General features: G+C 33.8%; 22 protein-coding genes and 1 other annotated feature (1 of these 23 running past the window's edge). Of the genes, 12 read left to right on the forward strand and 10 right to left on the reverse strand.

What is annotated here, in order from left to right:
* The 5 genes from EPK97_RS10585 to EPK97_RS10605 form a co-directional block, all read left to right on the forward strand.
* A protein-coding gene (locus EPK97_RS10585) for a NarK family nitrate/nitrite MFS transporter (protein WP_162036586.1) crosses the window boundary here: on the forward strand, positions 1–1,112 show its 3' portion. It extends 184 nt beyond the left edge of the window; the window shows 1,112 of its 1,296 coding nt (coding positions 185–1,296); its start codon lies off the left edge, out of view; its stop codon occupies positions 1,110–1,112.
* 13 nt (positions 1,113–1,125) lie between these two features.
* Positions 1,126–2,319 carry a nitrate/nitrite transporter gene (locus EPK97_RS10590; protein WP_205690249.1) on the forward strand — a complete coding sequence of 398 codons (1,194 nt, stop codon included), beginning with the start codon at positions 1,126–1,128 and terminating at the stop codon, positions 2,317–2,319.
* Positions 2,320–2,461: 142 nt separating this feature from the next.
* Entirely contained in the window at positions 2,462–2,689 is a 228-nt protein-coding gene (locus EPK97_RS10595) for a FeoA family protein (protein WP_162036587.1), read from the forward strand.
* A complete protein-coding gene (gene feoB, locus EPK97_RS10600; RefSeq protein WP_162036588.1) occupies positions 2,686–4,689 on the forward strand; it encodes a ferrous iron transport protein B in 2,004 nt (667 codons plus the stop codon). Before EPK97_RS10595 ends, feoB begins: the two co-directional genes overlap by 4 nt.
* A gap of 15 nt (positions 4,690–4,704) precedes the next feature.
* Positions 4,705–4,881, forward strand: coding sequence for a FeoB-associated Cys-rich membrane protein (locus EPK97_RS10605; protein WP_162036589.1), 177 nt, complete (start codon positions 4,705–4,707; stop codon positions 4,879–4,881).
* Here EPK97_RS10605 and EPK97_RS10610 read toward each other — a convergent pair.
* A complete protein-coding gene (locus EPK97_RS10610; RefSeq protein WP_162036590.1) occupies positions 4,862–5,368 on the reverse strand; it encodes an undecaprenyl-diphosphatase in 507 nt (168 codons plus the stop codon). The genes EPK97_RS10605 and EPK97_RS10610 overlap by 20 nt on opposite strands.
* 257 nt (positions 5,369–5,625) lie before the next feature.
* Between EPK97_RS10610 and EPK97_RS10615 the strand changes: the two genes are divergently transcribed.
* The 7 genes from EPK97_RS10615 to EPK97_RS10645 all read left to right on the forward strand — a co-directional run bounded on the left by EPK97_RS10615 (position 5,626) and on the right by EPK97_RS10645 (position 13,965).
* Positions 5,626–9,309: a nitrate reductase subunit alpha gene (locus tag EPK97_RS10615; RefSeq protein ID WP_162036591.1), complete on the forward strand. Its 3,684-nt coding sequence runs from the start codon at positions 5,626–5,628 to the stop codon at positions 9,307–9,309.
* Entirely contained in the window at positions 9,299–10,828 is a 1,530-nt protein-coding gene (narH, locus tag EPK97_RS10620; protein ID WP_162036592.1) for a nitrate reductase subunit beta, read from the forward strand. Before EPK97_RS10615 ends, narH begins: the two co-directional genes overlap by 11 nt.
* A complete protein-coding gene (gene narJ, locus EPK97_RS10625; protein ID WP_162036593.1) occupies positions 10,818–11,348 on the forward strand; it encodes a nitrate reductase molybdenum cofactor assembly chaperone in 531 nt (176 codons plus the stop codon). Before narH ends, narJ begins: the two co-directional genes overlap by 11 nt.
* An 11-nt stretch (positions 11,349–11,359) precedes the next feature.
* Positions 11,360–12,085 carry a respiratory nitrate reductase subunit gamma gene (gene narI / locus EPK97_RS10630; protein ID WP_162036594.1) on the forward strand — a complete coding sequence of 242 codons (726 nt, stop codon included), beginning with the start codon at positions 11,360–11,362 and terminating at the stop codon, positions 12,083–12,085.
* Between the two features lie 117 nt (positions 12,086–12,202).
* Positions 12,203–12,622, forward strand: a complete 420-nt coding sequence (locus EPK97_RS10635; protein WP_162036595.1) for a hemerythrin domain-containing protein — start codon at positions 12,203–12,205, stop codon at positions 12,620–12,622.
* Positions 12,623–12,781: 159 nt separating this feature from the next.
* Positions 12,782–13,489, forward strand: a complete 708-nt coding sequence (locus EPK97_RS10640; protein WP_162036596.1) for a Crp/Fnr family transcriptional regulator — start codon at positions 12,782–12,784, stop codon at positions 13,487–13,489.
* Between the two features lie 17 nt (positions 13,490–13,506).
* A complete protein-coding gene (locus EPK97_RS10645) occupies positions 13,507–13,965 on the forward strand; it encodes a flavodoxin (protein ID WP_162036597.1) in 459 nt (152 codons plus the stop codon).
* Positions 13,966–14,107: 142 nt separating this feature from the next.
* Here EPK97_RS10645 and EPK97_RS10650 read toward each other — a convergent pair whose 3' ends face one another.
* From EPK97_RS10650 to fabD, 9 genes are all read right to left on the reverse strand, one after another.
* Positions 14,108–15,196: a bifunctional 3-deoxy-7-phosphoheptulonate synthase/chorismate mutase gene (locus EPK97_RS10650; protein ID WP_162036598.1), complete on the reverse strand. Its 1,089-nt coding sequence runs from the start codon at positions 15,194–15,196 to the stop codon at positions 14,108–14,110.
* A 165-nt stretch (positions 15,197–15,361) separates the two neighbouring features.
* Positions 15,362–15,651 (reverse strand) — a binding site (T-box leader).
* 222 nt (positions 15,652–15,873) lie between these two features.
* A complete protein-coding gene (locus EPK97_RS10655; protein WP_162036599.1) occupies positions 15,874–16,449 on the reverse strand; it encodes a TVP38/TMEM64 family protein in 576 nt (191 codons plus the stop codon).
* Positions 16,450–16,775: 326 nt separating this feature from the next.
* Positions 16,776–17,525, reverse strand: coding sequence for a DUF4097 family beta strand repeat-containing protein (locus EPK97_RS10660; RefSeq protein WP_162036600.1), 750 nt, complete (start codon positions 17,523–17,525; stop codon positions 16,776–16,778).
* Positions 17,526–17,620: 95 nt separating this feature from the next.
* Entirely contained in the window at positions 17,621–18,919 is a 1,299-nt protein-coding gene (gene ectB, locus EPK97_RS10665; protein ID WP_162036601.1) for a diaminobutyrate--2-oxoglutarate transaminase, read from the reverse strand.
* Positions 18,920–18,970: 51 nt separating this feature from the next.
* Positions 18,971–20,263 carry an MFS transporter gene (locus tag EPK97_RS10670; RefSeq protein WP_162036602.1) on the reverse strand — a complete coding sequence of 431 codons (1,293 nt, stop codon included), beginning with the start codon at positions 20,261–20,263 and terminating at the stop codon, positions 18,971–18,973.
* A 33-nt stretch (positions 20,264–20,296) separates the two neighbouring features.
* The gene (locus EPK97_RS10675; protein WP_162036603.1) at positions 20,297–32,674 is read right to left on the reverse strand and encodes a non-ribosomal peptide synthetase; all 12,378 of its coding nucleotides are present in this window, start codon (positions 32,672–32,674) and stop codon (positions 20,297–20,299) included.
* Between the two features lie 20 nt (positions 32,675–32,694).
* Positions 32,695–40,425, reverse strand: a complete 7,731-nt coding sequence (locus EPK97_RS10680) for a non-ribosomal peptide synthetase (RefSeq protein ID WP_162036604.1) — start codon at positions 40,423–40,425, stop codon at positions 32,695–32,697.
* Positions 40,426–40,464: 39 nt separating this feature from the next.
* Positions 40,465–56,175, reverse strand: coding sequence for a non-ribosomal peptide synthetase (locus EPK97_RS10685; RefSeq protein WP_162036605.1), 15,711 nt, complete (start codon positions 56,173–56,175; stop codon positions 40,465–40,467).
* Positions 56,176–56,192: 17 nt separating this feature from the next.
* A complete protein-coding gene (gene fabD / locus EPK97_RS10690; protein ID WP_162036606.1) occupies positions 56,193–57,398 on the reverse strand; it encodes an ACP S-malonyltransferase in 1,206 nt (401 codons plus the stop codon).
* Positions 57,399–57,671: the final 273 nt, after the last annotated feature.

Genomic DNA, 57,671 nt, shown 5'->3' on the forward strand with positions numbered 1-57,671 from the left:
GTGAACTATTTACTTTAGCTGCATTACCTGGATTAACTGGAGCTACTTTACGTATTTTTTATACTTTTTTAGTCGGGATATTTGGGGGGCGAAACTGGACAGTGATCTCAACTGCCTCTTTACTGATACCTGCAATAGGAATTGGAATTGCAGTACAAAATCCTGATACTTCATTCACAACAATGGCCATATTGGCTGCTCTTTGTGGTTTTGGTGGTGGTAATTTCTCATCCTCTATGGCAAACATCAGCTTCTTTTACCCCAAAAAATCAAAGGGTGCGGCTTTAGGCATTAACGCAGGAATCGGAAATCTTGGCGTAAGTGTTGTACAGTTTACATCTCCGATTGTGATTGCAATAAGTATTTTTGGAGCTTTTGGCGGTACAAGCCAAACTTTAGCTGACGGTTCATCAGTATGGATTCAAAATGCAGCATTTGTATGGGTCATTCCTATTATATTAGTTACCATTGCTGCATTATTTGGAATGGATAACATTCCTTCTGCTAAACAGTCCATTTCGGATCAATTTGTCATTTTCAAAAAAAAACATACTTGGATTATGACATGGTTATATACAATGTGTTTCGGGTCGTTCATTGGATACTCAGCAGCCTTTCCATTATTAATAAAATCAGAATTTGCAGACCTCAATGTAATTCATCTTGCTTTTATCGGCCCGTTATTAGGCGCTGGTGTTCGACCTATCGGTGGATGGATTTCAGATAAACTTGGTGGAGCACGTGTTACATTTTGGGATATCATGATTATGATTCTCGCAACAATAGGTGTCGTTTATTTCTTAACATTAGATAACTTTACTGGTTTCTTAATTATGTTTTTAATCCTATTCACCACAACAGGAATTGCCAATGGTTCAACATTTCGTATGATACCTTTTATTTTTCCTGAAAAGGAAGCAGCAACTGTACTTGGTTTTACTGCAGCAATAGCTGCTTACGGTGCTTTTTTCATTCCAAAAATTTTTGGTTGGTCCATTGATAGTACTGGTACTGCTAATATGGCTTTATATTTTTTAATCGCCTATTATGCCATAAGTTTGATAATCACATGGTACTACTATGCTAGAAAAAATGCAGAAGTAAAATGTTAGGAGATGTTAACCTTTGAGCATTAAGAACTTTTTTAAAACGGGGCATACCCCAACCCTTTTTGCTTCCTTTTTGTATTTCGACATTAGTTTTATGATCTGGGTTATTCTAGGACCAACTGGTACATTTATTGTTGAAGATTTGGGTTTGACTGATTTTCAAAAGGGCATGATGGTTGGAATCCCCGTTTTAGGCGGTGCATTATTACGTATACCCATGGGATTGTTAGCAGACCGATTTGGTGGGAAACGCATGGGAATGATAGGCATGATCTTAACGATGATCCCACTTTTTTGGGGATGGTTACTTGCAGACAATTTACCGCAAATTTATGCTCTAGGTTTTCTTTTAGGAATTGCTGGTGCTAGCTTTGCTGTGGCACTTCCTTTAGCAAGTCGATGGTACCCAAAAGAACATCAAGGTTTAGCCATGGGAATAGCTGGAGCTGGGAATAGTGGTACAGTACTAGCTACGTTATTTGGTCCTCGTATTGCAGAAGCTTATGGTTGGCATAGTGTATTTGGCATTGCGCTTATACCACTAATTATTGCGTTCATTGTCTTCATAGTGTTCGCAAAAGAAAACACAGATGCTGTGAGACCGACAAAAATGTCAGAATATAAACAAGTTATTAAACATAAAAACACATGGTTATTCAGCTTCTTTTATAGTTTATCTTTTGGGGGATTTGTTGGTTTAACGAGTTATTTAACGATCTTTTTTTATGATCAATATGGAGTAAGTAAAGTCACAGCAGGTGATTTTGTTACCATATGTGTATTTGCAGGCAGTTTTGTTCGTCCTATTGGCGGCTTATTAGCAGATAAATATGGTGGTTTGCGACTGCTTATATTTTTATTTAGTGGTGCAATGATCACTTTATTCATTGTAGGTATGTTACTACCTTTATATATTTCTTTTACGATGTTATTTTTAACTTTAGTTTTTCTAGGAACAGCAAACGGTGCATTATTCCAAGTTATTCCTGTTCAATTCCCCAAAGAAGTTGGACTTGTCACTGGTTTTGTTGGTGCTGCTGGAGGAGTAGGTGGCTTCTTCCTTCCTAACATTCTAGGAAGTTTTAAAGAATGGACTGGTACGTATGCTTATGGATTTTGGTGGGTCTCAGCTACAATTTTGATCTCAATTTTATTTATGATTTATATGCAAAAATCTATACAAAGCATAATATCAAAACCTAAACAGTGAGTTACACTATTTTAACATCAAAAATGTTCAATGATTTGTAACAATAAAACACTCATTTATGGATTGACAATATATTTATCATTTTGTTACGATTTAATTGAGAATGATTTTCATTACCATAGAGATTTTAGGAGTGGTCAATTTGAAACTTACAGAACTCAAACAAGGTGATAAAGCTATCATAACGGACTTATCAAAAGTGAACCATCTTGTACAACAACGTTTAATCGATATGGGTATGATAGAAGGTGCCCAAGTAGTTACTAAACGTAGTATGCCTTTTGGCGGACCATTATTTCTTGAATCTCATGGTCAAAATATTAGTATTAGGCGTAACGAAGCTTCTCGGATTCGAGTGGAACAGTTATGAGTGAAATAGCATTATTTGGGAATCCAAACACAGGAAAAACATCATTGTTTAATCATCTAACAGGATCATATGAATATGTTGGAAATTGGACTGGGGTTACAGTAGAAAAAAAGGTTGGTTTACTTAGAAACAAAAAGCACCATCTAATTGATCTGCCAGGTATTTATTCAATGAAGCCTCTTTCAAGTGATGAAGATGTTGCTACTTTATTTCTATTAAACGATAAATTCTCAAAAATATTAAATATCATTGATGCTTCTCAGTTAGAAAGAAACTTACATTTGACGATACAATTGCTAGAGTTCGGAAAACCAATGATCATCGGTTTAAATATGATAGATGTTTCAAATCAGCGTGGGATTCAGATAAATGAAACAAAACTATCAGAGTTACTTGAAGTCCCTATCCACCCTATTATCGCTCGTAATGGGAAAGGGTGTAAAGAATTACTTAACGGTCTTGATTCTAACACTAGTAATAAGATAGAATCTTTTAAAATAGATTATGGACGTATTCTTGAAAATAAAATAGATGAATTATCAAAATTATTGCCATCCGATTTAAATATCTCAAAACGCTGGTTGGCCATACAATATTTCGAAGGTAATGAACAGGTGAAAAAATATCTTCAATCATTCATTCCTGAAATTCAATTACAAGAACTATATTTGGACACTGAAAAACAATTGACTACAACAGAATCATGCGGTTCATTAACTAAATTCATTCATTATAAACGGCACCAACATATACAAAAAATCACTTCACAAATTCTAGTAAAAACAAAAACGTCTAAACTTACCTTAACGGATCGAATAGATACCGTTGTCACAAATAAAGTTTTAGGTATTCCAATATTTTTGGTCTTAATGTACATCACGTTTATGTTAACGTTTGATTGGCTAGGTTTTCCACTAGCAGATATTTTAGATGGATTTATATCTGGATCGTTAACAAACTGGATCATGGTTTTACTGGGCGGAATTGGAGCATCAGCATTTTTGGAATCCCTTGTTATAGATGGAATCATTGCGGGTGTCGGCGGGGTACTTGTTTTTGTTCCGCAAATTTTTATTTTATTTTTTGCTATTTCATTACTAGAAGATTCAGGTTATATGGCACGTGTCGCTATGGTTATGGATAAACTGATGGAAAAAGTGGGATTAAACGGAAAAGCCTTCATTCCCATGATTATTGGATTTGGTTGTAATGTGCCTGGTGTCATGGCTGCAAGAACAATTGAACAGCCAAAAGAACGCTTATTAACTACTCTATTAACCCCTTTTATGTCATGCTCTGCTAGATTACCAGTTTATGCTTTATTTGTAGGTGCTTTTTTTGCAAAATATCAAGCATTTGTCGTTTTATCCCTATATGTGCTAGGTATTATCATTGCACTTATTTTAGCTAGAATTTTTTCTTCTGTATTATTAAAGAATGAAACATCTGTTTTTATCATTGAATTGCCTCCCTATCGTGTACCTCAAATACGAACCTTGTTTAGAAGTACCTGGGATAAAGGGAAAGGGTTTATTCGAAAAGCAGGGACTATCATTTTTGGTGGATCTGTTCTCATATGGTTCCTGTCTTATTCTGGTCCATCTGGATTTGATGTTCCTATGAATGAAAGTTTTCTAGCCATGATAGGTGGAATCATTGCTCCACTTCTAGCTCCGCTAGGCTTTGGCACTTGGCAAGCAGGGGCAGGACTTCTAACAGGCTTTTTAGCAAAAGAAGTCATCATTTCAACGATGAGTATTATATATTTTGTACCTGAAGCGAACCTACAAGCCTTTATGGCGACACAATTCACCCCTCTTTCAGCATTTAGTTTTATGGTTTTTGTCTTATTATACGTGCCTTGTTTGGCTACTGTTGTTGTGATTCAAAAAGAATTAAACTCTAAAAAATGGATGGCTTTTTCAGTCTTCATTAGCTTTTTCATTGCGTATGTTTTAAGCTTTTTGATTTATCAAGGTGGGAAATTCATAGGATTGTGATAGGAGTTGACTGAGTTGTTTATAAATTACGTTTTCATAGCTCTTATTTTTGGCTATGCTGGGTGGACACTTTTTAAGTTTTTTAAAAAGAGCAAAAAAGGGAAATGCGCAAGCTGTGAGTTAAGCAAAACTTGCCAAATTCAATGCGATGAATATGAAAAAAAGGAGACTCCTATCTATAGAAAAAATTAAAGAAACGTGACATTTTTTCAATCACGATACCTATTAAGCTTCCTATAATAGCACTCCCAATAATATCAGAAGGGTAATGATGCCCTACCCAAATCCGTGATATTCCCGTTAACACAGATAGTCCTAACATAATTAATCCAAGGAGACGTTTGCAAAGAATAACGGTAGTAGATATGGCAAACACAAGTAAGGTGTGTTTACTAGGAAATGAAGAATCCATCTTTGAGGGAATAAGTATACGAACACGACGTTTCATAAACGGTCGCGGTTTATAATAAAATAATTTTATTAAAGAATTAATCAATAAAGCAACTGTTAAAGATTTCACAGCATTTTTAACCATTTTTTTATCGGAATTGTTTCGAAACCACATGAAACCTAAAAGAAAAATAAACACATAACGAACCTTATTTGAAATTAGTATCATCAGAACATCCGTTAGAGAATAACACCCTGTTTTTATATTCCTAGATATTTTATTATCCATAAAAAAGATCTCCTAACTTTTTAGATATTTGTACTATTCCCCCCTATATGAAAAACATGTAATATATAGAATCCAAGAAAAAAGTCCTTATTATTCGAAAATCATTTGAATAAGTATGAATGAAATGTAAAATCTTTTTCAAGTCAAAATACGAGGGAACTTCCTCGTTTTTTTTTGGTTTGCATAAATATCCTCGAACAGGAAATAACAGTAAATGATATATGGAACCTAATTTTTATATCCCGAAAGGAGCACCCATGAGTAAAAAAATATCTCCTCTCATGAAAAAACTAAGTTTTTTTGGTCGCTCTCAAAAACTTAACGAATATAGCGAACTTTCCCCCAATGATCGAGAATCAGAAAAAGTATATCGAAGACGTTGGCAGCATGATAAAGTTGTCCGTTCCACTCATGGTGTTAATTGCACAGGATCATGCAGTTGGAAAATCCATGTAAAGGATGGAATTATTACATGGGAAACGCAGCAAACTGATTATCCTACAACAGGTCCTGATATGCCAGAGTACGAACCAAGAGGATGTCCAAGAGGAGCTAGTTTTTCATGGTATACATACAGCCCTTTGCGAGTGCGTTATCCATATATTCGTGGTGCGCTGTTACAACTTTGGAGAGCAGCTTTAGAAAAAGAAAAGAACCCAGTTGCTGCTTGGAAAAGTATTGTCGAAAATCCTGAAAAGGCGATGGCATATAAAACAGCCAGAGGTAAAGGTGGATTAGTACGTGCTTCTTGGGATGAAGTCAACACGATCATATCTGCTTCGTTAATCCATACCATTGAGAAATATGGTCCGGATCGCATCCTAGGATTTTCTCCTATACCAGCCATGTCCATGGTTAGTTACGCCGCTGGAAGCCGTTTTTTATCTCTATTAGGTTCACCATTGTTAAGTTTTTACGATTGGTACGCAGACCTTCCCCCCGCTTCTCCACAAATTTGGGGTGAACAAACCGATGTACCTGAAAGTTCTGATTGGTATAATGCTGGGTATTTATTAGTATGGGGATCAAATTTACCTCAAACCAGAACACCTGATTCACACTTTATGGTAGAAGCGCGTTATCGGGGAGCGAAGGTCGTTGCTGTGAGTCCTGATTATGCGGAGTTTGTTAAATTTGCTGATAACTGGTTAGCTGTGAATCCTGGTATGGACGGAGCACTAGCAATGGCAATGACCCATGTCATTTTGAAAGAGTTTTATGTAGACAATGAAACCGAATATTTTAAGCAATATGTTAAAAAATATACTGATTTACCATACTTGATTAAATTAAAGAAACAGGATGGACAGTTTATTGCCGATCGTTTTTTAAGAGCTAGCGATTTGGGTATGCCTATGAATAAAGCAGAGTGGAAAACGGTAGTTTTTGATGAAAAAACGAATGTGCTAGCTGTACCCAATGGAAGCATTGGACACCGATGGGAAGGAAAAGGAACTTGGAACCTTCATTTAAATGATGAGGAACAAAACTTAAATGAAATTGAACCTTGCCTATCATTGCTTGGAAAAGAAGACAAAATTGTAAATCTGTCTGTTCCATATTTTGATGAAGAAAATAAATCCATATTAAACCGATCCGTACCTGTTAAAACCATTCAACAAAAAGATGAAACCATCTATGTAACTACCGTTTTTGATTTATTACTGGCTAATACGGGTGTAGACCGCAATTTACCTGGGGATTATCCAAAAGATTATGATGATCCAAAACCATTCACCCCTGCTTGGCAAGAAGCAATTACAGGTGTAGATCGGAAGGTAGTCGCTCAAATTGCAAGAGAATTTGCGCAAAATGCGATAGATACAAAGGGTCGCTCAATGATTGTGATGGGATCAGGAATTAATCACTGGTATCACTCTGACACGATTTACCGTACGGTATTAAACCTTGTTCTTTTAACTGGATCACAAGGAGTAAATGGTGGAGGATGGGCTCATTATGTTGGACAGGAAAAAGTACGTCCATTAGAAGGTTGGCAATCCGTCGCTTTTGCTAGAGATTGGGGCGGTCCACCCCGTATGCAAAATGGAACCTCTTTCTTCTATTTTGCAACGGAACAATGGAGATATGAAGAAGCACCTGTTAGTGAGTTAACATCACCATTGATTAAACAGCCTCGTTACCAGCATAATGCTGATTATAATATATTGGCGGCACGATTAGGGTGGCTCCCTTCCTATCCACAGTTTGATCGAAATAGCTTGGATTTGGTTGAAGAAGCTGGGACCAAATCTAAAGAACAGGTCATTCAATATGTCGTCGATCAACTAAAAGAAGGAAAGTTAAAATTCGCTATTGAAAATCCCGAAAATCCTGCTAATTTTCCAAAAACGATGTTTGTGTGGAGAGCTAATCTACTCGGAAGCTCTGCAAAAGGTCACGAATATTTCCTTAAATATTTGTTAGGAACACATCATGGTAATTTAAGTGAGGAGAATTCAGATCTACGCACAAGTGAAGTCCACTGGGATGAAAAGTCTCCACAAGGTAAGTTAGACCTGTTAGTGAATATTGATTTCCGAATGACAGGCACAGGATTATACTCGGATATCGTTTTACCTGCTGCAACATGGTATGAAAAATACGATATTAGCAGTACAGACATGCATCCATTTGTTCACCCATTTAATCCTGCCATTGCAGCACCATGGGAAACTCGATCAGATTGGGATACTTTTAAAAAATTAGCTAAAACATTCTCAGAGTTAGCATCAAAATACTTAAATGAACCAAAAACAGATGTCGTAGCTACACCTTTATTACACGATACACCTGATGAGATCTCACAACCATTCGGTCAGATTCCCGATTGGAAAAAAGACAATGTAGAGCCGATTCCTGGTGTGAATTTACCTAGACTCCATATTGTAGAGAGAGATTATCCAGCTGTGTACAAAAAGATGATTGCACTTGGTTCTAAAATCAAAGATGCGATCGGAGCTAAAGGCATCAGCTGGGATGCGAAGGAAGAGTACGAAAAATTAAAAGGCATTAATGGAACTGTGGATGAGGATGAGTATAACGAAGATTACCCTAGTCTTTATACTGATAAAAATGTAGCGGAAACCATTTTAACTTTATCCAGTACAACAAACGGCTCACTAGCAATGAAAGCCTGGGAAGCTCTTGAAAAGAAAACAAACTTAAAACTACAGGATTTAGCACAAGAAAGAGCGGAAGAACATATGTCTTTTAGCGAAATTACTGCTCAGCCAAGAAAAGTCATTACTTCTCCTGTTTTTAGCGGAACAGAAACAGGAAATAGACGTTACTCCCCTTTCACAACGAATGTTGAACGAATGATTCCTTGGCGTACATTAACAGGACGACAAAGTTTTTATTTAGATCATGAAATGATGATTGAATTCGGTGAGGAGTTACCCATATTTAAACCTCCATTACGAAAAGCTGCATTTTATGATACGGATCATCGTCCAAACACAATTGGAAAAGAAATCACCTTACGTTATTTGACACCTCATTTCAAATGGTCGTATCACAGTACATATGGAGATACATTACCTATGCTTACGTTATTTAGAGGCGGACCTCATGTATGGATGAATAATGAAGATGCTGAACAAGTGGGCATTAAAGATAACGAATGGTTAGAGATGTACAATCGCAACGGGGTTGTTGTTGCTCGTTCCGTTGTCAGTCATCGACTGCCTAGAGGTGTGGCTTTTATGTACCATGTACAAGATCGCACCATCAATGTGCCAGGTTCTCCAACAACCAAACTACGTGGGGGTACTTTTAATAGTCCAACAAAAATCCATGTAAAACCAACCCAAATGATCGGAGGATACGCACAATTAAGTTATGGATTTAATTATTATGGTCCTACTGGAAATCAACGGGATGAGAAGGTCATTATACGTAAACTGAAAGAAAGTGAGGTAGACTGGCTTGAAAATTAAAGCACAATTTGGCATGGTAATGAATTTAGATAAATGCATCGGTTGTCATACTTGCAGTGTGACCTGTAATAATACTTGGACCAATCGGCCAGGTGCTGAATATATGTGGTGGAATAATGTTGAGACAAAACCCGGTATTGGTTATCCAAAAGAATGGGAGAATCAAGAAACTCACAAAGGGGGTTGGGTTTTAAAAAACGGAAAACTAGAATTAAAGGCTGGTGGTCGCGCCAACAAATTATTGAACCTTTTTCACAATCCAGATATGACACCTATTGATGAATATTATGAACCGTGGACTTACGATTATGAAAAATTAATCAATAGTCCTCAGCAGGAACACCAACCTGTAGCAAGACCGAAATCTCAATTAACTGGCGAATATATGGATATTAAATGGGGACCCAATTGGGAGGATGATCTTGCGGGTGTACATGAAACAGGATTGAGAGATCCGAATGTGATGAATATGGAAGAACAGGTGCGCATGGAATTTGAACAAACCTTTATGATGTATCTCCCTCGTATATGTGAGCATTGCATTAATCCGCCATGTGTTTCATCTTGTCCTTCAGGTTCCATTTACAAACGGGATGAAGATGGGATCGTATTAGTCGATCAAGACTCATGTCGCAGCTGGCGTTTTTGTATGACAGGGTGCCCCTATAAAAAAGTATATTTCAATTGGAAAACTCAAAAAGCTGAAAAATGTACTTTTTGTTTTCCTAGAATTGAAGCTGGTTTATCAACGATTTGTTCAGAGACATGTGTAGGTCGCATTCGATACATTGGTTTAGTGTTATATGATGCTGATCGTGTAGAAGCTGCTGCTTCGGTTCCAGATGATAAAGATGTCTACGAAGCTCAATTAGGTATTTTCCTAAATCCAAATGATCCAGAAATCATCAAACAAGCAAAGATAGATGGTATTAGCGAAGATTGGATTGAAGCAGCACAGCGTTCACCGATATATAAAATGGCTGTTGAACAGAAAATCGCACTTCCACTACACCCGGAATATCGTACTTTACCTATGGTTTGGTATGTTCCTCCACTCAGCCCCATTATGGGTGCCTTTGAAGGACAACAGGATGTACTAGATCCAAATATTATTTTTCCAACGATTGATCAATTAAGAATACCCATTGAATATCTGGCAAATTTATTAGCAGCAGGTGACACAGAAGTCGTCAAAAATGCATTAAAAAAGATGGTCGCCATGAGAAGTTATATGCGTAACGTAAATCTAGGTAAGAAAAATGACATCCGTTTATTAGAAAGAGTCGGACTTACAGAAAAAACGGTTAAAGAAATGTACGAACTATCAGCGATAGCCAAATATGAGGATCGTTATGTCATCCCTCCTTCACATCGTGAACAAGCCGCGGATATGTTTGAAGGACAAGGGACCACTGGTTACGATTTTAGTGAAGGTTGTTCTAATTGCAGCTGTGGTAGTGAAAAAGAAGAGCAGTATCAATTTGGTGAAAAGTATTGGAGTGAGATGGATGGAAAATAATCAAAAAATTTTTAAATTAGTTTCAATCCTTTTACAATATCCCGAATATGAATGGAAAAATAATAAAGAAATAACCGACGAGATCTCTTTATTAAAAGACCCTAAGATTAAAGAACGTTTTTCAGAATTCTTGTCGTATATTAATAAAAATACCATGGATGAACTTTGGAAAACCTATGTGAACGTCTTTGATTTCAATGAAAAAACAACGCTTTATTTAACCTACATTATATTTGGGGATAATCGTGAACGGGGCCCCGCATTTGTCAAACTAAAACAGGAATTTGCAGAGGCAGGATTCATTTTAGAAAAGGAAGAATTGCCTGACTACCTTCCACTTATATTAGAGTTTGCATCCGAAGCACCGAGAGAGAATGCCAGCAAACTATTTAAAATACATCGCAAAGCAATCGACCTTCTTCATATTGAGCTTGAAAAGTTAAATAGCCCGTATTTAAACCTATTAGAGATATGCAAACATGCCATTGATAACTATATCAAACAAAGTAAAGCATCGTAGGAGGTATTTAAATGAGTTTATCTGATCAATTTTTTTGGGTGATTTTCCCTTATTTGATGTTAACCATTTTTGTAGTAGGTCACATTTATCGTTATAATACCGATCAGTTCGGATGGTCTGCAAAGTCCAGTGAATTTTTAGAAAAAAGGTTTCTTAGATGGGGAAGTTTATTGTTTCACTGGGGGATTATTTTTGTTTTTTTTGGACACGTTGGGGGAGTACTGATACCAAAAGGTTTTTATGAACAAATAGGGATAACGGAGGAAATGTATCATTTTGGTGCAGTTTGGTTTGGAGGAGCAGCAGGCATTATGGTCGTTATTGGAGGTTTTCTTCTAACAATACGCCGTGTTACCGTAAAACGAATTTATAAAAATAGCAGTAAAAGTGATTTCATTGCGCTTATCATGTTAGGTGTTGTTGTCTTGCTCGGTTTTACCAATACGATAGGATATACAGCCACAGGCGGAACATTTGATTACCGCGAAAATATTGGACCCTGGTTCCGAGGTGTTCTCACATTTAGACCTTTACCTGAACTTATGATCACAGCACCAATCGGATTCAAGTTACATATCTTAGCTGCCCTTGTTTTGTTTGCCATGTGGCCATTTACTCGTTTGGTACACGTGTGGAGCATTCCTCTCACCTATTTAAATAGAAAATATGTTGTTTTTAGAAAGATGAACCCTAGAAAGGCTTTGAAGAGAACCCAAAAAAGTGAAGAGAAGCTCTGAGAATAGCCCAAAAAGTGAAGATCAATACTGAAGTATGCACCGACCACTTTTCGGGGGCAGAAGAAATAAAACGATGTATATAATAAGCTTTAGCTGAGAAAAGAAAAAGGTGATTATATGTCAGGACCTGCATTAAAAAAACTGAACGCTCATCGATCTATTCACGATGGAGTGATTTCTGAAGGCAGAAATTTAATGGAAAAATTTTTAGAATTGTATAACAACAATCAAATTAAACAAGCTCGTATGGTTACAGATGAACTTACAGAACATTGGGAAACTCGTGCTATCGCTCATGCTGACGCTGAGGAAGAAGGTTTTTATCAAGAAAAATTAGATCAAAAGCCTGACTTATTAGAGAAAATAAATATGTTGAAACGGGATCACGAGTTGCTACGAATTTTACTAAAAGAAATTAAGCAGCTAATCCCTCGAGATGAAACGCATACAGATGTAATCGATCGTTTTAAAGCAATGCAACTACTTATGCAAATACATAATCGAGAAGAAGAGAAGTACCTGCTTTCTGATCATTGAAATCTTCAAACATAAAATTTTCTTACAGTTTCGCTCTCAAAAAGGGAGCGTTTTTTATTTTTGATTATATATAAATTTGATCTTCGTCAAAGTTTTAATGCAAATTTTATTGTATGATGTAATGGTAAGACACCCACTTGTCCCAAGGAGAGTTTGCTTATGAAGTGTCATCATTATCCTAACCAAAACGGTGAATATGAACTTTGTGTTTCCAAAGTTCCAATTTTCAATCATTTAAATCAAGAAGAGATGAGAGAAATTGCTTTCCTAATCCAAAGTAGAACTTTTAAAAAAGGTGAAGTCATCTTTTCAGCAAACTCTTCTTTAAACGAATTATTTATTATCCATACTGGCAGAGTGAAAATATATCGCCTATCCGATTCAGGACGTGAGCAAATTTTACGAATATTAGAGGCGAAAGAGTTTATGGGTGAACTTACTCTTTTTAATGAATCTTTAACACAAAATTATGCTGAGGCAACAGAAAAAACTGAAGTATGTGTTATTCAAAAGTCAGACCTTCAAAAATTGATTGTAAGGAAACCTTCAATTGCTCTTAAAATACTTGAGGAGTTCTCTAAAAGATTAACGAATGCGGATCAATTAATCCAACAATTAGGTAGCGCTGATGTGGAAACACGTATTGCTTCTGTATTAATTGATCTAAACAAAAAACAAAATTCCAACATTGTGACTCTCCCAATGAGTAAAGGTGACTTTGCTTCCTTAATTGGAACAACTCAAGAAACAATTAGCAGAAAACTATCTGCTTTTCAAGAACGAGGGTGGATCAAGCTAACTGGTCAAAGAGTTGTTTCCATTTTAAACATTGAAAAACTAATTTCCTTTACAGAAGATACTAAATAAGGGAAAGGAGAATGAATATGACTACTAAAATCATCATGATCTATGCAAGTATGTCAGGAAATACCGAGGAAATGGCAGAAAAAATTGAAGAAGTTTTAAATGAACAGGATATTTTATTAGAAGTAAAAATGGTTGACGATGCAAACACTTCAGATTTACTTGATTATGACGGTATTATTTTAGGCAGTTACACATGGGGTGATGGAGAGCTTCCAGATGAATTTTTAGATTTCTATGATGAAATGGATGAACTAAATTTAGATCATAAAATAGGAGCTGTATTCGGTTCTTGTGATTCTTCTTATCCCGAGTATGGTGCAGCGGTTGATATATTAACGAATAAATTAAAAGAACTAGGAGCTTCCATCTCGGTACAGGGTCTAAAAGTAGACGGTATGCCAGATGAACAATCCTTTGAGGAATGCACTCATTTTGCAAATCAATTTATACTACAGTTATTAAACCCACAGAAGTAACAAGACATTCCAATCAATCCATAATACCTATAATATAGTTTCAAATATATTTAAAAAGAAGGTTTGCTCCACCTTTGCAGCAAACCTTCTTTCTTTTGTATCATATACCCCACTTGGGTGTTTCATTCAATTTTTTATCAAATTAGACCTTAACAGTTGATTTATATAGTCCGGAGGCTTTAAGCTCTTTAAAGAAATCCTCAAACTGTGGAATATCCAACTGCTGCTGTGAATCAGATAAAGCAGTAGATGGATCAGGATGTACTTCTACCATCACACCGTCTGCACCGGCAGCTAAAGCAGCTTTCGCACATGGCAGCAAAATGTCTTTTCGACCCGCTGAGTGAGTTACATCTACTAACACAGGTAAATGACTTTCTTGTTTCAAAATAGGTACAGCAGAAATATCTAACGTATTTCGTGTCCATTTTTCGTAAGTTCTTATGCCACGTTCAATTAACATCACTTGTGTATTTCCTCGGGAAACAATATATTCTGCAGCATGCAGGAATTCTTCCATCGTAGCTGACAATCCTCTTTTAAGTAAAACTGGAAGGTTGGACTCTCCTGCTTCCTTTAATAGTTCAAAGTTATGCATATTACGAGCACCGATCTGGATAATATCAATATAATCAGAAGCCATTTCGATATGACGAGGATCTACGATCTCACTTATTGTAGTTAGACCAAATTCCTGTCCTACCTTTTTCAATATCTCCAGACCCTCAACACCTAACCCTTGGAAATCATATGGAGAAGTCCTTGGCTTAAATGCTCCTCCTCTTAATACAGGTACACCCGCAGCTTTTATTGCAGCACCTACTTCTCTTACCTGCTCGTAACTTTCAACCGAACATGGACCAGCTATCAATACGGATTCATTCCCTCCGATCACAGCATCCTGAAGCTCGATCACAGTATCTTCTACTTGTTTCTTTCTGCTGACCAATAAATGTTTTTTATGCTCCTCAGATTGAAGATTCAAAGAAGCTTTAAAAATTTGTTTGAACAAATGACGAATCGCTCCGTCTTCAAATGGACCTTCATTTAAAGAAATTAGCTGTTCTAACATTTTATTTTCACGTACAGGGTCAAATTTAGGCACTCCCTGTTTTTCTTTAATATCGCCAATCTCTTTTGCGATATCTGCACGTTTAGAAATTAACTTTAAAAGTTCTTTATTAATTTGATCCATTTCTTTCCTTAGATGATCTAATTCTATATTGGACATTTATATCACTCCTTATCATTTTTTTATATTAATTTTCACAGAGAAAGCTTAATTCATTCCTTTTTATAACAATTTAAAATATAGTTCCCACAAAAGTGCACTAATGCGGGTTTCAATTTAAATGTTGAACAATGATTCCAGAATACAAAAAAAGCCTTATCATCCTCAAGGGACGAAAGACCGCGGTACCACCCTAATTAAAAACACGATGTATAAAGTTTTTTGCAACATCAATGCTTTTCACTTAAACATGATAACGGTATGAAAACCGATAACTTCTTTTCATGAAACAGTGATATTTCAAAATACTCGACCCGGGCCTTCACCGTTTCAATTTTCAAAGTTCGACTCCGGAGTGAACTTCAGCGACAACTTTCCAAGGCATGCTTTCAGTCTGTGACTTGCCCTCCCTGTATGGCGTATCTTCCGCTTACTCTTTCCTTCAACGTCTTTAACCTTTGTATTAGATTGTAATTGGAACTATTATAACGAATTCAATTTTAGATTACAACTATTTAAGTTAAAGTATTTATGCAAAAAAGCATTACCGCTTTAAACTGATAGTGTTTTTTAATATATTTCATTTCAAATATTAATGATTAAAAGTGTAATAAGTTCTCCATATACAAGAAAAATGTGCAAAGACCTATCATTATTTAAAATGGATTGTTACCATTTCATTTATCCTTTTTTTTCAATAGAATATAAATGATTAAGATCATACTTAACGTCACAATCAGATTTACATACCGTTCTTGAATATAAAATAAATCATACCCAATCATCGATTCAATCCATATGGTTGGCACTTTACCAATAAGGGTTACTAACAAGAAATCTAAAAACCTCATTTGAACAGCAGCAGCCGCAAAGGTAGCAGCTCCTGATGGTACCATTGGTGCAAGTCTAGCTGATAATAAAACAATCGCTTGTTTCTTCCTAGTGATTCCTCGCAACTTCTTTACCCATTTCCAAGAAAGCGAATCCCCTTTCCACTTTCTTAACCCCCAACGATATACTGTATAGGCTGCTCCTGCTCCAAGTGTTTCTCCAATAACCGATACAAAAAAACCATAAACAGGACCAAAAACAACCACATTTGCACCAGACAGAAAAAGGGATGGCAATACACCAACAACACCAATGATGATATTAATGAATATACTTATTAGAACAGCCCACACACCAAATTCACGGAGCCATTCTGCTGCTGTTTCAAATTGCAACATGACTCTTTCCTTTCTATGTTTCAACTAGATTTACTCTCAAGTCTAATGAAACAAAACGCTCCTCATCGCGGGAAGACATACGTCAACTGAATTATATTACAAACTTCAGCGACAACGAACTTTATTATAACGAACAACAAATAAGATTACAACGAAGCGTTTAAACAAAACGCTGTAACACTTTAAATTAATAATATAATTTAAAAATTGTTGTTAAAAGTATAATATGTTCTTTATATACAAAACAAAGTGTATCCGACCTTAGTTTATTAATAATGGGTTGTAAAGGCATAACAAAACCAACCATTGTTTTGCTAACAATGGTTGGTTCGTTATACACTGAACAATTTTTAATTACTTACTAATTCCAAATCACCTGTGTTTGAAGAAAGTTTAATGATGGGGCCTTTCCCTGTCAAGTAACTTGGTAAGTCAATGATTTCTTTTCCTGTATCCGTATCAAAATCAATTTGTAATGCTTCTGGAGATTTCTGTGATTTTATAATAATATCGCCTGTAACTGATTTTCCAACAATATCATCATTGATTTGCTCTAATTCCAATAAGATTTCACCTGTATCTGTTCTAACATCAAAAGCTCCTTGAAGTACACTTACATCCATATCTCCAGTTACTGTTTTTAATACATATTTGTCAGATGTTATACTCTTCATTTCAATACTTGCCGACTCCGTTTGTACTTGAAATACTGCAAACTCTGCTTCTGGCACTTTCACTATTAAATCATATTCAGTATACAAGTCAAATAGATTCCCTTTAGATTTTTTCACCTCTATATAAGCTTGACCATCAGACTCCTGAACATCTAATTCATAGTTGTTTTCTGTCTTTTTTGTAGTCTTCCCCTTTAGTTGAGCTTGAATTTGATCTCCTCCAGACTGAACAATTTGAACTTTTCCTACAGGCGAGATAATTTGAACATTGTGGATATTTCCTACTGAGAGTGATTTTTCAATTTCAAAATCTACCAAATTCAGCTCTGAATCTCCTTGAAAAAATGAAATCACGTTTGAAAAAACAAAAAGTCCACCAAAAACAATAAGTCCCATAATAATTGCAAATATTATGATCTTTTTCATATAAACTTTTTCCACCTATCATTATAAGATTTAGTTCCATATACAAATTATATTTTATTTTTTTCTTTTTATGTGAAAAATTAACAATTTTGTGATTATATTATGTTTGTCGAAAAAGAAGTATTAGATGTTTCTTTAACATTCCCTATTGCTTTTAATAAACTTTGTTTTAATATATTACACCCTTCTTTTAAATTATCTATTCCTATCGTTAAAGGTGGTAAAATTTTAATGACATGATCATTTCTTCCTGCACTTTCTATGATCAATCCATGGTCAAAACAATCCTTAATCACAGCACTCGTAATATTGTCATTTTCAAATCCTGATAAATCGATGCCCCATATCATACCAATTCCTCTGATATCTATAGAAGAATCTATTGGTTTTATTTCTTTTTCGAGAAACTGTTTAATGAAATATTCCTTTGTTTTTACTTGTTCTTCTATCATTTCTTTTTCAATGATTTCCAAAGCTGCTTTTGCAGCAATAAAAGCCAGCTGATTTCCCCGGAATGTGCCATTATGTTCTCCTGGTTTCCAAATGTCTAACTCTGGTTTGATCAATACTAGCGACATCGGTAGTCCGTATCCACTAATGGATTTTGATAAAACAACGATATCTGGTATGATGTCGGCTCTTTCAAATGAAAAAAATGAACCCGTTCGTAAACAACCTACTTGTATATCATCACAAATGAGTAAAATATCATGTTCATCACATAATTTTCTTAATTTTCTCAACCACTCAATGTCCGCTACATTCACTCCACCTTCAGCTTGAACAGTTTCGATGATGATTGCAGCAGGTTTTTCAATTCCAGAATGAGTATCATTCAAAATATATTCGATATATTTGATCGTATCCATGTTTCCAAATGGTCCATGATTAAATGGAATAAAGGTAACACGATCTAAATTTAACCCTGCACCTGCTCTGTTTGATTTATTACTTGAAATAGACAAACTCCCTAAAGTCATACCGTGGAAACTCCCCATTAATGCAAAAATTCCTGTGCGTTTTTTGAATTTTCTGGCTAATTTTAAAGCCGCTTCTACCGCATTTGCCCCTGTAGGTCCACTAAATTGAATTTTATAATCTAATTGACGTGGACTTAATATTTGTTCATGAAATGCAGATATAAAATCCTCTTTTGCGCTAGTGTACAAATCTAATCCATGCATAATTTTATCCGAAGTCATATAATCTATCATTTTTTCCTTCATGTAATCATGATTATGCCCATAATTTAATGCGCCTGCACCTGCTAAAAAATCAAGATAACTTTCACCTGTTTTTGAATATAATATTTCCCCTTTTGCTTTATCAAAAACGACAGGATAATTTCTGCAATAAGACCTCACATTTGACTCTATTTTTTCAAAAATATTCATTGATTTATCTTCCTCTCCATTTTTATTTTTAAAATTTATAGTTAAATTTATTTAGTTAGATTCAACAACTTCTATGGGATTAAGTTCCATGTGATCCTCGTGATCATCCTGCTCTCTACTAAAAAACTCTCTCAGTTCCTGATTCCGATGTGCTATAAAACCGATAATAATTAGCGTGACACCTGAAATCGTAGTTAAATATATCCAACTGATCATCTCTAATGCGGCTCCATATATCCACAGACCAACTGGGACACTCATCGTAGCTACTGTTGTAACAATTCCAAAAAAACTTGCTCTCATTTTCTCTGGAATATAAATCTGCACATAAGACACCATAGGTATATTGGCCATAGAATTAAACATCCCCATAAATGTCAAAATAATCATATATCCTAGCAAAATTACCAATGAAGAGTTGATTGATATAAAAGGCAGCTCTGGAAAAACCCATAATACTGTCATAAACGCCAGTAGTTGAAATAGTATAAATATTTTATTTATAACAAAACGACCAATTTTTTTGATCGCTACTAATAATGCACCAACGATAAGACCTAAACCTAATGCCCCCTCTATCAAAGCAATATAAAATTCAGACATTTCATAGATCTCACGCATAATATAAGGCATCACTAAAGTTACGATAGGTACGAACATAAAATTAATAACAAGAAAAATACCTAGTAAATACTTTAACTCGTTGCGATCTTTGATATATTGATGAACTTCCTTCATACTTTGCCAGTAGGTATTGTTTTGCAAAGATTCCTCTGATTTTTTTCTAAATACAAAAAATACGTTGATGATACCAGATAAGATAAATGAAATACCATCTATGAGAAATACCATTTCAATTCCAAAAGCCCCATAAGCAAAAGCACCAACAAATAGTCCAACAATACTTAATAAAGTACTTATACTCTGAATATTTGAGTTAACTGCCATCACCCGACTCTTAGACACAAGCTCGGGGATGGCAGCATTCATAGCTAATAAAAATACGGCTTGAAATGAATACAGAATAATAACATAACAAATTAATAATCCTATATTGGCCGGTTGAACTAGAAACAGAACTAGAAATAATATCGTGGTTATACCACTTAATAGATCCGCAGCTATTAATATTTTTTTCTTATTACTTCTATCAATAAGCACTCCAGCAAACAGATTCACGATGACACCTGGTATATAGGTAAATCCAAATACAAATCCAAACATTAAAGGTGAACCAGTGATGTCTAAAATATATAAACTAAGGGCAAACCTTAATGCTACGGAACCCAACTCAGATATTAAACGGCTAATACTAATTAAAACGATATTTCTAGTATCTGACATTTTCCCTTTTCCCTTCTAATATCTTTTTATCAACTAATTAGCGTTTATTTTATAGCCTTTTTTTGTTAAGTGCCGAATAGCTGCTTTTTGCAATTGTTTCGATGCCATATTTTGATCAACAATATATGGTAATATCATTGAAATGTACAACTTTTCGTGATCATACGAAATCATGTTAATGATTCTTGAACGATTTTCACTGTTAATATGACCTGTATCTAAATCTCTTAAACCGTCATCTTCTACTTTTAGTTCACCTAAGTAATTAAAGTTAATCGGAATTTGTTTAAATGATTTATATAACAGTTCGTTTGATATTGGGTATTCCTTTTTCATTTCATCGTTATACATTAAATTAGCAAAGTGAATATTTTTTTCAGGTACCCATTTCAATTTTTCTTTTATTTGTTGAGCATTATCATAGAGACTTGCTTCACCATTCACTAAGATAGGGATATAATCGATAAATTCTCCAATCGTATTAAAATAGGTTTCTGAACCAAAACGCCTTCCATAATTTGTTACCCAAAATGGAACCTTAGATATTTCAAAATTAGATTGGAAATAAACACCTAAAATATCCAAGCTTAATTCCCATATCTCTTCAGAATCCATCTGCCAAGAACCGTTTGTAATCCTCGTTGCAAAATCAACAACGGTATATTCAGAACTGTCAAATTGTTTCATTTTATTTTCAATTTGAGTACTTAAACTTTCAAATTCTTTTAGGTTAAATTCATCCAACATTTGTTGATCATTCATTAATTGCGGTCCCTTTTTTATTTGTTGGATAAAGGTTTTAAATCTATTATTTTGTTCAATTTTGACACTTTGTCCTACCGATATCTTTTCGTAGTAGTTATTTAGTTTATTTTTTATAACCTCACTGCTCATGTAGTCAAAAACGACATGAGAAAAAGGTAACAACAACAAGTGGTCCCTAAGATTTTCTTTAATTAAACACGCTCTAAACAACAAAGAATGCTCCATTTCATACTCCTTCAAAAAGAATTTATCCATGATAAACTTGATGATTTTCTGTTTTGTTTTCTTATCATAAGAGGATAAATCTACAAATGGAATGGATGTTTCTGAAACAGGGTTATATTCGTTCCATTGATATTTACCTTCATCTATCGTAAGTATGCTCCTCATTGTACTTTCTGAAGATAAAAGATGTAAAAAGGCTTCATCTAACACTTCTTTATCGAGGTACTTGTCCCATTTCATCGCTGTTCCTGAAAAATCTTTCTGTTCTAGATGATACTTTTGAGAAGGTGATACCTCATACGTATCCATAACTTTGCCATTCATCAGCTCCTTTTCCAGGTGTAAGTGTTTTGCTTCAACATCATTTAATATTTCATCTAACATGATATGGGAACATGATTGTTTACTACGAATGACTCTATCAAATTCTTTTTGACTGATTTTAGAATGTTGGATTAACTCTGTCCATTCAACGATATGATGTGGTCTTATTTTGTCATCTACACGCTCTTCTACTAAAGAAACAATTTGATCCATCAATTGTTCATTTAATCCTTCCACAAAAAGCACAATCGTTGTTTTGTCATTATCATGAACCTCAAATTGTTGAAGTTGACTTTTGATTTTTAATTGTTCATTGATATATTCTTCTGCTTGATAAATATCATCAATATAAACCTTCTGTTTTTTATCGTTTAATTGAATAAGTTCAGCTAGTTTTTCAGGAGTTTGATATGCAAACACGTCATTAATGCGAATGTGATAACCTAGTTGTGTCAATTCTGAAACCAATTGAATTGCTTTTAAAGAATGACCTCCTAGTTCAAAGAAATCATCATGAATACTAATACGTTCTACATTTAACAATTCACACCATACGTCCACAATCTGCTCTTCTATTTCATTTCTTGGCTGAACATATTCAACATCTGTATTTGCTACAAGATCAGGTTCAGGCAGTGCTTTTCGATCCACTTTCCCGTTTTGATTTAATGGAAATTTATCCATAAACACATACGCAGATGGAATCATATAATCTGGCAGCTTACTCACTAGAAACTCTTTCATTTCTTGAACAGATAACAATTTTTCTGTCACGATATAAGCAACTAAATATTTCATTTGGTTATGCTGTTCTTTTGGTAAAACTACCGTTTCTCTTACATCATTATTTTTTAAGATCTGTCTCTCAATCTCACCGATCTCTACTCTAAATCCTCTAATTTTTAGTTGATTGTCCATTCTGCCGATATACTCAATATTTCCATCAGGTAACCATCTGGCTAAATCACCTGTTCGATAACATCTTTGTTCATCATCAACAAACGGGTTGGATATAAATTTTTCTGAGGTTAACGTATCAAGGTTCTTGTATCCTCTTGCCACTCCATCTCCACCAACCCAAAGCTCCCCAGGTACACCAACAGGTGTAAGCTTTCCTAAAGGATCAACAATATAAGCTGTTGAATTATGAATCGGTTGACCAATAGGAATGTTAGATTCATGGGTTTTATGAATTGAATAACAGCATGAGAACGTTGTATTTTCTGTTGGTCCATAGCCGTTTACAACGGTTAGGTTAGGACAATGTTGCTTGACATCATAAATCCTTTTTGGTGTTAATACATCTCCTCCAACAATTAAAGTTTTTAACTGATCAAACATATTAGGTTTTTGCAGGGATAGCTGATTAAACAATGGAGATGTTAACCACATCGTTGTTATTTTGTCCTCTTTCAGTGTTTTTTCTAGTTTTTCAGGACTTAGTATGGTATATTTGTCCACCACATAAAGTTCTAAACCATTGAGAAGTGCGCCCCATATTTCAAATGTACAAGCATCAAACACTTCAGCCCCTGTTTGTAAGATTCGATCACCTTTATCAAAAGTTACATAATTTGTGTTTTTCACTAATCTCACAACATTTTGGTGCTCTACCATGACACCTTTTGGTTTGCCAGTAGAACCTGAAGTGTACATCATATAAGCCAAGTGAGCTGGTTTATAGTCAATAGATAAGTTTAGTACTTCATTTTCCATATTGTAGGATTTTTCCATCTCAATCACTGTAATTTCTTTATTCACCTTATGCAAGTATGTGGGTTGTGTTAGTAAGATATCAGCCTCACTATCAGCTAATAAATACTCTATTCTTTCTGGTGGATAATCTGGATCAATTGGTAGATATGCACCTCCAGCTTTGAGAATAGCTAACATTCCTACAATCAATTCAATAGATCGTTCTTGCATCATAGCAACAACTTTATCAGCTCCTACACCTCCTTTCCTCAATCGGTAAGCAAGGTGATTCGCTTTTTCATTTAGCTCAACATAAGTGAGTTTTACATCCTTACAAACAACTGCGATGTTATTTGGATGATTTCGTGCCTGTTCCTCAAACAATGTTTGTATTGTTTTATCTTTAGGGTAATGCTGCTCGGTATGATTAAAATCAACTAAAATCAGGTCTTTTTCTTTTTCAGATAATATTTCAATGTCTTTGATTAAAATATTAGGTTCATCCGTTATGATTTGAAGAATATTCTGAAAATGTATTGAAATATGGTCGATCATCTTCTGTTCATAAACAGAGGAATTATATTTAAATCTCACTTCCAGTTGACCACTAGGAATAACCATAATATTAAAATCATAATTAGTTTGTTCAAATTCTTCTGTTTCCAAGATTTCAAAATCATCATTTACGATTGTATGGGTAGATTGATCTCCAAAATTTTGAAAAGCAAATAAATGATCCATTAAATCTTGTTTTAAAGTTGATAGGGATTGAATCTCAGCTAATGGAAAAAATCCAACATTTTGTTTTTGAATAGAATCTTGGTGGATAAGTGTGATCAAATCTGAAAAAGATTGCTTGCTTTCTATTTTAATTCTAATAGGAATCGTATTGATAAATAGACCCATGATCTTATCAACATCTTCAATTTCAGCAGGTCTTCCAGATGTAACCATACCAAAAACTACATCATTTGTATGGTTATACTTGCTGAGTAATATTCCCCAAGCAGTTTGAAGAATGGTGTTTAATGTAATATGATACTCTTTAGCCATTTTCTCTAATTTTTGAGTAGTATCTCTGCTGAATTTCACCACTTTATTTACTTGTTTATATGGTTGTAAACGATTGTTGGTATGATATGTTGGTAATGTTGCTTTCATTTCATAATCTCTAAGGTATTGCTCCCAGAATGTTTTTGCTTCTTCATGATCCTGCTCATCCAACCATTGAATATAAGTTGAATATGAAGGAACATCTTCCTTGGCAATTGAATCGTTATACTTCACTTTACGGTAAATTTCAAAAAGTTCTTGTGTAATCGGCTGTAAACACCAACCGTCCATCAAAATATGATGAAAACTCCAAATCACCTCAAATTTATTATCTTTTATTTTTAAAACTGACATTCTAAAAAGATCATCATGAATTAAATCAAAATTGCGTTCTTTATCTTTGTTTTTAAAATGCTGTATTTCTGATTGGAGTTCAACATGTTGTAAGTGAGAGAAATCGTGAAATTCAACCTTCACCTTTTTGTTTTTAAATACAACTTGTTTAGGTCTTTTTAAATTTGAGTGCATAAAGTTAGTACGAAGAATATCGTATTTTCCAACTAGAAAATGGAAGCTTTTTTCTAAAATATCTATATCAATTTTTCCTCTTATCGTGCTGGACAATTGTTCAAAATAAGCCGAAGATTCAGGATTTAATAAAGAATGGAACAACATTCCTTCTTGCATTGGACTTAGGTTATAAATACTTTTTATATCTGATTTCTCCATTGGCATAGTTTCAAATTCATAGATAGAAAGATCCTTTGCTCCCACATCAGAAGGTGTGATTTCCTTAAATCCTTTAGTAACACAGTGTTGAATAATATTAGCTAGACTCTCTTGCATGTACGAAGCAAATTGACTCATTGTATCGTTTTTATATTCATTCACATCATAAGTAATGGATACATTTAACTTCCCATTTTCAACAGAGCCAATGATATCTAGTACATATTTTCTATCTGAATTTGGACTCATCTCTTCACCAATTGAGAATGGGGAACTTTCAAACAATGGTGTATTCACATCTGTATCAAACTGTCCTAGATAATTAAAGCTTATTTCAGGATTCATTCCTGAGCCTATCTTTGAATTCGTATCATCCGAGGTTAAATATTTTATCATTCCATACCCTATTCCCTTATTAGGAATTTGCCTCAACTCTTCCTTCAGATGTTTGATTTGATCAGAGAGATTTGTTGAATGCTCCATATCTAATTGAACTGGGTATAAAGAAGTGAACCAGCCTATCGTTCTTCCGATATTTATATCTTTTACAATTTCTTCTCTTCCATGACCTTCTAAACTGATGACGAATTGATTTTCTCCTGTCCATTTTTTCATTGCTAAACCAAGCGCACATAATAAAATATCGTTCATCTCTGTTTTGTATGCTTTGTGTACACTAGTTAACAATTTAGTAGTTTCTTCTACTGACAGGTGGAACTTATATGTTTTACTTTCCTTCACTTTTCTTTCAACTTGTTCGTTATCTTTAGGAATAGGAATGATATTAGAGGATTCAAACTTATTCCAATATGCTTTTTCTTTTCTCATAAATTTAGAGTCATTAGTAATTTCTTTTAATTCATTTGTCCATTTTAAATATGAATCTGTTTTTTTAGGCAAATGAATCGTTTCATTCCTCATCAACTGCATATATGTTGAAGTAAGATCTTCAAATAAAATCCTCCACGATACACCATCGATGACTAAATGATGTATAACGATGAGTAAATGGTCACCTTCATTTGTTTTAAACAAACCTAATTTTACTAGAGGACCTTGTTCTAAATTTATGCTATTATGAATTCGCTCAACCGATTTAGCAATATGATGTTCATACTCTTCTCTCACTGAAATTTCTTCTACAGTGAGATCAAATAAAGGACCTTCTAAACCACGATTATATTGTTTGAACTCACCTTCATTTTTTGGATAGATCATTCGTAAAGCATCATGGTGCTGGACAATTTTCGTAAATGCCTTTTGAAGTGTTCCAACATCAAATCCATCTTTTCTATACAACATCACTGCCTGATTAAAGTGATGTTTGTCTGTGAAATCACTCTCAAAAAACCATTTTTGTATAGGGCTTAACTCCACATCATTTTCTATGATATCTTGATTAGCTTCTCCTCTTTTATCTAGTTGTACATATTTACTAAGTTTTATAATCTCAGGATTTTGAAATAAGTCCTTAACCGTCACAGTATAACCCTGACTATTTAATTTAGATACCATCTGTATTGCTTTAATCGAGTCACCACCAAGCTCAAAGAAATTATGGTGAGTGCCAATCGGCTCTACTCCCAACACTTTCTCCCATATCTCAACCAATATTTCTTCCAATTCTGTTGACGGTGGTACTATCTCCTGCTCAATATTTAATTTAGGTTCTGGTAATGCTTTTCGATCAATTTTGCCATTTGGATTTAAAGGAAGTTTATCCATAAATACAAAACTAGTAGGAATCATATATTCAGGCAATCTTTCTTTTAAATATTCTTTTACTTCTAATAGTGAAAGTTCTTTTTCTAAAACAAAATAAGCACATAGGGATTTGCTTTGATTTGACTGTTCATTTACAACCACAACCGTTTCTTTAACATATGGATGGGTCAAAATTTGACTTTCAATCTCACCAACCTCTACTCTAAATCCTCTAATTTTTACTTGTTTGTCAATTCTCCCTATAAATTCAATACTTCCATCTGGCAGCCACTTTGCCATATCTCCTGTTCGATATAACTTTCCACTAGGTGCAAATGGATCGGCAATAAATTGTGTTGATGTTAACTGCTCTAGGTTTTTATATCCTCTTGCTACACCGTCTCCTCCAACCCAGATTTCACCAGGTACACCTACTGGCACAAGTTTCCCATATTGATCTACGATATAAGAAGTAGAGTTATGAATAGGAAAACCTATCGGAATATTAACCTCATAATCTTGATCAACATTAAAATAAGTAGAAAAGGTCGTATTTTCTGTTGGTCCATACACGTGTACCCATTGCAAACCTGGACATTTCTTTCGAACATCATTCATATTTTTAGGTGATATAACATCCCCTCCAACTAGTAGGGTTTTAATCTCTGCAAACATCTCTGGTTTATACTGAGACAGCTGAGTAAAAAAAGGAGAGGTTAAAAATATCGTAGTAATTTTATACTTTTTAAAAGCTTCCTCAAGTTTATTCGGACTTATTATCGTAAGTTTATCAACGATGTAAAGTTCCAAACCATTTAAAAGCGCACCCCAAATCTCAAAAGTACATGCATCAAAAACCTGTGCACCAATTTGTAAAATACGATCCCCTTCATCAAAGGATACATAATTTGTATTTTTAACTAATCGAACCACGTTTTGATGCTCTACCATCACACCTTTAGGTTTCCCTGTAGAACCGGACGTATAAATAATATAAGATAAATGATCTACCCTATTTTGAATCGTAGGATTTTCTGCTTCATTTTCCATCCTCTCTGGTTGTTCAAGTTCGATCAATTTCAATTTTGTGTTCATTTCACTTGTGAATGATGTTTGAGTAAGTAATATTTCTGCTCCACTATCCTGTAATATATACTCCACTCTCTCCGCTGGATATTCTGGATCGATAGGTAAATAGGCTCCTCCTGCTTTAAGGGTTGCTAACATGGCTATCACCAATTCCATAGAACGGTCTTGCATAATAGCAACGATACTATCAGCTTTTACACCCTCATTTCTTAATAACAGAGCAAGGTGGTTTGCTTTCTCATTTAGTTCTTTGTAAGTCAGCTTTATATCTTCATTTACCATGGCTATCGCATTTGGACTTCGTTTTACTTGTTCTTCAAAACATTGTTGAATCGTTTTATCTTTAGGATACTCTCTCTTCGTATCATTAAATTGATTAAAAATCTGATTCTTCTCTTCATCTGACAACATGTCAATCTCTGATATGTTGATCTCTAAATCACGGATAACCTCATGTAAAATATGGATATAATGATTAGCTAACCTTTCAATTGTTTCCTTTTTAAACAGTTTTGTAGCATACTCTACTTCTAATAAAATTCCTTTTTCATCTTCTTCAACTGTAAAAGTAAGGTCAAATTTAGCAGTTTTAGAATCAATTTGTACTGTCTCAACTTGTAAACCTTCCATTTCTATTTGATTGACCTCTATATTTTGAACGGCAAACATAGTATCAAATAAAGGATTTCGACTTAAATCTCTTTCAATATCTAATTGTTCGATCAATTGCTCATACTGATATTCTTGGTTTTCTAGCGCATGCAATAAGTTATCTTTTACTTCATTGAGGAATTCCTTGAACGTTTTCTCACCCTTAGGGTAATTCCTTAGCGCTAATGTTCCTACGAACATCCCCATCATATTCTCTAAATCAGCATGAGATCTTCCACTAATAGGTGAACCTACAACGATATCATCTTGTCTTGTATATTTTGACAATAAAATGTAATAAGCGGTTAGCATCATCATATTTAATGTGGTTTCAGTTTCAGAACATCTTTTATTTAATTTTGAAATTACATCGTGATCCAAGCGAATGAATAATCGATCCCCTTCAAAGCTTTGAATTTGAGGTCTTGGAAAATCTGTAGGCATATTTAATACTGGAAGTTCTCCTGAAAATTGTTCAATCCAATATTTTTTCTGTTCATTTAACGATTCCGTCCTTTGATTTTGCCATGCCGCAAAATCTTTGTATTGTATTGATAATTCATCTAGTTCTTCATTGTTATATAACTTGCTGAATTCATCTACAAGCAAGCCAATGGATGTCCCATCAGAAATAATATGGTGCATATCCCCTATCAAGTAGTTAGTATTTTCTCCAACTCTAGCAAAACCTACTCGAAGGAGAGGTGCTTGTTGCAAGTCAAAAGGTTCGATAAAACGATCCAATATATATTCTAGTTGTTCATTGTTTTGAATATTGAATTGTTCTATTTCAAATGTCACTTCATTCCTTATTTCCTGTATAGGTTCTTCGTTTATCAGTTTAAAAGATGTTCTAAAGGTTTCGTGCCTTTGTATTAGGGTTTTAAATACTTTCTTCAATTTTTCTGTGTTTAAATCCCCTGCAAGCTTTAATATAAATGGCATATTATAAGCCGTATTGTAACCTTCAATTTGGTTTATAATCATCAATCTCTTTTGAGCCGATGAAAGAGCATAATGGTTTGCTTTAGCTGCTGGTTCTATTGAATCGTATCCTTTTTTTCCCGCAAACATGATTCGATTTGCCATATCTCTCAATATAGGGGTCTTAAATATTTCTTTTAAAGGAAAATTTGAGTTGAATTCTTTATTAATTCTCGTATACAAAGTAATGGACTTTAAAGAGTGGCCACCTAAGTGGAAGAAATGATCGTTTAGACCCACCTTGGATACACCTAATATCTCTTCCCAAATTTGTGCTAGTTTCTTTTCAGTTGAAAGCTGTGGTTCAACATAAATTTCCATTGAATTTACCAATAGATCTGGTTCAGGTAATGCTTTACGGTCTACTTTCCCATTTTGATTCAACGGGAGACTATCCAAACATATAAAACTGGATGGAATCATGTAATCTGGCAGTTCTTTTGTAAGATCATTCATTAAAATTTCTTTTGAAACATTTTCTTTAGATACATAATAAGCACACAAGTATTGATTGCCATATGTATCTTCTTTGCCTATCACTACAGCTTCCTGTACAAATTTATTGTTTAAAATAACGGTTTCAATCTCCTCAAGTTCAATCCTGTACCCTCGAATTTTAACTTGGAAATCCGTCCTCCCCATATATTCTATAGTTCCATCATCATCCCACTTGGCTAAATCACCAGTGCGATATATTTTTTGACCTTGTATAAATGGATGATCGGTAAATTTTTCAGCAGTTAATTGTGCTCTTTTTAAATATCCTAGCGCAAGTCCATCACCTGAAATGCATAATTCCCCAGGCACACCCATTGGTTTACATTGATTATTCTCATCCAAAATATAAACCTGTGTATTCGCAATCGGCTTACCAATATCGACTTTTAATTTTTCTGTTAAGTTGCTTACACAAGACCACACGGTTGTTTCTGTTGGTCCATACATATTAAATATTTTTAAATTGGAGAATTGCTTTAAAGTTTCAAGTAAATGAACAGGTAAAGCTTCTCCTCCAATCATGATTTCCTTAACTTGTTCCAAGAAAATCATTTTTGGATCCTGAGTGATCAGCATTTTCAGTCTTGAAGGAGTGATCTGAATCATATCAACGTTGTGATTTACAATCAGTTCATTTAACGCTTTTGGATCCATTTGTTCATCCTCATCTGCAATCACAACTTTTAAACCCTTTACTAAAGGCAAGATCGTTTCCAATACAAAAATATCAAAAGATATTGTCGTCAACGCCAAAATCGATTTATTAGGACTAAATGGAATTTCAACACACATGGCTTCTATAAAGTTATGAATTGCTTGATGTGATATCATCACTCCTTTTGGTTTACCCGTTGAACCAGAAGTGTAAATCGTATAGGCAAGATCTTCTGATCTATTCACAGGTACAAGATTATTAGATTCACCAGTAAATAAACGATCCTCGTAATATAAAAATTTCGTTCCTGTATCCAGAGTCGTTTCCTTAAAACGAGGATGTAAAAGTACAATTTCTGCCTGTGCATCTTCTAACATATATTGTATTCTTTGTGAAGGATGTTCTGGATCTATCGGCAAATATGTACCTCCTGCCTTTAGCACACCAAATATACCAACCAGCATATCAATAGAACGATGTAGCATAATTCCGACTAAACTTCCTGAGTTCACCCCATGTGAACGAAGTATATTAGCAAGTTGATTCGCTTTTTCATTTAACTTCCCATATGTGATCTTTTGATTACCGCATACTGCGGCAATTTTGTTTTCATCTCGTTTTACTTGTTCTTCAAACAGTTGATGTATCAATTTATGATGCTGATATTTCATAGAAGTGTTGTTAAATTCAACTGTCATTTGTTTTAATTCATCTTCAGTTACCATTTGAATAGTTTGAATTTCAACGTCTGGATTTTCAGTAATCGTGGTTAATATGTTTTGAAAATGACTTCCTATACGATCGATCGTACGTTTGTTATAAACCGCAGCATTATATTTAAACTTCATCTCTAAACTATCGTTATGCATAAAAACAACATTAAAGTCATAGTTTGTTTGCTCAAAATCCTCATAATCTACAATCTGAAATTCTTCACTATCAACCGAGTTTAAAGACTCGTCTCCAAAATTTTGAAACCAAAAAATATGATCTATTAAATCTTGCTTTAAAGAGGAACCAGACTGAATTTCAGCAAGTGGGAAAAAATCAACATTTTTCTTTTCAATGGACATCTCTTGTATTTGTTTCATTAATTGAGCAAAAGTACTTTCATTTTTATAGTTAATTCTTACAGGAATCGTATTGATAAATAACCCTATCATTTTTTCTATATTTTCTATCTCCGCAGGTCTTCCAGATGTAACCATTCCAAAAACAACGTCTTTTGTATTATTATATTGACTCAGTAAGATACCCCATGAAGCTTGAAGTAATACATTTAAAGTCACTTGATATTTTTTTGCTATGTTTTGCAGTTTTTCGGTTATGTTTTTATCCAGTTTGATTATTGTATCTGTCTGAAGATATAACTCTTGTTTATGGTCAATATTATTTTTTGGTAACAATGCCTTTGTATCATAGTTTTTAAGATAACTTTTCCAAAATAAACGTGCTTCATCATGATCCTGTTGATCTAACCAATGAATATAGTTTGAATAAAGAGGTACATCTTCCACAATAACCGGCAAATTCCGTTTTAATTGATGATACGTCTCAAATATTTCTTGGACAATCGTTTGTAAACCCCAACCATCCATCAATATATGATGATAACTCCATATCAACTCGTACTCACGATCTGATTTTTTAAAAACAGACATTCGGAGCAGGAAGTCTCTTGAAAGATTAAAACCCTTATTTTTATCATTCTTTTTATAATGATCAATTTCATTTTTCTGTTGTATTTCATCCAGATTAGAAATGTCTTTAAAAGTAATGTTGATTTTTCTTTTTTTAAATACGATCTGTTTTGGTTTTTGAATATTTTCATACATAAAGTTTGTTCTTAAAATATCGTATTTTTCAATTAGTAGATTAAAGCTTTGTTCTAAAATTTGCACATCCATTGTTCCGTTAATCGTACAAGAAAGCTGTTCAAAATAAGCAGGGGAATCAGGGTTTAATAAAGAATGAAACAGCATACCTTCTTGCATTGGACTTAAATTATAAACACTTTTTATTTCCAATTTAGTACTCATGTTTACCACTCCTGTTCAATTTAGCTTTCATAAAATGCTGAAATTGCCTCAAGATCTTCAATAGAAAGATCCTCTCCCCCTACGTCTGAAGGGGTAATTTCTTTAGATTCCTTTGTTATGCAATGTTGTATAATTTCAGATAAACTTTGTTTGAATAAATTTCCAAAACGCTCAATGGTTGTTTCCTTAAATTCATTTGCATTATAGGTAATCTCCATCTTAAGCATTTCCTCTTCTACTAAACCATTGATGTCAAGAGGGACTTCCCTATTAGCATTCGGACTTACCATTTGACCACAGGATAATTCAGAACCTTCAAATAATTCTGTATTTAAATCGGTATCAAACTGACCCAAGTAGTTAAAATTGATTTCTGGGGAAGAAACAAAAGTGATGTCTTTTTTATCATGATCAGATGTTAAATATTTTAAAATTCCATATCCAATACCCTTATTTGGAATTTGTCTTAAATGTTCTTTTAAATATTTAATTTGGTAGGATAAATCTTCTGACTTATCCATATTTAGAACTACAGGATAAGTAGAAGTAAACCATCCAACCGTTCTGCTGATGTCCATTTCTTTTATGATCTCTTCTCTTCCGTGTCCTTCCAAATGAATACAGACTTGATTTTCCCCTGTCCATTTTTTGACTGCTATCCCTAGTGCACATAACAAAATATCATTCATTTCTGTGTTGTATGTTGCGTGAACTCGAGTTAAAAGCTCACTTGTTTCTTCCTTAGATAGTTGGAATTGGTAAGTTTGATTATACTTTGCACTAATTTCAAGACCTTCTTTATCTTTTGGAATAGGGCAAAACGAATGTTCCTCGACTTCTTTCCAATAAGATAACTCTTGTAACATCTCTTTACTATCTGCATATTTCATTAGTGAACTTGTCCAATTTAAATAGGAATCAGTTTTACTAGGTAATTGAATAGGATGATCTTGACTCAATTGCTTGTATGCAGTCAAAAGATCTTCAAACAAAATTCTCCACGAAACTCCGTCAATGATCAGGTGGTGGATGGCAATGAATAAGTGATCACCGTCTCTAGCCTTTAATAACCCAAGTTTTACAAGCGGACCTTGTTCTAGATCTAGACTACTTTGAATTTGATAAATAGCGTCCATAATTTCTTCATTCGTCTGTTCACAAATATCTACAACTGATAAGTCAAACATTCCCCCCCTTATTTCACGGTTAAATTGTACGTTCTCCCCTTTATCATCATGATGGTAAACCATTCTTAATGCATCGTGATGTTCTATCATTTTAGTAAATACCTGCTCAAGAATATGAATGTCAAATCTATCTCTCTTAAATAACATCACCGCTTGATTCCAATGATTCATATCTTTAAATTGCCGCTCAAAAAACCATTGTTGAATAGGACTTAATACAACTTCCCCTTTTACAGCACTTTGATCTATTTCTTTCCTTTCTTTTCGAACGCATTTGGCAAGTCTATGGATCTCCGGATATTGAAATAAGTCTCTAGTTTTTAATGAATATCCCTTACTATTAAATTTAGAGATCATTTGAATGGCTTTAATAGAATCTCCACCAAGTTCAAAGAAGTTGTGATCAGTTCCTATCATCTGCACACCTAAAACCTCTTTCCAAACAGAGACCAGATCTTCTTCGATATCATTCACAGGTAATATGGTTTCTTGATCTGTTATATTTGTTTTATCTGGTGATGGCAACAATTTCCGATCAATCTTCCCGCTAACAAGTAAAGGCAATTGTTCTAATAACATAAAATAGGCAGGAAGCATGTAATCAGGAAGTTTATCACTAAGATCTATTTTCAATTCTTTTAATTGAAAATTAGGTTTTACTACGATGTATGCACACAAATATTTCTCATCATCTTCTTCTTTTGTAATAACTACTGCTTCTTTAACAGCACGATGCTCTAAAATGGCAGACTCAATTTCCTCTAGTTCTATTCGGAACCCTCGAATTTTTACCTGATAGTCCTTCCTTCCAATAAATTCAATATTTCCGTCAGATCTCCATCTAGCCATATCTCCTGTTTTATATAAACGTTCGTTAGATTTGTTTGAAAACTTATTGATCATAAATGATTGATTTGTGCCCTCAGCATGATTTACATAACCTCTGCCTACTCCAATACCAGCTACACAAAGTTCTCCAACTACTCCTATAGGACATAAATTCATTTCCTCATCTACGATGTAAATATCCATGTTTGCTATTGGTTTTCCAATAGAGATATTTGGATTCTCTTCTTCTGGTAACTCATCAATGATAAATTGACTGACATCATCCGAAGCTTCTGCAGGACCATAAGCATTTACCAACTTTATCTGTGGAAATTGTGCAAACCAACGTTTGACTAAATGAGGTTTTACCGACTCCCCTGTCACCATAAGAGTTGATAATGAAGGTAATTTCACTTTTTCATCCTCAAAATGATCTAGTAAAACGGATAGATAAGTTGGAACTACTTCTAGCAATGTCACGCCATCTTTAACTAGATGCTCTGAAAACTTATCAACCTCTAAAATAAGTTCATTTGCATATATTGCTGTTGTTCCGCCGAGAGCTAAAGCACCAAAAAATTGCCAAACGGATATGTCAAAACATGGACTAGCATTTTGAGCAAAAACTAAACTTGAATCTAGGCTTAATTCATCAGCTTCTGCCAATATGTGATTCAACATACCAACATGTTCAATCATGACACCTTTTGGTTTTCCCGTTGAGCCAGATGTGAATAAAATATAAGCTAGATCATTAATGTTCATTTCTAGATTTAAATTATCCTGCTCTTCTTGATTGATGTCCTCTTCCATCTGATCAAGACATAAAATCTTAATTTTATCATTCGTTTCAAGCTCATATTCCAAATATTGAGAGTTTGTGATGACAACTTTAGCCTTGGAATCATCAAGGATGTTTAATCTTCTTTCAGTGCCGTATGATACATCGATTGGCACATAAGCTGCCTGTGCTTTCCAGATCCCTAATACGCTCTCTACAAATTTAGGTGATCGCTCCAGCATAACGGAAACAATATCCTCGGGTCCAATCCCCCTTTTTCTCAAGTATCTCGCCATTTGATTTGCTTTTTTATTTAATTGTTCATAGGATATTCTATGATCTTTATAAATTAAGGCTGTTTTATGAGATGAAACACGTGCATGCTCTTCAAACCGTTCACTGACTGTTTTACTAAAATCATAATCTCTCTTTTTACCATTAAATTGTTCCTTAATCTGTATCTGCTCTTTATCAGAAAGCAAACTAATTTCGGAAAGGAGAATATTTGGGTTTCGCACCAATTCTTTTAAAATAACTAAATAATGATTAGACAATCGTTCTGCAGTTTCCGTTTTATACAAGTCCGTACAATACTGTAGTTCAAATCTTATATTAGATAGTTCAGTATATACATCTAACATAAGATCAAATTTTGCAGTATTCTCTTCCACTGGATACGGGGCTAAGAGCAGTCCATCCATGTTCATTTCTTGTTCTTCTGCTTCAAAAAAACTAAACATCGTATCAAATAAAGGGTTTCTGCTCGTATCTCTTTTTATGTTTAATTGATCAATTAATTTTTCAAAAGGATAATCTTGATTTTCAATCGCATTCAAATTACGTTCTGAAACGTGTTGTATAAATTCCAAGAAGGTCTTCTTCCCGTCTAGTAAATTCCGTAATGCTACAGTATTCACAAACAATCCGTTCATTTGCTGTAAATCAGGATGATTTCTCCCAGCAACTGGAGAACCAACTACAATATCATTTTGTCCGGTATATTTCATTAAGAGTACATTATAAGCAGCAAGCAAAACTGTGAAAACGGTAGTATTCGCTTGATTTGCAAGAAGATTAATATCTTCAGTTAAATCATTTCCAGTCACAAAACGAATAGTTCTTCCTTCAAAGCTCTGTACCGAAGGCCTTCTATAATCTAATAGCAAATTCATAATAGGAATATCATCATTAAACATTTGAAGCCAATATTTCTCCTGTTCTTTCATCTCTTCTGTTTCTAATTGTTCATTTTGCCACGCCGCAAAATCTTTATATTGATTAAGTAATGGTGGTAAATCCTTTCCTTCATACAACCCAATCAATTCATCGAGAACGAGTTTTCCCGAAATGCCATCCGAAATAATATGATGCATATCAAACAATAAATGATGCTCCTGCTTATCCACTTTGATTACTTTAACCCGTATCAGAGAAGCAATTTCTAAATCGAAAGGTTTAATAAATGATACGATCATATCTTTACGTTCATTGAATTGTGTTCCTGTTAAATCTAAAAATTCTAAGTTAACTTCAACATGCGGATGGATTTCTTGTTTAATTTGACCATTTACATTGATAAAACTCGTTCTAAATATTTCATGTCGTTGTATTAAAACATGAAGCTGCTGTTCAAAGTGATTTACATTAAAATCTCCTTTAACTTGAAAAACAGATGGCATATTATAAGCAATACTGTTTTCACCTTCCAACTCATTTAGCACATACATCCTTTTTTGTGCAGCACTCACATCGTAGTACTGTTTCTTCTCCAATGGCTGAATTGGTGATATGCTACTTTTCGCTAACTTACTAATATGATTTGAAAGTTTAGCAATAGTATTAAAACTAAACACATCTCTAACCTTAATTTCAACATTCATTTCACGATAGACTTTGGATACTAATAAAGTGGCTTTTAATGAATGTCCACCTAACTCAAAAAAGTTTTGATGAATACTAATGCGTTCCACTTCTAATACTTGCCCCCATATGTTTTTCAAAGTTTCTTCGGTTAGATTCCTTGGAGCAACAAAAGACGTTTGAAGTTGCTGTGATGGGGCTGGCAGTTTCTTTCTATCTAATTTTCCGTTAGAATTAATAGGCATTTCATCTAATTGAATAAAATGATTGGGTACCATATATTCAGGAACGATTTGACTCAAATAACTTTTCAACGTCGATGTGTTCATATTTATTTTTGAGGTGAAATAAGCACACAAATAAAGGTGTGCGTCATCATCTCTAGCAATCACGACCACTTCTTGAATACTTTCATGGGTTATAAGATGTTTTTCAATTTCCCCAAGCTCAATTCGATGACCTCTTATTTTCACTTGATGATCATTTCTTCCCAAATATTCGATATTACCATCAGGAAGCCATCTAGCTAAATCTCCTGTTTTATACATTTTCTCACCAGGTTGAAATGGATGGTCTATAAATTTCTCTGCGGTAAGTTCCGGTCTATTCAGGTATCCCCTCGCTAACCCTGCACCTGATATATGAAGCTCACCCGTTAAACCAATTGACATAAGTTGCAGGTTTCTATCAAGTATGTGTAGTTGTATATTGTTTATTGGTTTGCCTATAGGTACAACATTCATATTTTCAATTGAAACACAATCATAATAGGATACATCAATGGAAGCTTCAGTAGGTCCATATAAATTGTGTAGATTTGTACCATTTTTATTGTGGAGTAACTTAAGGAATGAATCTACTTGTGTAGTTTTTAACGCTTCTCCACTTGCAAATACTTGCCTCAAACTTTTTAAACGAATAGTTTCGTTCTCCATATTTTCTAAATAATCCAAGAACACACTAAGCATGGAAGGTACAAAGTGCATAGTTGATATTTGATTCTTCTCAATAACATCAACCATCATCCCTGGTTCTTTTTCTCCTCCTGGCTCCAAGAAACATACACTCGCCCCTTGTATACACCACCAAAATAACTCCCATACCGAAACATCAAACACAAATGGAGTTTTTTGTAAAATAACATCTCCTTCTCCTATCGGATACTTTTTTTGCATCCAATGAAGTCGATTGATAAGCGCACGATACTCTATTAAAACCCCTTTTGGATTCCCTGTAGAACCAGATGTATAAATCATATAAGCAAGATCATTTGATGAGTTAATATTAGATAAGCTGGAATCTTCAAATTTATACAAATCGCTATCTTCTAAATTGATGACTTGAAGCTTTTCTGTGTGAACGATCTCACTTAACATTGTTATATATTTCTCTTGAGTCAGGATGACTACAGCCTTGCTATCTTCAAGCATAAATTTTATTCTTTCAATTGGAAAATCAGGACTGATCGGCATATACGCGCCGCCTGCTTTCATAATTCCCATGATTCCTACCATCATTTCTAAAGAGCGATCTAACATAATGGCTACGATAGTATCATTTTTTATGCCCTTATTTCTTAATACTTTGCCCAAGCTATTCGCCTTTTTGTTGAATTCACGATATGTCCATTTTTCCTCTTTAAAGAGGACTGCAAGTTGATCAGGATTTGACATGACTTGTTCCTCAAAGAGCTGATGTACTGTTTTTTGATTTGGAAATATTACATCTGTATCATTAAAGTCAACTAAGATTTGATTTTTTTCTTCTTGTGATAAAATCTCTATGTTGTTGATCAGAACACTATCGTTTTTGATCACCTGTTTTATAATCTGTTTTAAATGTATTTCTACTTTTTTAAAAAATAAATCATCATATAATAGCCCGTTATAAGTAAAACAGACTTCTAATTGCTCACTTGGAAACACAATAATTTCCAAGTCATAGTTTGTGTGTTCTGACATTTCGCTATCCAGTACGGTAATTTGATCGTTATGGTCAACGTCATTTATGATGACTTCTTCCATTGGATAATTCTCAAACACAACAATGTGCTGAATTAAGTCATTATTTAATTTAGACGAAGATTGTATATCAGCTAGAGACAAATAACCATATGTATTCGCCTTTCGTAAAGATTGATTCAACTCAGATAAGAGAGATTTAAAAGTAATATGTTGATCAGTTTTGATTCGAATAGGTACGGTATTTATAAATAATCCCACCATACTTTCAATCCCCCTGACTTCAGGGGGTCTGCCTGATATAACTGAACCAAACACGACATCATCGGTATTATTATACTTTTGTAGAAGCACCCCCCATATCGCTTGAAATACAGTACTAAGTGTCGTCTGATTTACAACCGCTAACTTCTCTAGTTCATTTGTCCATTCTTCATCTAACTTAAAAGAATATTTTTTATGTTCATATCTAACATCGTTATTCATTACTTTACTAGCAGGTATCGTTGCTCGTTGTTCGTATCCTTCTAAAACTTTTTCCCAATACTTAAGTCCTTCCAGGTCCTGTTTCTCTAGCCAGGTAAAATAATCGCTATAGGGATATACTTCTGGAAGTGGATTGGATGAACAATTTTTTAGTGAAAAGTAAATTTGAAATAGGTCTTTTGCAAGAATGCTTAGACACCATCCATCCATAATAATATGATGAAAATTCCAAATTAACTTCACCTTATCCTCATCCGTTTTAAATAATGCCATTCTAATTAAAATATCTTTCTCAAGGTTAAAACCTTTCTTTTTTTCACTTAATTTATATTGTTCTATTTGTTGGTTTTGATCTTTCTCTATTAAATTTGAGAAATCCTTGTAATAAAGCGAAGTCTCTCTTTTATCCAAAACTACTTGTAAAGGTTGATCAACTTCTTTATATAGAAATACCGTCCTCAACACATCATATCTTTCAAGCAGCTTGTTAAAGCTTCTTTCAAGCAACTCTGGATCAATAGTTCCATTTAAAGTTAATACTGCTTGTTCAAAGTATGCGCTTGAGTTTTGATCAAACAAGGAGTGAAAAAACATACCTTCCTGCATTGGAGTGAGTCTATAAATATTTCGAATGCCAGAATCTATCAAAACAACCACCTCAAATCTATTAATTTTAAATTCTAAAACTTACTTTTTAAATAAACTTGAAACCTTTTCTAATTGCTCTTGAGAAAGTTTGTTATAGTGATAATCTGTCGGTGTATGCTCCTTAAATTCTTTTTCACAACAATGGTTTATCATATTTTCTAGATTTTTTTTGTACAATTCTATGAACTGATTTACTGTATTTTTTTTATATAATTTGGTGTTATAGTGGAACTCCAATACAAGCTGATGGTTTAAAATCATTCCATTAATCTCAAATGCGTAATCTTTTTTAATTTTTGACCCGATTTCCCTACCTGTTGAAACATCTGAAAATGCAATTAAATCTGTGCCCATATCTCCGTCTATTTGACCAAGATAATTAAACAATATTTCAGGTTGAAGATTAAATTTTAAAGGTAAATCGATCTCTCTTTCTTTAGCAGACAAATATTTCAAAATTCCATAACCAAACCCTTTATTAGGTACCCTTCTTAAATTATCTTTTGTTTGTTTAATCACATCTGAAATCCCGCTATCATTTTTCATTTCTAATATAAAAGGAAATATAGAAGTAAACCAACCTACAGTTCTTGAAATATTAATATCATCCATGACTTCTTCCCTACCATGTCCTTCTACATGAATTAAGGTTTGATAATGACCAGCCCATTCACGTATAGCTAGACATAATGATGATAAGAGAATGTCATTTATTTCAGTGTTATACACATGATGTACATCTTGTAATAATTTTTGACTATTCACTTTATCTAATGTCAATTTGTCTATTTTTTGATGTTTTGCAACCATGGTAGAAATGGAATAATCTCTTGGAAAAACTTGAACATTTGCTTGTTCTTGTTTACTCCAATATGATGCTTCCTTTAAAAATTCTTTATTTGTTGAATATGCCTTTAGACTTTTAGACCATAATTTAAATGAGTCCGTTTTAGCTGGAATATTAAAATCTTCTTTATTCAATAATCCATTATAGATCGTTGAAAAATCCTCCAATATAATTCTCCATGACACACCATCCACAACCAAATGATGAATAATAATCAATAAATGATCTCCTTTTTGGGTTTTAAATAAGGCTAATTTTAAAAGTGGTCCTTTTTGAATATCGAATGACGATTGCAGAAGATTAACATTAAGCTCTATTTGATCTACATCATCTTCTTGCATTAAATCAAATACTTTTAAATCAATCGATGAATGACCTACTGCATTGTTTACCTGAGATATCTCATTACTTTTACGAGAAAATGTCATTCTTAATGCATCATGATGTTCTACAATTTTTTCAAAAGACTTTTTCACTAACGTTTCATTAAATGCATTACTATAAAGCATGAGTGATTGATTATAATGCTGCACAGCGTCCCAATCTTGTTCAAACAAGTTTTTTTGAATAGGTGTTAAATTTACTTCTCCTATAACCATGGACTGATCCGTTTTTTTCGAAGTGAATGTAATATATTTATGAAGATCCTTGATTAATGGATATTCAAACAGATCACCGACATCTAACTTCAAACCGTAATCCCCCATCAATCTTGAAGAAATTTGCAGGGCTTTAATGGAATCTCCACCTAATTCGAAAAAGTTATGTTCGATACCTACATTTTTAATTACTAGTGTTTTCTCCCAAACATGAATCATTTTTTCTTGAATTTCATTTTCTGGTTCTACATAAGTGCTTTTCGTATCAATAATAGGATCTGGCAATTTCTTTCTATCTACTTTACCGCTAGGATTCAAAGGAAGCTCTTCCATCTGAACAAAATAAGAAGGAATCATGTATTCAGGAATAAACTTACTTAAATTGTCTTTAATCATTTTTACATCTAAATCTTTATCAACGATATAATATGCACATAAATATGGTGTTTTGTTTTGATCAACTTTTACTACAACAACAGCTTGTTTTATATTCTCGTTTTCAGTTAGATGTTTCTCAACCTCACCCAATTCAATCCGATGACCTCTTATTTTTACTTGATCATCATTTCTTCCTAAATATTCAATATTTCCATCAGGAAGCCATCTCGCTAAATCTCCTGTTTTATACATTTTATCGCCTGGTTTAAAAGGGTTGTTTATAAACTTTTCTGCTGTTAGTTCAGGTCTATTCAAATATCCTCTAGCTAAACCTACACCTGATATATGCAATTCGCCCGGTAATCCTACTGACGTTATTTGGTTGTTTTCATCTAAAATATATAATTGTGTATTATCAATTGGTTTGCCTATAGGCACAATATTCAATTTTTCCTGTGACGAACAATCGAAATAAGACACATCTACCGTAGCTTCTGTTGGTCCATACAAATTGTGTAACTTGACACCAAAATCACGGTTCAAACATTTATTAAATAATTGAGTTTGATTTGCATTCAATGCTTCACCGCTTGCAAACACCTGCTTTAAGCTAGATAAACGACTTAAATTATGTTCAATATTATCCAAATAATCTAAAAATGCAGTAAGCATAGATGGAACAAAATGCATCGTTGTAATTTTATATTTTTCTATGGCATTAATGATTACTTTCGGTTCCTTCTCTCCACCAGGTTTTAACATACATACACTTGCACCGTACATTGACCACCAAAAGAGCTCCCATACTGAAACATCAAAGAAAACCGGTGTTTTTTGTAAAATTGTATCTCCGTCACCTATCGGATATTGTTTTTGCATCCAATGAATTCTATTAATCACGGATCTGTGCTCGATCATGACCCCTTTTGGTTTACCTGTAGATCCAGATGTATAAATGATGTATGCTAAATCATTTGCAGTATTGATATGTGGTAAATTAGTACGATCCTGCGTATACAACGATTTATCTTCAACATTTATCAACTCTAGTTTCTCGATCTTAATCTCATTTTTAAGTTTATTCATATATTTTTCTTGACATATAATCGTTTGTACACCGCTATTTTCAAGCATATATTTGATTCTCTCTTTAGGCAGTTCAGGACTTATTGGCAAATATGCTCCACCTGATTTCAATATGGCCATAATACCGATCATCATTTCCAGAGAGCGATCCAGCATAATCGCAACGATACTATCGTTTTTAATCCCTTTATTTCTTAACGTCCTACCTAAACTATTTGATTTTTGGTTCAAATCACTGTATGTCAGCTTCCCTCTTTCGTAAATGACAGCAATTTTATCTGGATTTTGTTCCACTTGCTCTTCAAAACATTGATGTAGTGTTTTATCGGATGGAAACTCGGCTTCAGTTTGGTTAAAGTCTATTAAAATTTGGTTTTTCTCATCATTCTCAAGCATCTCTATATCTTTTAATCTGATATTTTTATTTACTGTAATGTGATGTAAAATATTTGAAAAATGTACAGCCATTCTTTCTATCGTTTGTTTAGTAAATAATTTAGTAGAAAATTCAAGACCAAATAGTATACCGTTCTCCACTTCCTTGGCTTCGAGTAATAAATCAAATTTCGTAGTATTTTGTTTTAAATCATAAGGTTGAATCATTAACCCTTCCATTTTCATTTCATCGGATTCACTATTTTCCATGCTGAACATGACATCAAATAACGGATTTCTGCTTAAATCCCTTTTTAACTGAAGCTGTTCAACTAACTCCTCAAATGTAAACTGCTGATGATCAAAAGCATGAACACTATTTTCTCTAACCTCATTTAAAAATGCTGAAAACTCTTTATTTGAAACAGGTTTATTTCTGAGTGCCAATGTATTCACAAACATACCGATTAAATTTTGAACATCTGCGTGATTTCTACCTACAACTGGAGAACCGACTACTACATCTTCTTGTCCAGAATATTTTGATAATAAAACGTAATAAGCAGATAACAACACCATAAATAGGGTAGAACCAGTCTCATTCGCAACTTGTTTTAATTTTTCTAGAGATTCTTCACCAAGCTCAAACTTGAATTTATCTCCTTCGAAGCTCTGCTTCTGTGGTCGATGGAAATCAGTTGGTAAAGAAAGAACTGGAATTTCATCTTTAAACTGATTTAACCAATACTTTTTCTGGTTTTCATATACACCTTTTCTCGTCAAATCATGCTGCCACTCGGCAAAGTGTTTATATTGTACGTTAAGCTGCGGTAATGATTTGCCATTGTACAATTGATTAAACTCTTGAATCAAAATATGAATGGAAGTACCATCCGAAATGATATGATGCATATCAATAAACAATAGGTGTTTGTTATTGGAAATCTTGATTAGATTTACTTTTAGTAATGGTGCATTGCTTAAATCAAACGCTACGACCATCTCATTTAAAGATTGGTCTACTTCACTTTGCAAATCGTAAATTTCAATTTTAAAATCTACGTTCTCATGAATCAATTGAACAGGTTCACCATCAACAAGTGGAAATGAAGTTCTAAGTGTTTCATGCCGGCTAATTAGTTGATGGAAAGTTTCCTCTAATCGTTGTCTGTTTATATGACCATCTAACTGAAGTGCGCCTGTCAAATGATACGCAGTACTAGATTTATGTATCTGTTGAAGTAAAAACAATCTCTTTTGAGCTGGTGATAAAGGATACATTTCTTTTTGATTATCAACAGGTATAGATGTATACTCATTTTTCTCTGATTCAGATATAAATTTAGCTAATTCACTAATCGTAGGGTGTTTAAACATCACACGAACTGGAATATTGATATTAAATTCCTTATTTATCTTGGTAATGAGAATCGTTGCTTTTAAGGAATGCCCCCCTAGTTTAAAAAAGTGATCATGAACCCCAATTTGGTTAAGTGATAATTCTACCATCCATAATTGACAAAGTTTTTCTTCTATACCGTTTCGAGGTCGGACATAATCAACCGTTTTGATATCTGAATGTTCAGGTTCAGGTAGTGATTTTTTATCGATTTTTCCATTTGGTGTTAAAGGCATATGATCAAGATGAGTCAAATACGAAGGGATCATATATTCAGGCAGTTCATTTATAAGACTGTTTCTTAACTCATCTAATAAAAGTTCCTCTTTTGAAACATAAAAAGCAGCAAGGTACTTATCCCCATTTTTATCTTCATTCGCTAACACAACTGCTTCTTGTATCTGATCATTTTTCATCATTACTTTTTCTATTTCTTCCAACTCAATACGATATCCACGGATTTTAACTTGATGGTCCATTCTACCTAAATATTGTATAACGCCGTTTTCATTCCATTTTGCTAAGTCACCTGTTCGATACATTTTCTGCCCTTTTATAAATGGGTTAGGTACAAATTTTTCGTTACTTAATTGTTCTCGATTTAAATAACCCTCACTAAGTCCATCACCAGAAATACATAACTCTCCTGGTATTCCAATCGGTTGAATCTGTTGTTTTTCATTTAAAATATACACCTGTGTATTAGCTACTGGTTTCCCAATATCTACTATTTCTTTATGAGTAAGATCACTTACACAAGACCATACTGTTGTTTCTGTAGGTCCGTACATGTTATATATTTTCAAATTTGAAAATTGCTTTAAACTTTCAAACAAATTAGTTGGTAATGCCTCTCCTCCAAGTAAGACCTCTGCCACATGATTTAGAAAGCCTAGATTCAAGTCTTCTGCCATCATCATTTTTAATCGAGAAGGGGTGATTTGAATCATGTCCACATCATTTCTTGTAATCACTTCCTTCAATGCTTTGGCATCTATTTGCTGGTTTTCGTCAGCGATGACTATGCTCATCCCTTTCATGAGGGGCAGTAAAGTTTCAAGTACAAAAATATCAAAAGAAATCGTTGTGAGTGCTAAAATAGACTTACTTTCACCGAATGGGATTTGCCTACACATCGCTTCGATAAAATTATGAACCGCTTTATGAGAAATCATAACCCCTTTCGGATTTCCTGTTGATCCAGAAGTATAAATGGTATACGCGAGATCTTCTGAATGGTTTACATTGATCAAATTGCTAGTATTTCCCTTGTACAAGCTCTCATTAACAATTAATATTTCTGTCCCATTACTACTAATTTTGTTTACAAAATCAGAGTGTACTAGCAGAATATCTGCTTGAGCATCATTTATCGTATATTCGATTCTTTTCAGAGGATAGTTAGGATCAATAGGTAAATAAGCTCCCCCTGCTTTTAAAACACCTAATATTGCTATGATCATATCCATAGAACGATTTAACATAATCCCTATTAAACTTCCTGGTTTCACTTCTTTTTCACGCAGTAGATGTGCGAGCTGGTTTGCTTTTTCATTTAATTCCTTGTATGAGATTTGTTCGTTTCCAAATACTAAAGCTGTGGTATGTGGTGTTTTTTTCACTTGTTGTTCAAAATAAGTATGCAGCATTTTATTCGTATCATAAGATAGTATCGTATCATTGAAATCAACTAGTAATTGCTCTTTTTCCTCAGGAGGTATGATCTGGATTTCTGATAACGTTAACTCTAGGTTATTTGTAATTTGATGTAATAAATGATTAAAGTGAGAAATAAATCTATCAATCGTACTCTTTTTAAATAATGCAGTACTATAATCGATATGAAATACCAAATGTGTATTTCGATCCTCGGCACTCAATGTCAGATCGTATGGAGAAACTCCCGGGTTTAATTCGGTAGGTGAGAACTTTAGTTTCCCTGATACCACTTCAGTGATATCCATATTTTGTAAAATGAATAACGTGTCAAAGATTGGATTTCTACTTGTATCCCGATCTACATTCAGCTTGTCCACTAGATCTTCAAATGGATAATCCTGATTTTCAAACGCTTGCAATGAATACATCTTTACTTCCTGTAAAAATTGTTTATATGTTTTATCAACTGAAGGTCTGTTTCGGATGGCAACTGTATTAATAAATACTCCTATCATTTGTTCAATATCAGCATGATTCCTTCCTGATATAGGAGTACCTACGATTATATCTTCCTGACCCGTATATTTATGAAGTAAAATGTTGTAGGCTGATAGTAAGACCATAAACATCGTCGTTTTCGTTTCATTTGCAAATCGTTTTAATTGTTTAGTTAATAACTCATCCACTGTAAATGTTATTCTTTCTCCCTCTGTTTTTAAACTCTGAGGTCTTGGGTTATCAAGTGGCATATTTAAGACAGGGATTTCATCACTAAACTGGCTTAACCAGTATTCTTCCATAGGTTTTATCTTTTCTTCATTAAGATTTTGTTCTTGCCATATGACAAAATCTTTATATTGAACGCTTAAATCTGGTAAGAATTCACCTTGAACTAAACGAATCAATTCATCTATAAATATGGCCATGGAAAACCCATCTGATATGATGTGGTGCATATCCAAACATAAAACGTGTTTCTTTTCGTCCAATTTTAAGAGCTTAGCTCTAAATAGTGGTGCTTTTGTTAGATCAAATGGTTTCACAAAATTTTGGATAACTGTATCTATTTTTTTATCCTCTACTTCTGTAATGTCAAGTTTGAAATCAATTGGATTAACGATTCTTTGTACAATTTCCCCATCTATAATTTCAAAAACTGTTCTGAAACCCTCATGTCTGTTTACGAGTGTATTCAGTGCATAATTTAAAACATGAACATCTAAATCTCCTTCAATCATGAGTTTACCTGGTATATTATGAATCATGCTCTCTTCTTCCAATTGTTCGAGGATATATATTCTCTTTTGAGCAGGAGAAACGGGGTAAACATCGTTTTTCTTTTTGACGACTGAAATAGGTCTGAAATCATCTTTTTCCCCACCGCTAATCAACTTAGCAAGCTCTTTCACTGTGGAATGTTTAAACATTTGTCCAATCTGGATTTGTATATCAAATTGCTCATATACTTTTGAAAGCATGATGGTAGCTTTCAAAGAATTCCCTCCGATAGAGAAAAAATCATCGTGTAATCCAATTTGGTTTAGATCTAAAATGTCACACCATATTCGAAGTAACTGCTCTTCTGTTTCATTTGTTGTTTCTTCATTTATCATATCTTCCTCAATATTTGGAAGAAGTTGGATATCCACTTTACCATCTGATTTCAATGGAATATGATCCATTCCAAATACAACATTAGGAACCATATAATCTGGGAGTAATTCCATCATCATTTTTCTAATCAGCCTAGTATCTACCCATTTGTCCTTCCCGACAATGTATGCAATCAAACCTTGTTCTTCTTGTGATATCATTTGTTTATCTACAATGACACAATCGGAAACTGGAAAAAGATTTATTACAAATTGCTCCAGTTGACTTAGATTCATACTATAACCACGTACTTTAATTTGATTCTCAACTTCCCCAATAATTTCAATATTTTCATTAGGTGCATTCATAGCAAGCAGACCAGAATGATTTGTCTCATTGCCAGTTTTAATATAAAGTTCACCCATCGTTCCAATAGGAGACGGTTGCATATAACGATCCAATATCATGTACTTATATGGATCAGTTGGCAGAGATATATTTGTTCTATTTATTATTTTTTCATTTATTTTTTGAGCATTTTGATTCCAAGAATGCAGTAAATCCACCTGATTTTCTGAACTGATTAAACCAATTTGAGCAATCTCAGCTGTATTGTCTTGCGTGATCGTTTGCAGCATATAAATAAATCCTTCTGCCCAAATATTCATAACTTCAGGTTGTATCAAATCTATGCTGTAATCAAAATCAAGCCATAATTCATTTTGAATATCTGTCACGTTAAGAAACAAATCATAGTAAGAATACTTAGCAGGATAAGGTAATATCTCTGTATCTAACCCAGAAAAGTTTAGTTTTTTTATCGGTCTATCCATGTTAAATAAGATATGGATGTCAGGAATATTTTTAACTTTTTCTGCTAATTGAGCTAACGAGTAATTTTGATAGACTTCTATTTCTTTTAACACCGCTTTTATCTTACTTAAATAACTAGAAAAAGAAAGTTGATCTTCAACTCGACTATAAATAGGAAGCAAATTAACACAATTTCCAATTAGGGTGTGTTCACCCATATGCGCTTGACCTGCTGTAGGGATGCCAACAACGATATCATTTTCACCAGTTATTCTATGTATAAATAACTTAAATGCCGTTAATAAAGTTACAAACAAACTATTTTTCGATTCAATACTTAAAGCTCTTAATTTTTTTGTCAATTGTTGATCTAATATAATCGAATAACGATCACACTGATAAGTTTTATTTTGTAAGTGACCACTTAGGGAAGGAAGATGTACAACTGATATAGGTTTGATAAACTTCTCAGACCAATAATTTTCTGCTTGTTCCATTCCTCCCTGCTGTTGTAACCCATTCTGCCAATTTAGAAACGATTCAAATTGTACGGGAATAGGTAAAGTCCCTTGAGAATCTTGACAAATGGAAGAATAGCTTTTCTCCAATTCATTTACAAATACTCCAATAGACCAACCGTCTACTGTGATATGATGGAATGTTAATAACAACATATGATTTGTATCTGATTGTTTTAGTAGACTGATTCTAAACAAAGGTAAGTTTGATTTTAAATCAAATGCTTTTTCAGCATCTTGTTTCAACCATTCATTTATTCTTTCTTGTTGCTCTTCTCTAGCAATGTTTGTGAAATCTTCAATTTTAATGTCTATATTTAAATCAGGTTTTACAATTTGAACACTACCATTTGACTCTATCACTGTCCTTAATGATTCATGTCTTTCCATTAAAAGAGAGACCGCTTCTTTTAGTGCTCTTAAATTTAAAGAACCATTTAACTTTAATAAAACAGATTCATTTGCCGCAGCAGACTCTGAATTTCCAGCCATGGAAGCTATCCATAATTGCTTTTGTTCATTTGTTAAATTTAACGTTTTTTCATTATTAGTCTTTAAATCATTGTTTTTACCACCATTTGGTGGTTCTGGCTCTCCTGGTAAAAATCCACCTCTTCTAAGATCATTCACTGTTTCCTTAACCAATTGAATCATCTTGTCCATATCTTCCATAGTATGAGCAGTGGATAAAAAGCAGTTTCTACCTTCCCAAATATATATCCCCTTATGGATAAGGTGGTAGAAAAATAATTCAATGTCTCCAAAGGAAACAAATCTAAATAAACTACCATAATTAACCATATGGATGGGAACACCTGTCGATTTAAAATAAGTATTTAGTTCATTTACAAAATAGTCTGTTCTGTCATTAACATCCCTATATAAGTTTTTACCGTTTAATTTTAAATAGTTTAATACTTTTAACATCACCCTCATCGTTATTGGATGAGTACAGAATGTTCCACCAACAAAAGTTTTTTGATCAGCAAGAAGTGGATAGGATGAATCACCAAAACGCCAAGTCCCTCCATCTACAGGATCCATAAAAGCTCCTTTACCTGCTACTATACCGATCGGCATACCTCCACCAATTACTTTTCCATAAATCACAAGATCAGCTTGAATATTAAAATAAGCTTGTGCTCCGCCAATTCCAATTCGAAAACCTGTTATTACTTCATCAAAAATAAGTGCAGTTCCAGACTTCTCTGTCATTTCTCTTATCTGTTGTAAAAATTTTTTCGGTTGTAGGTCAGGTCTTCTACTTTGTACAGGTTCTACTAATACAGCCGCCAATTCATGAGCATGTTTTTGAATCATTTCAAGTGCTTCTGGACTGTTATAGTTCAACATGATCACATCATCTACATAACTTGACGAAATACCAGGTGCCATTGGAATGGCTGATGCTTCATTAGTATCAGGATTTGCAACTCCTAATACGCCATCAAATGTGCCATGATAGGAGCCAGAAAAAATAATCACTTTTGATCTTCCTGTTTTTGCTCTTGCTAAACGTAATGCAAACATGACAGCCTCTGAACCCGTATTATAAAAAGCCACACGTTCAACACCAGTCAACTCACTAATTAATGACGCTGCTTCACCCACCATATCTGACATGGGACCTAGCGGGGGTAGCGTAGGTTGCACACTTTGCTCAAGTTCATGTTGAATAAAATCAGGATTATGACCAAACAGATTTACACCAAACCCCATCGTGAGATCAATGTACTCATTTCTATCTACATCCCACATTTTTGCCCCGGCAGATCGCTCAGCCACAATTGGATACACGATTTCCTTCCAGGCTAAGCGAAATCCCGACACATTTCGATTGTTTGCATGTATATCTCTTGTTTCTTGTGCAACCTTTTTAGAATTATTAGTTCTCTTGTTAAAATCAGTAATAAATTGTTCTAAATATTTTTTTTGTTGAGGAGTAAAACTATCATTTTCTTCTATCACTATCGGTTGATACGGAATAAAAGGTTTTGCTTTTGTTTCATTTTTACTAACCTCGTTAGACGATTTCATCATGGTATCCGCTTTATTTACCTTTGGAAAATGATTCGTTGTTGTTCTTTTGCCGTTGCCCAATACTTGAAGTTGTTGCATCATTAGATTAGAAAAATTTTGTTGCTGCTCATTCATTAATTCGATTTGTTTTGAAATGATATGCTCTGCAGTATTCATTTGTGTGTCTATCTCATTACTAGAGATCTGTTCTGCTCTTTCTGTTTTTATTTCATTTTTATCTGGAGAACGCTCTACCATCATCGTTGCAGCTACATCCTGAGACGAAATCATTTCAGTGATAAAGTTACTTAAATGATATAAATTGGTAATAGAATCAAAGAACTTTTCCATCTCTATGTCAATGTTAAACATCTCATGAATATCTTTTCTAATTTGAACCAACATAATAGAGTCAAGTCCCATTTCTAGGAAATGAGCATTTTCATTAATCTCATCTGGCTCTAATCCAGATACTCTGCTCACTATATCTTTGAGGGATGAAGATATAGCTTGATTAACTTGATGAGTTGATTCATTTATAAAACCATTCGTTGTTGCAACTTGCTCTTTTGTCACTAAACTAGAAGTATTTTTCCGATTTAATTGCACCCAACACCGTTTTCTTTGGAAAGGATATAAAGGTAAAGGGATTTTCCTTATTTTTTGATAAACGGAATAAAACTTATCCCATCTAATTTCTGCCCCTTGTACGTATAAATCACATATTTGATATAGTAGAGTTTCGTCTTTGATTCCATGAATACTAATTCCTTCAATGATCTCATTTGATTTGTTTGAAATCATTTGAAGCTCTCTTTCAGTGATTTCTCCCTTTTCTTTTTGCTGATTAGAATCAACAATAATTTTATATTCACCTTGAAATATGCCTTTCATGTTGATCTGATTTTTTTCTATTGTTTCTAATTTAAGTTTTAACTCTTCTTTACTAGATGCCACAATCGCAATTCGATGATCCAAATGAGCCCTTCCTGTGGAGGATGTATAACAGACAGATTGGAATTCTACTTTATTGTCATTTATTAAAATATTTTTATATCGTGTTATTAATTCATTCAATGACCATTTACTCTTAGCTGATAATGTAAAAACATGTGGTAGATTTGAATCAGTAGTAGTCTCTTTTTCTGAATGTATATATTGTTCAAGTACGACGTGAGCGTTTGTACCACTAAAACCAAAGGAGCTAACCCCACCTCTTAAAGGCTGTTCAGTTTTATCAAAATCAGTTAATTCTGTATCTATATAAAAGGGAGTTTTTTCAAAATGTATGTTTTTATTCGGTTTATGAAAATGCACTAACGGCGGATTTTGTTTTTTGTTTAACATTAGTACTGATTTAATAAGGCTGGCAATACCAGCCGCTTCAAACAAATGACCTATATTCGTTTTAGCTGAACCAATTGCACAAAATTGTTTATGATCTGTATAATCTTCAAATGCTTTACGCAACCCTTCAATTTCAACAGGATCTCCTAGTTTTGTCCCTGTTCCATGAGCTTCTATAAAGGTTAAAGAAGTAGGATCAATTCCTGCATCTTGCCATGCTTCTTTAATCACTTCTGTTTGTGATACTGGATTGGGAGCTGTAATACCAATGGTTGCACCATCCTGATTCACTGCACTTCCTTTGATCACTCCATATATATGATCCCCATCTTCAATCGCTCTATTTAACGGTTTGAGTAGAACAGAACCCACACCTTCTCCTACACCTGTACCATCAGAATTGATATCAAATGTTCTTGTTCGTCCATCTGAGGATTCCATATCCAAACCTAGTTCAGTTGGAAGTAAGATCGTTCTTATTCCACCTGCTACAGCCATCTCACATTCGCCATTTTTTAAAGCTTTACTTGCCATATGGACGGCTACAAGTGATGAAGAACATGCTGTATCTATCGTTATCGCAGGACCTTTTAAATTCAAAAAATAAGCTATTCTACTTGCCAAAACAGAAGGCAAATTCCCCACGATATAGTTTTGCAATGCTTCTGGATTATTTTTCGAAATAAGGCGTTCATAATCATAACCTACTTTTGAATATCCAACATAAACCCCAACGTTTTCTCCTCTTATTCGATCTCCTGCATATCCTGCATCTTCAATTGTGTGCCAACAGGATTCTAAGAAAAGTCTTTGATTAGGATCCATATAACTAGCTTCTTTTGGATTTAATTTAAAAAATGAGTAATCAAACTTATCAATTTCTTCGAGATAACCGCCTTCAACAAATTCATCTTCACTTTTATTCCAATCCAATAAAGACAAGTAGTCTAGTGCATCTTGTTTTCTATCCTGTTGATACTTCCCAATACTATGTTTTCCATCAACTAAATTATTCCAGTACTCATGTGCTGATGCTGCACCAGGAAAATGCATAGACAACCCTATAATTGCGATATCATCTTGTTGACGCTCCTCAACAACTTCCTTCTTATTCGTATGTTTAGTAGAATCACTTTGCGCTTTCTTATTTTTAATATCACTCTGTTTTTCATATAAATACTTTGACAATTCAGAGATGGTAGGGTAAGCAAATAAATCAGTAACGTTTAAGTTTATCTTAAATTCTTCTTCTATTTTTTCTGTAATTTGAGCAATTTGCATGGAAGTAACTCCAATGTCAAAATAGCTTACATTCACACTAATTTGTTTACCTTTTAATATTTCACTACAAATCTCATGTAATTTCTTTTCGATCTCATTTACTAAAATTACAGGTTCATTTATTGTTTCATTCAAGAGTTCTTTTAGCTGTGATGATACTTCTACAAATTCACCATCTTCATATTGTTTGCTTAATTTGTATCTTTGAACTTTTCCACTTGTTGTTTTTGGCATTTGACGAATAGGTATGACTTCCGCTACTTCCCATCCCCCTCTTACTAATAAATGCTTCTTTAGTTCTGTGGCAAGAGGAAGGAATTTATCTACCTTTTTTTTAGAAACTACGAAAACTACAATTTGCTCTTGATCTTTATTCAAATCGCGTACTCCACAAACTGCTACTCTACCAAGCTCAACGTCATCAATTTCTATTGCAACTCTTTCAATATCATGAGGATACACATTTTGACCATTCACAAAAATAATATCTTTAGCTCTTCCAGTGATAACAAGTTCACCTTGATGATAGAAACCTAAATCCCCAGTATTTACCCATCCATCTGTAGTGATAATGTTGGAGGTTGCTGCTTCATTATTATAATAACCTTGTGTCACATTTTCTCCTTTTATCTGAATATGACCAATCACATCTTCCTCTAATAGATTGTTATGATCGTCACAAATTCTAAGCTCACAGTAATCAATAGGTTTTCCAACTTTCACAAAGGATAATGCTTTTTGATCGTGTGAACTAATTTCCACTATTTTTTGACCAACATTTAATTGATTTCGATCCAAATACAATGTTTCAAATTCTTTCGAAATTTTTGGAATAGATACACCCACAGATGCTTCAGCTAACCCATATACGGTTGTCATCGCCGTCCTTTTTAAATGGTATGGTGCTAATGTGTCTAAAAAAGAATTACAAACTTCTGTAGAAATCGGTTCAGCTCCGTTATAAAACATCTTAATATTTGACAAATCCCAACCTTTAGCTTTGTCAGCTTTAAAAAATTTTAAAAAGTATTGGTAGCCAAAATTAGGAGATGAAAGAATCGTAGTTTTATGTTCATTGGCTTTTTTCATCCATAATATAGGTTGTCTTATAAACAAAGGGGTAGGAATCACATATTGATTGATACCGGCAATCAGAGGTGTTAGATGACAGCAAATAAGTCCCATATCATGTGTAAGAGGCATCCAAGATAAATACGAATCATTGTGATTTACTTCTGTTCTGTTATTTAATGCACAAATATTGTATACTAAATTTTCATGTGTTAATGTAACGCCTTTGGGATCACCGGTAGAGCCAGAGGAGAATTGAATAAAAGCAGTGTCAGACGGTTTAGAATCAATCACCTTTCCTTTTGATTTACTAAATTTTTCATCTATAATCGTCACTCTTTCATTAATATTTTTAAAAAATTCCAATTGAATATTTTTATCTGTAAACTTTTTTAAGGTTGCTAAAATTTTCTCTGAAGTAATCATGTGAGGGTTATGTAGAGTATTCCATATTTTAAATACCTTTAATTTATGTTCATTGTTATTCCCTATACTTACAGGCACAGGAATCATTCCGCCCAAAATGCATGCCCAAAATGCGATCATAAATTGCTTATTATCTTCTATCTGGAAAATAATTTCCTGTTTTGGTTTTATGCCCTGTTTCTGCAAACGATCTAAAAAATAAAGAGATTCATGATACAACTCCTGATAGGTTAATCTACTTTCTAGATGACTGCCTTCAATAAACGTAATCCCTTTATCATCCAATTTACTTCTCTCTACCAACACTTCTTTTAACGTTTTAAATTGTTTTGTTAACATCATCTTCCTCCTAAAAATTAGTGTATCATGCTTAGAATTCTCTGCTGTTCATGATCCTTTACTTTCTTAGTTTGAAGAATAGACTTAATTGTATCCACTGCTGCTTTCATTTGTGATTCATTTAAGTCTACATCTGTATCTTTTAGTAACTGTTTTAATTGTTCATAGGGTATAACTACCCCTTTGGTGAATTCATCATGATCCAAATTTCTGTTTTTATGCATCATTGCAGAGCTGAGGCAATTTTCTAAGAGATTTAAATTCGTTTTTAGATTTGTAGTATGATAATGTTCTATAAATTTTTCTACGTTAAACAGATCATCTTTATGATCTATTGAATAAGTTTGGATGTTCTTTATACTTTTTTTACATAGACTGCTTAGCGTATTTTTCGGACCCAATTCAATCGTATGACTTACTCCCTGTTGATGGAAATACATCATTGTATCATTCCACCTTACGGTTTTAATCATTTGCATTTTCAACAATTCTATAACGTCTTCATTATGTTCATACGGCAATGCTGTTACATTTGATATAATAGGCCATTTTTCTTTGTTAAAATGATAGTTTTTTAATTCTAATACTAATTCTTCAGCTGCTTTTTTCATCATAGGACTATGAAATGGACCGCTTACATTTAAAGGAGATGTTGTGGAAGATGTTTCTTGAAGTATAGTCATCACTTTATCTATTGAAAATTTATGACCTGATATTACATGTTGTTCATTTGAGTTATTACATGCAATAACAACTGGGTAATGATCTGTTGATACATTTTCACATAATTTTTTTAGTTGGTTATAACTCAATTTCATAACCGCTGCCATTGACCCTGTTCCAGAGGAAACTGAATTCTGCATCAAAATCCCCCTCTGTCTAACCATCTTTACTGCATCTGAAAATGAAATTGAACCAGCGCAAGTTAGAGCACTATATTCCCCTAAGCTATGCCCTGCTAACAGCATAGGCTCTAATCCTACTTCCTGCATAAAGATTTCAAAGGCAATAATACTTACAGTTAAAATGGCTGGTTGCGCATTCATCGTTTGTGTCAATTCTTTGATATTACCTTCAAAACACATTTTTCTTAAATTTATTCCAAGTGCTTCATTGGCTTCTTCAAAACGCTGTTTTGCAAGAGGGAACTGATGATAAAATTCCTTTCCCATACCAATATATTGGGAGCCTTGACCAGGAAACAAAAAAGCTAATTTACCCATATTATTTAACCTCGATTCTATAAAATAATTAATTTATACTAAGCTTCGAAATTATGAGTAAAATAACTTAACAAATTGATGTAAATGTTGTAAGATATAAAAAGGACAGATGTATCCAAAAAAAGGTACTAGTCTGACGCCCATGTAAATTCCGTGAGTCCTGCCAAAGATGCACTGGAATTTATATGGGTTTATTTTTTTATCTAAATCAACTATCATCCATTTGTGTTATTTTCTACCATGCTAATTACTATTTATATACTATAAAACTTC

Source organism: Chengkuizengella sediminis, from assembly GCF_010078385.1.
In the GTDB taxonomy this organism is placed as follows: domain Bacteria; phylum Bacillota; class Bacilli; order Paenibacillales; family KCTC-33759; genus Chengkuizengella; species Chengkuizengella sediminis.

Bases quoted from the DNA above. Each gene is read 5' to 3' on its own strand.
- narI (WP_162036594.1), top strand. From the start codon at position 11,360: ATGAGTTTATCTGATCAATTTTTTTGGGTGATTTTCCCTTATTTGATG.
- EPK97_RS10675 (WP_162036603.1), bottom strand. From the start codon at position 32,674: ATGAGTACTAAATTGGAAATAAAAAGTGTTTATAATTTAAGTCCAATG.
- EPK97_RS10615 (WP_162036591.1), top strand. From the start codon at position 5,626: ATGAGTAAAAAAATATCTCCTCTCATGAAAAAACTAAGTTTTTTTGGT.
- EPK97_RS10610 (WP_162036590.1), bottom strand. From the start codon at position 5,368: ATGGATAATAAAATATCTAGGAATATAAAAACAGGGTGTTATTCTCTA.
- EPK97_RS10670 (WP_162036602.1), bottom strand. From the start codon at position 20,263: ATGTCAGATACTAGAAATATCGTTTTAATTAGTATTAGCCGTTTAATA.
- EPK97_RS10685 (WP_162036605.1), bottom strand. From the start codon at position 56,175: ATGTTAACAAAACAATTTAAAACGTTAAAAGAAGTGTTGGTAGAGAGA.
- ectB (WP_162036601.1), bottom strand. From the start codon at position 18,919: ATGAATATTTTTGAAAAAATAGAGTCAAATGTGAGGTCTTATTGCAGA.
- EPK97_RS10650 (WP_162036598.1), bottom strand. From the start codon at position 15,196: ATGTCCAATATAGAATTAGATCATCTAAGGAAAGAAATGGATCAAATT.
- fabD (WP_162036606.1), bottom strand. From the start codon at position 57,398: ATGGGTAAATTAGCTTTTTTGTTTCCTGGTCAAGGCTCCCAATATATT.
- EPK97_RS10635 (WP_162036595.1), top strand. From the start codon at position 12,203: ATGTCAGGACCTGCATTAAAAAAACTGAACGCTCATCGATCTATTCAC.
- narJ (WP_162036593.1), top strand. From the start codon at position 10,818: ATGGAAAATAATCAAAAAATTTTTAAATTAGTTTCAATCCTTTTACAA.
- EPK97_RS10660 (WP_162036600.1), bottom strand. From the start codon at position 17,525: ATGAAAAAGATCATAATATTTGCAATTATTATGGGACTTATTGTTTTT.
- EPK97_RS10645 (WP_162036597.1), top strand. From the start codon at position 13,507: ATGACTACTAAAATCATCATGATCTATGCAAGTATGTCAGGAAATACC.
- EPK97_RS10640 (WP_162036596.1), top strand. From the start codon at position 12,782: ATGAAGTGTCATCATTATCCTAACCAAAACGGTGAATATGAACTTTGT.
- feoB (WP_162036588.1), top strand. From the start codon at position 2,686: ATGAGTGAAATAGCATTATTTGGGAATCCAAACACAGGAAAAACATCA.